Annotated in this window: 40 protein-coding genes, 1 other RNA gene and 1 pseudogene; 10 read left to right on the top strand and 32 right to left on the bottom strand. The window is 62.9% G+C overall.

Going from position 1 to position 42,431, the window contains the following annotated elements; all coding sequences use genetic code 11:
- Positions 1–155: 155 nt before the first annotated feature.
- The 6 genes from ACIPW4_RS26750 to ACIPW4_RS26725 all read right to left on the bottom strand — a co-directional run bounded on the left by ACIPW4_RS26750 (position 156) and on the right by ACIPW4_RS26725 (position 6,173).
- On the bottom strand, positions 156–1,157 hold the full coding sequence (locus tag ACIPW4_RS26750) for an extracellular solute-binding protein (protein WP_400663545.1): 1,002 nt from the start codon (positions 1,155–1,157) through the stop codon (positions 156–158).
- A gap of 202 nt (positions 1,158–1,359) precedes the next feature.
- Positions 1,360–2,577, bottom strand: coding sequence for a 2-octaprenyl-3-methyl-6-methoxy-1,4-benzoquinol hydroxylase (locus ACIPW4_RS26745; protein WP_400663553.1), 1,218 nt, complete (start codon positions 2,575–2,577; stop codon positions 1,360–1,362).
- Positions 2,578–2,586: 9 nt separating this feature from the next.
- The gene (locus tag ACIPW4_RS26740; RefSeq protein ID WP_400663542.1) at positions 2,587–3,069 is read right to left on the bottom strand and encodes a DUF4442 domain-containing protein; all 483 of its coding nucleotides are present in this window, start codon (positions 3,067–3,069) and stop codon (positions 2,587–2,589) included.
- Entirely contained in the window at positions 3,066–4,265 is a 1,200-nt protein-coding gene (ubiH, locus tag ACIPW4_RS26735) for a 2-octaprenyl-6-methoxyphenyl hydroxylase (RefSeq protein ID WP_400663539.1), read from the bottom strand. Before ubiH ends, ACIPW4_RS26740 begins: the two co-directional genes overlap by 4 nt.
- Positions 4,262–5,596 carry a Xaa-Pro aminopeptidase gene (gene pepP, locus ACIPW4_RS26730; RefSeq protein ID WP_400663536.1) on the bottom strand — a complete coding sequence of 445 codons (1,335 nt, stop codon included), beginning with the start codon at positions 5,594–5,596 and terminating at the stop codon, positions 4,262–4,264. Before pepP ends, ubiH begins: the two co-directional genes overlap by 4 nt.
- A gap of 22 nt (positions 5,597–5,618) precedes the next feature.
- Positions 5,619–6,173, bottom strand: a complete 555-nt coding sequence (locus ACIPW4_RS26725; RefSeq protein ID WP_400663533.1) for a YecA family protein — start codon at positions 6,171–6,173, stop codon at positions 5,619–5,621.
- A gap of 182 nt (positions 6,174–6,355) precedes the next feature.
- Between ACIPW4_RS26725 and ACIPW4_RS26720 the strand changes: the two genes are divergently transcribed.
- The 4 genes from ACIPW4_RS26720 to ACIPW4_RS26705 all read left to right on the top strand — a co-directional run bounded on the left by ACIPW4_RS26720 (position 6,356) and on the right by ACIPW4_RS26705 (position 7,717).
- Entirely contained in the window at positions 6,356–6,538 is a 183-nt protein-coding gene (locus ACIPW4_RS26720) for a TIGR02449 family protein (protein ID WP_029886233.1), read from the top strand.
- The gene (locus ACIPW4_RS26715; protein ID WP_400663530.1) at positions 6,535–6,855 is read left to right on the top strand and encodes a cell division protein ZapA; all 321 of its coding nucleotides are present in this window, start codon (positions 6,535–6,537) and stop codon (positions 6,853–6,855) included. Before ACIPW4_RS26720 ends, ACIPW4_RS26715 begins: the two co-directional genes overlap by 4 nt.
- A 17-nt stretch (positions 6,856–6,872) precedes the next feature.
- Positions 6,873–7,052, top strand: a non-coding RNA gene (gene ssrS / locus ACIPW4_RS26710) — 6S RNA.
- A gap of 56 nt (positions 7,053–7,108) precedes the next feature.
- Complete coding sequence (locus ACIPW4_RS26705; protein ID WP_400663527.1) at positions 7,109–7,717, top strand: 5-formyltetrahydrofolate cyclo-ligase; 609 nt, start codon at positions 7,109–7,111, stop codon at positions 7,715–7,717.
- Positions 7,718–7,737: 20 nt separating this feature from the next.
- On the opposite strand, the gene ACIPW4_RS26700 is transcribed toward ACIPW4_RS26705, so the two are convergent.
- Positions 7,738–7,887, bottom strand: a complete 150-nt coding sequence (locus ACIPW4_RS26700) for a hypothetical protein (protein WP_165837333.1) — start codon at positions 7,885–7,887, stop codon at positions 7,738–7,740.
- 178 nt (positions 7,888–8,065) lie between these two features.
- Here ACIPW4_RS26700 and ACIPW4_RS26695 point away from each other — a divergent pair, with 178 nt between their 5' ends.
- On the top strand, positions 8,066–8,518 hold the full coding sequence (locus tag ACIPW4_RS26695) for an EVE domain-containing protein (RefSeq protein ID WP_400663523.1): 453 nt from the start codon (positions 8,066–8,068) through the stop codon (positions 8,516–8,518).
- A 153-nt stretch (positions 8,519–8,671) separates the two neighbouring features.
- Here ACIPW4_RS26695 and ACIPW4_RS26690 read toward each other — a convergent pair whose 3' ends face one another.
- Both ACIPW4_RS26690 and ACIPW4_RS26685 read right to left on the bottom strand, forming a co-directional pair.
- On the bottom strand, positions 8,672–9,073 hold the full coding sequence (locus ACIPW4_RS26690; RefSeq protein WP_400663549.1) for a type II toxin-antitoxin system PemK/MazF family toxin: 402 nt from the start codon (positions 9,071–9,073) through the stop codon (positions 8,672–8,674).
- Between the two features lie 167 nt (positions 9,074–9,240).
- A complete protein-coding gene (locus tag ACIPW4_RS26685) occupies positions 9,241–9,648 on the bottom strand; it encodes a flagellar basal body-associated protein FliL (RefSeq protein WP_400663520.1) in 408 nt (135 codons plus the stop codon).
- A gap of 157 nt (positions 9,649–9,805) precedes the next feature.
- Between ACIPW4_RS26685 and ACIPW4_RS26680 the strand changes: the two genes are divergently transcribed.
- On the top strand, positions 9,806–10,783 hold the full coding sequence (locus tag ACIPW4_RS26680; RefSeq protein WP_400663518.1) for an NADPH:quinone oxidoreductase family protein: 978 nt from the start codon (positions 9,806–9,808) through the stop codon (positions 10,781–10,783).
- A gap of 51 nt (positions 10,784–10,834) precedes the next feature.
- On the opposite strand, the gene ACIPW4_RS26675 is transcribed toward ACIPW4_RS26680, so the two are convergent.
- From ACIPW4_RS26675 to trxA, 5 genes are all read right to left on the bottom strand, one after another.
- Positions 10,835–11,485, bottom strand: a complete 651-nt coding sequence (locus ACIPW4_RS26675) for a gamma-glutamylcyclotransferase (RefSeq protein ID WP_400663515.1) — start codon at positions 11,483–11,485, stop codon at positions 10,835–10,837.
- 246 nt (positions 11,486–11,731) lie between these two features.
- Positions 11,732–12,700: a CDP-6-deoxy-delta-3,4-glucoseen reductase gene (locus ACIPW4_RS26670; protein ID WP_400663512.1), complete on the bottom strand. Its 969-nt coding sequence runs from the start codon at positions 12,698–12,700 to the stop codon at positions 11,732–11,734.
- Positions 12,700–14,166: a 4-hydroxy-3-polyprenylbenzoate decarboxylase gene (gene ubiD / locus ACIPW4_RS26665; RefSeq protein ID WP_400663510.1), complete on the bottom strand. Its 1,467-nt coding sequence runs from the start codon at positions 14,164–14,166 to the stop codon at positions 12,700–12,702. Before ubiD ends, ACIPW4_RS26670 begins: the two co-directional genes overlap by 1 nt.
- 203 nt (positions 14,167–14,369) lie before the next feature.
- Positions 14,370–15,629 carry a transcription termination factor Rho gene (rho, locus tag ACIPW4_RS26660; RefSeq protein WP_003253661.1) on the bottom strand — a complete coding sequence of 420 codons (1,260 nt, stop codon included), beginning with the start codon at positions 15,627–15,629 and terminating at the stop codon, positions 14,370–14,372.
- Positions 15,630–15,877: 248 nt separating this feature from the next.
- Positions 15,878–16,207: a thioredoxin TrxA gene (gene trxA / locus ACIPW4_RS26655; RefSeq protein WP_400663508.1), complete on the bottom strand. Its 330-nt coding sequence runs from the start codon at positions 16,205–16,207 to the stop codon at positions 15,878–15,880.
- 242 nt (positions 16,208–16,449) lie between these two features.
- On the opposite strand from trxA, the gene ppx reads away from it, so the two are divergent.
- Complete coding sequence (ppx, locus tag ACIPW4_RS26650) at positions 16,450–17,952, top strand: exopolyphosphatase (protein WP_400663505.1); 1,503 nt, start codon at positions 16,450–16,452, stop codon at positions 17,950–17,952.
- Here the strand turns inward: ppx and ppk1 are convergent.
- Positions 17,939–20,170, bottom strand: a complete 2,232-nt coding sequence (ppk1, locus tag ACIPW4_RS26645) for a polyphosphate kinase 1 (RefSeq protein ID WP_400663503.1) — start codon at positions 20,168–20,170, stop codon at positions 17,939–17,941. The genes ppx and ppk1 overlap by 14 nt on opposite strands.
- Positions 20,171–20,383: 213 nt before the next feature.
- Between ppk1 and ACIPW4_RS26640 the strand changes: the two genes are divergently transcribed.
- Positions 20,384–21,028 carry a DedA family protein gene (locus ACIPW4_RS26640; RefSeq protein WP_400663500.1) on the top strand — a complete coding sequence of 215 codons (645 nt, stop codon included), beginning with the start codon at positions 20,384–20,386 and terminating at the stop codon, positions 21,026–21,028.
- Positions 21,029–21,529: 501 nt separating this feature from the next.
- Here the strand turns inward: ACIPW4_RS26640 and ACIPW4_RS26635 are convergent.
- Positions 21,530–22,156 (bottom strand): annotated as a pseudogene (locus tag ACIPW4_RS26635) (sterol desaturase family protein); the annotation flags it as partial.
- 113 nt (positions 22,157–22,269) lie between these two features.
- Here ACIPW4_RS26635 and elbB point away from each other — a divergent pair.
- Positions 22,270–22,935: an isoprenoid biosynthesis glyoxalase ElbB gene (gene elbB, locus ACIPW4_RS26630; RefSeq protein WP_400663497.1), complete on the top strand. Its 666-nt coding sequence runs from the start codon at positions 22,270–22,272 to the stop codon at positions 22,933–22,935.
- Here elbB and ACIPW4_RS26625 read toward each other — a convergent pair whose 3' ends face one another.
- The 10 genes from ACIPW4_RS26625 to ACIPW4_RS26580 form a co-directional block, all read right to left on the bottom strand.
- Complete coding sequence (locus ACIPW4_RS26625) at positions 22,936–23,388, bottom strand: YaiI/YqxD family protein (protein ID WP_060513176.1); 453 nt, start codon at positions 23,386–23,388, stop codon at positions 22,936–22,938.
- 128 nt (positions 23,389–23,516) lie between these two features.
- The gene (locus ACIPW4_RS26620) at positions 23,517–25,460 is read right to left on the bottom strand and encodes an FTR1 family protein (RefSeq protein ID WP_400663494.1); all 1,944 of its coding nucleotides are present in this window, start codon (positions 25,458–25,460) and stop codon (positions 23,517–23,519) included.
- A 280-nt stretch (positions 25,461–25,740) separates the two neighbouring features.
- On the bottom strand, positions 25,741–26,025 hold the full coding sequence (locus tag ACIPW4_RS26615) for a helix-turn-helix domain-containing protein (RefSeq protein WP_400663491.1): 285 nt from the start codon (positions 26,023–26,025) through the stop codon (positions 25,741–25,743).
- 94 nt (positions 26,026–26,119) lie between these two features.
- Positions 26,120–26,317 (bottom strand): hypothetical protein, encoded by a 198-nt coding sequence (locus tag ACIPW4_RS26610; RefSeq protein ID WP_400663489.1) that lies wholly within the window; start codon positions 26,315–26,317, stop codon positions 26,120–26,122.
- A 476-nt stretch (positions 26,318–26,793) separates the two neighbouring features.
- Complete coding sequence (locus tag ACIPW4_RS26605; protein WP_400663486.1) at positions 26,794–28,212, bottom strand: efflux transporter outer membrane subunit; 1,419 nt, start codon at positions 28,210–28,212, stop codon at positions 26,794–26,796.
- Positions 28,209–29,084 carry an efflux RND transporter periplasmic adaptor subunit gene (locus ACIPW4_RS26600; RefSeq protein WP_400663483.1) on the bottom strand — a complete coding sequence of 292 codons (876 nt, stop codon included), beginning with the start codon at positions 29,082–29,084 and terminating at the stop codon, positions 28,209–28,211. The genes ACIPW4_RS26605 and ACIPW4_RS26600 overlap by 4 nt, the downstream gene beginning before the upstream one ends.
- Positions 29,081–29,293, bottom strand: a complete 213-nt coding sequence (locus ACIPW4_RS26595) for a DUF1656 domain-containing protein (RefSeq protein ID WP_016392395.1) — start codon at positions 29,291–29,293, stop codon at positions 29,081–29,083. Before ACIPW4_RS26595 ends, ACIPW4_RS26600 begins: the two co-directional genes overlap by 4 nt.
- Positions 29,290–31,377 (bottom strand): FUSC family protein, encoded by a 2,088-nt coding sequence (locus ACIPW4_RS26590; RefSeq protein ID WP_400663479.1) that lies wholly within the window; start codon positions 31,375–31,377, stop codon positions 29,290–29,292. The genes ACIPW4_RS26595 and ACIPW4_RS26590 overlap by 4 nt, the downstream gene beginning before the upstream one ends.
- Complete coding sequence (locus ACIPW4_RS26585) at positions 31,374–31,826, bottom strand: MarR family winged helix-turn-helix transcriptional regulator (RefSeq protein ID WP_400663476.1); 453 nt, start codon at positions 31,824–31,826, stop codon at positions 31,374–31,376. Before ACIPW4_RS26585 ends, ACIPW4_RS26590 begins: the two co-directional genes overlap by 4 nt.
- 106 nt (positions 31,827–31,932) lie before the next feature.
- Positions 31,933–32,727 (bottom strand): tetratricopeptide repeat protein, encoded by a 795-nt coding sequence (locus tag ACIPW4_RS26580; protein WP_400663475.1) that lies wholly within the window; start codon positions 32,725–32,727, stop codon positions 31,933–31,935.
- Between the two features lie 206 nt (positions 32,728–32,933).
- Here ACIPW4_RS26580 and ACIPW4_RS26575 point away from each other — a divergent pair, with 206 nt between their 5' ends.
- The gene (locus ACIPW4_RS26575; protein WP_400663473.1) at positions 32,934–33,491 is read left to right on the top strand and encodes a WYL domain-containing protein; all 558 of its coding nucleotides are present in this window, start codon (positions 32,934–32,936) and stop codon (positions 33,489–33,491) included.
- Between the two features lie 116 nt (positions 33,492–33,607).
- Here the strand turns inward: ACIPW4_RS26575 and ACIPW4_RS26570 are convergent, their stop codons facing one another.
- From ACIPW4_RS26570 to ACIPW4_RS26545, 6 genes are all read right to left on the bottom strand, one after another.
- Positions 33,608–34,471 carry an ABC transporter permease gene (locus tag ACIPW4_RS26570; RefSeq protein ID WP_400663471.1) on the bottom strand — a complete coding sequence of 288 codons (864 nt, stop codon included), beginning with the start codon at positions 34,469–34,471 and terminating at the stop codon, positions 33,608–33,610.
- 14 nt (positions 34,472–34,485) lie between these two features.
- Positions 34,486–35,349 carry an ABC transporter ATP-binding protein gene (locus tag ACIPW4_RS26565; RefSeq protein ID WP_400663469.1) on the bottom strand — a complete coding sequence of 288 codons (864 nt, stop codon included), beginning with the start codon at positions 35,347–35,349 and terminating at the stop codon, positions 34,486–34,488.
- Between the two features lie 6 nt (positions 35,350–35,355).
- Positions 35,356–36,375 (bottom strand): ABC transporter substrate-binding protein, encoded by a 1,020-nt coding sequence (locus ACIPW4_RS26560; RefSeq protein WP_400663467.1) that lies wholly within the window; start codon positions 36,373–36,375, stop codon positions 35,356–35,358.
- A gap of 17 nt (positions 36,376–36,392) precedes the next feature.
- Positions 36,393–37,292: a TauD/TfdA dioxygenase family protein gene (locus ACIPW4_RS26555; RefSeq protein ID WP_400663465.1), complete on the bottom strand. Its 900-nt coding sequence runs from the start codon at positions 37,290–37,292 to the stop codon at positions 36,393–36,395.
- A 187-nt stretch (positions 37,293–37,479) separates the two neighbouring features.
- Positions 37,480–37,821: a tryptophan synthase subunit beta gene (locus tag ACIPW4_RS26550; RefSeq protein ID WP_400663547.1), complete on the bottom strand. Its 342-nt coding sequence runs from the start codon at positions 37,819–37,821 to the stop codon at positions 37,480–37,482.
- Positions 37,822–37,973: 152 nt separating this feature from the next.
- Positions 37,974–42,431 (bottom strand): beta strand repeat-containing protein (locus ACIPW4_RS26545; RefSeq protein ID WP_400663463.1); only part of this gene is annotated, 4,458 nt, incomplete at its 5' end.

The following is a 42,431-nucleotide window of genomic DNA, read 5'->3' as shown; positions in this document are numbered from 1 at the left end:
GTTTGGGGGCTTTTTTATGTTCTGTGGGGGTGTTTGGCGCGGGGTTGGGGGGGGTGGGGGGGGGGCCCCGCCCCCCCGGGTTGGGGTTATTTTGGGGGGCGCGGCCACGCCCGCGAAGAGGCCCTTGCAGGCCCCGAAAGCTTAAAGCCTGTTGCTCAATTCCAGCCAGCCCGATCCATCAGGCGAATGGCCTCGGCCTGGCGCTTGCCAGCCACTTCCACCGGAATGCTGTCGGCCTTGAAGCTGCCCCACGCCGCCACTTCAGCCGATGGCTTGACCTTAGGGTTGGCCGGGAATTCCTGGTTGATGTCGGCGAACAGCTTCTGTGCCTCCTCACCGGTCATCCACTCGACCAGCTTCGTGGCCGCTTCCGGGTGCGGTGCATGCTTGGTCAGGCCGATGCCCGACAAGTTGACGTGGACACCACGGTCGCCCTGATTGGGCCAGAAGATCTTCACCGGCAGTGTCGGGTTCTGCGCATGCAGACGGCCGTAGTAGTAGGTGTTGACCACGCCGACATCGCACTGCCCGGCCCCGATGGCCTGGATCACGGCGTTGTCGTCGGAGAACACATCGGTGGACAGGTTGCCGACCCAGCCTTTGACGATCTGCTCGGTCTTGGCCTCGCCGTGGTTCTCGATCAGCGTGGCCGTCAGCGACTGGTTGTACACCTTCTTCGCCGTGCGCAGGCACAGGCGGCCTTCCCAGTGCTTGTCGGCAAGGGCTTCGTAGGTGGTCAGCTCGGCCGGTTTGACCCGCTCGGTGGAGTAGACGATGGTCCGCGCGCGCAGGCTCAGGCCGGTCCAGTCGTGGGACGAAGCGCGGTACTGCGGCGGGATGTTCTGGTCGATGATGGCCGACTTGATCGGCTGCAGGATGCCCATCTGCTCGGCCTGCCAGAGGTTGCCGGCATCGACGGTGAGCAGCAGGTCGGCCACACCGTTCTCGCCCTCTGCCTTGATGCGCTGCATCAGCGGGGCTTCCTTGTCGGTGATGAATTTGACCTTGACCCCGGTCTTGGCGGTATAGGCGTCGAAAACCGGCTTGATCAGCTCGTCGATGCGCGAGGAGTACACCACCACTTCGTCCGCTGCCTGGGCGGTGCCGCCGAACAGGGCCAGGGCCAGAGCGGCCAGTAGGGGCTTGCGTGGCAACATGGAATGCACTCCTCGGGTCGTATGAGAGGCGTAAATGGTAGTGAATCCCATTTTCCAGCTCATCCTCCGAGCAGTTACCGGATGTTGCAGGGGGGCCGCTGTGCGGCCCTTTCGCGACACAAGGCCGCTCCTACAAGGAACCGCGATCTCCTGTAGGAGCGGCCTTGTGTCGCGAAAGGGCTGCAAAGCAGCCCCGGCAATCTCAGGCCTTGGCCAGCTCAGGCAGGTCCCCGGTCAGGCCCAAGGCCTGCCTCACGAACATCGCCTTGGCCTCCGGCATCTGCTCCACCAGCTTCAAGCCGCTGTTACGCAACCAGCGCAACGGCAGTGGATTGGCCTGGAACAACCGTTCGAACCCTTCCATCGCCGCCATCAACGCCAGGTTGTGCGGCATGCGCCGGCGCTCATAACGGCTGAGCACTTTCACATCCGCCAACCGCTCACCGCGCTCGCAGGCATTCACCAGCACCTCGGCCAGCACTGCGGCATCGAGGAAGCCCAGGTTGACGCCCTGCCCGGCCAACGGGTGGATGGTGTGCGCGGCATCGCCGATCAACACCAGCCCTTCGTCCACGTAGCGCTTGGCATGGCGCTGGCGCAACGGCACGCAGACGCGTGGGTCGGCCTCCAGCACATCACCCAGACGCCCCTCGAAGGCGCGCTCCAGGGCCCTGAGGAAGGCCTGGTCATCCAGCGCCATGATCTGCTCGGCCTGCTCCGGGGTAGTCGACCAGACGATCGAGCACCAGTCCTGCTTGCCATCGCGCAACAACGGCAGGAACGCCAACGGCCCCTCATCGGTGAAGCGCTGCCAGGCAGTGGCCTGGTGTGAAGCACCGCAGCGCACGCTGGTGACGATCGCATGGTGCAGGTAATCCCATTCACGGGTCTGGCAACCGGCCAGGCGCCGCACCGCCGAATTGGCGCCATCGGCGGCCACCACCAGCGGTGTGCGCAGCTGGCGACCATCGGCCAGGGTCAGCAGCCATTCGTCACCGGAGCGGCGTAGCTGCTCAAGACGCGCATTGGGCAGCAGGCCAATGTCGCTGTCGTGCAGGCGCTCCAGCAGGCCGTCCTGTACCACCCGGTTCTCGACGATATGGCCGAGCACCTGGGCATGCACGCTGGCGGCCGAAAAGTGAATCTGACCGGTGCCGCTTCCGTCCCAGACATGCATGTCGGAATACGGCGACACACGCCGGCTGGCGATGCCCTCCCAGGCACCGAGGCGTTCGAGAATACGCTGGCTTGCCGCCGACAAGGCACTGACCCGCGGCTCGAACGGCGCCACGGCATCGAACGGTTTGACCGACAGCGGGCCGCCATCGAGCAGAAGAATTTCCAGGCCGCTGTGGCGAAGCGCCAAGGCCAGGGCGCTGCCGACCATACCGGCACCGACAATCAACAGATCTGCGCGCATTTCCATGCCTTACGCCTGCCTCGCTTGCGGCTTGAGCCGCACGTATAGGGTTTTATCGACCCGTGCCACCAGCTCGCCGGCTTCGTCACGGATATCGACCTGCACATGCGGCAGGTATTTCTTGCCGCTGGCGGTCTGCTGGCGAATTTCATCCAGCAGCGCGTCGTCGACATGGAATTCGGCGTACACCGTGCCCTTGCCCGGGGCGATGAAGTCGATGCTGGCGGCCTTGTCCCAGACGATGTACTCGCGGCCCAGCTGCTCGATCAGCAACAACATGTAAAACGGGTCGACCATCGAATACAGGCTGCCGCCAAACTGGGTGCCGACATAGTTGCGGTTCCAGCGGGTCAGCTTCATGCGGACCTTGACGCTGCGCATGTCAGGGCTGATGCGCTGGATGTGGATACCGGCACCGAGGTAAGGCGGGTAGAGGTTCAGCAACCAGCGCAACATGCGCGCCCGACGCGCCAGCCGGCGCGGGTTGCTCATGCCTGGCCCCGCGGGTCGGGGCGGGTGCCGAGGCCCATGGCCTGGCGGGCGAACCAGCTTTTTGCCGGTGGCAGCAGGTCGAGCCCGAGCAGGCCGATATTGCGCCCTGCTGCCATCAGCGGCTGATTGCTGCCGAACAGGCGGGTAACCTGGTCGGAGAAGCCGATGGTCAGGGCCTGGTCCAGACGCTGGCGCTGGCGATAAGCCTGCAGCGTGGCCAGGTCGCCCGGGTGCTGCGGGCCTGCCAGCAATGCATCGGCCAGCGATTGCACGTCACGCAGCGACAGGTTGAAGCCCTGGCCGGCAATCGGGTGCAGGCTGTGCGCCGCATTGCCCAGCACCACCAGGTGCGGGCGTACCTGCTCTTCGGCTTCGATCAGCGCAAGCGGGTAGAGATGCCGGGCACCGACCTGGCGCAGGGCGCCAAGGCGGTAGCCGAATGCATCCTGCAATTCACGCAGGAAACTGCGTTCGTCGATGTCGGCAAGGCGCCGGGCATCCATCCCCTGCCGCGTCCAGACCAGCGCGCAGCGGTTTTCCGGCAACGGCAGCAAGGCCATCGGGCCTTGCTCGGTGAAACGCTCGAAGGCTTGGCCGCGATGGGCCTCGCCCGGGGTGATATTGGCGATCAGCGCGCTCTGTTCGTACGGTGTGCGGCGCACATGGATGCCCAGCTGCTCGCGCAGACCCGAGCGGCCACCATCGGCCAGTACGGCGAGGTCGCATTCCAGGCGGGTGTCGTCGTCCAGCAGCAGGCAGTAGCCACCCTCGGTGGCCTGCATCGCCTTCACTTCGGCCGGGCAGCGCCAGCTCACCACCTCGCTGTCCAGCCCCTGCCACAGGCATTGGCCAAGCCAGGCATTCTCCACCACGTAACCCAAGGCCGGCACGCCCTCTTCCATGGCATCCAGCCGGGTAGCGCCGAAGCGGCCGCGGTCGGAAACCTGGATCTGCCGGATCGGCTCGGCGCGCGGGCTGATGGTTTGCCACAGGCCAAGGTGCTGGTAGATCTGCCGGGTGCCGAACGACAGCGCCGAAGAGCGTGCATCGTAGCTGGGCTGAAAGCTGTCGCCGGGCGCAAACGGCTCGATCAGCAGGATTTTCCAGCCACGTGCCTTGGCGCCGGCCTGCAGGGCCAGGGCCAGGCTCGCGCCGACCAGGCCGCCGCCGATGATCGCGATGTTGACCCGGTTCATGCCGCGTCCTTGCGCGCGGCCTGCATCAGCGCCTCGATCTCGGCGACCGTGCGGGGCACGCCCGAGGTCAGAATCTCACAACCTTGCCTGGTCACTACCACGTCATCCTCGATCCTGATACCGATGCCACGCCATTTCTTCGCGACATCCTGGTTGTCGGCGGCAATGTAGATGCCCGGCTCGACAGTCAGCGCCATGCCCGGCTCCAGCACCCGCCACTCGCCACCGACCTTGTATTCGCCGACGTCGTGCACATCCATGCCCAGCCAGTGCCCCGCGCGGTGCATGTAGAAGGCCCGGTAGGCCTCGCTGTCGATCAGCGCCTGCACTTCACCCTTGAGCAGGCCGAGTTCCACCAGCCCCTCGGTGATGACCCGCACGGTGGCCTCGTGGGCGTGGTTCCAGTGCTTGCCCGGTGCGATCTCGGCAAAGGCCGCAGCCTGGGCCTTGAGCACCAGCTCGTAGATGGCCTTCTGCTCGGGCGAAAAGCGCCCGCTGACCGGGAAGGTGCGGGTGATGTCGCTGGCGTAGCAGTCGATCTCGCAACCGGCATCGATCAGCACCAGGTCGCCGTCCTTGAGCGGGGCGTCGTTCTGCTGATAGTGCAGAATGCAGCCATTGCGCCCGGCCGCGACGATCGAGCCGTAGGCCGGCATCTTCGCCCCTCCCTTGCGGAACTCGTAGTCCAGCTCCGCTTCCAGGCTGTATTCATGCAGCCCGGCCCGGCAGGCCTGCATGGCCCGCACGTGGGCGCGCGCAGAGATATCCGCAGCGGCACGCATCACTTTCACTTCCGCTGCCGATTTATACAGGCGCATGTCGTGCAGCAGATGATCCAGCGCAACGAACTCGTTCGGCGGCTGGGCGCCGAGACGCGCCTTGGAGCGGATCACGTTGATCCAGTCCATCAACCGGCGGTCGAACTCAGGGTTGCTGCCCATGGCGCTGTAGACCCGCTCGCGGCCTTCGATCAGCCCCGGCAGGATCTCGTCGATATCGGTGATCGGGAACGCGTCATCCGCGCCGAAGTCGCGTACCGCGCCTTCCTGGCCGGCACGCAGGCCGTCCCATTGCTCACGTTCAGGGTTGCGCTCGCGGCAGAACAGCACGTACTCGCCATGCTCGCGCCCCGGGATCAGGGCGATCACTGCCTCAGGCTCGGGGAAGCCGCTGAGGTACTGGAAATCGCTGTCCTGGCGGTACACGTGCTCGACATCGCGGTTGCGGATGGCAACCGCGGCAGCCGGCAGGATGGCAATGCTGTTGGGGACCATCTGCGCCATCAGCGCCTTGCGCCGACGGGCATACTCGGCCTTGGGTATGTGGCTCATGGGCAGAACTACCCCCGGTTGATCAGTGCAGCGAAGGTTTTGGCGCGGGTGCGGCAGGCGTTGCCAGCTCCGTGAACAGCAAAAGCGGTGCGACGCGCAGGTACTCCATGACTTCCATGTAGTCGCTCTCGCCGTCTTCCGACTCCTCGAGTGCTTCCTGAACCTGGGAAATAGCCACCAGGTCCTGCAGCACTTCCTTGGCTTCGTCAGACAGGTCCTTGCCACCGGTGTTCAGGCCGAAGCCGGTGATGAAGCCCTGGCACCACTGGCCCAGTGCTTCGGCGCGATCGGCGAGTGCGGCATCGTCGCTGGGCAGCAGCAGGACGATGGCCATCTCTTCGCTGTCCAACTCGCCCTTGACCATCTCTTGCAGGCCGATGAGCGCGTTGCGCACGGTATCACCGGGTTCGGTCTCCAGCAGTTGGGCGGCATCGGCCAGCCAGGCATCGGCATCGAAGCCTGCACCGGCGCAGCTGCGCCCGATCAGCAGGCCGTGCAGCTCGGCAGGGGATACAGGGTGGCCATTGCTGGAGAGCAGCATGGCGAAGGCAACATAAGGCGATTGGGTATTAGGCATGGTCGGCTAGGCGCCAGACGGCGCATTTGACTAGAATGAAGACCTTGTATCCTAGCACCGGCAGGCGCGCCAAGACCATCGGCACTGGCCGCCGCTGCGCAGGGAGAGGCATCATCGCAGGGTGATTCAACGACGGAGCGAATCGAGTGCAACCCACGCAAGAGAACGACCTGCAAGCGCTGATGAGCCGGTTCGAGTTGCTGATTGAACGCGTCGAGCAACTAAAACGGCAAAATGCACTCCTAGTTGCTCAGGAAAAATCCTGGCGCGAGGAGCGCGCCCACCTCATCGAAAAGAACGAGATCGCCAAGCGCAAGGTCGAGTCGATGATTTTACGCCTGAAGGCCCTGGAGCAAGACTCATGAGTTCAAGCAATAGCGTCACCGTGCAGATCCTCGACAAGGAGTATTCGATCATCTGCCCGCCGGAAGAGCGCAACAACCTGGTCAGCGCCGCGCGCTACCTGGATGGCAAGATGCGCGAGATCCGCAGCAGCGGCAAGGTGATCGGCGCCGATCGCATTGCGGTCATGGCGGCGTTGAATATCACTCACGAGATGCTGCACCGCCAGGAAGATCGCGCCGACGCGCCGGTGAGCGGTACCAACCGTGAACAGGTGCGTGACCTGCTGGAGCGGGTCGATCAGGCTTTGTCCGACGATGCGGGTACCAAAAACGGCTGAGATTGGTATACTGGCGCCACTCCCTGGGGGATGCGCCAGTCGGTTATGTCCCTGAGCCGATACGCACAACCACGGGGGTTGCACGCTGGGGCCGGTGTGCATGTCCGCCCGACGGAAAGCCTTAACGCCCCCTGCAATCTCCACCTTGAACTTTCGGGTTCAAGGGCTACACCGATAGCGGTCTTATCGGGGAGCCTGATTCTTCCTGCCCAGTGCTCAGCTGGGCAATCCGACACCTGGGATCGCCAGTGCCATGACTGAAACTGCGCCGCTCACCCGCCCCCAGCTTCGTCGCCTGCTTCGCAATGCCCGCCGCGCCCTCACGCCCGCCCAGCAGCTCCAGGCCTCCCGCGGCCTGTATCGCCAGCTGGCGCAGCACCCACTATTCCGTCGCGCCCGGCATATCGCGCTGTATTTGCCCAATGACGGTGAAATCGACCCACGCCTGTTGCTGCGCGAGGCCCAGCGCCGAGGCAAACGCACTTACCTGCCGGTACTGCATGCCTGGCCGCGCACGCGCATGGTGTTCCAGCGTTTCGAACAAGGCGAGAAACTCAAGCGCAACCGCTTCCGTATTCCCGAGCCGATCACCGACCGGCGTCGCCAGCGTCCGATCTGGTCGCTGGACCTGATTCTGCTGCCGCTGGTCGGCTTCGATGAAGTCGGCGGGCGCCTGGGCATGGGCGGGGGCTTCTATGACCGCAGCCTGGCCTACCAGGCACGCCGCAAGACCTGGAAAAAACCGCTGCTGCTGGGCCTGGCGCATGAATGCCAGAAGGTCGAGCGGCTGACGCAGGCCAGTTGGGATGTACCCCTGCAGGGCACGGTCAGCGACCGTGGCTGGTACCTGGCGCCGAACTGAACGGCGTTTGCGAGGGGATATCAGCGTTGCTGCGGGTTGGCGTCGACCGGCGTCTGATAGGCGGTATCCAGCTTGCGCTCCCAGATGCCCTGGGCGTAACCGGTGGTGACCACACCAAGGCCAAAGATGAAGACCAGGATCCACAGTAGATCCGGTTTGCGTTGATTCATCGAAGAATGCCCCCCTAGGCATACGTTCAGTCTCGGCGACCTTCTAGGTGCCGCCGGAGTGTCTAGCTTTAAAATCGGCGCATTTTCCGACAACCTGAGGCATCACGCAAACGTTGACGCCAACCGGCTGTCGGTTTCGTGCAACAGGTTATTTCAAACCATTTCAGGAGCAGCATCCATGGCCTATTGGCTGATGAAATCCGAGCCCGACGAGCTCTCGATCGAAGGCCTCGGCCGCCTGGGCGAGGCACGCTGGGATGGCGTACGCAACTACCAGGCGCGCAATTTCATGCGGGCCATGAGCGTAGGTGATGAGTTCTTCTTTTACCACTCCAGTTGCCCGCAGCCGGGCATCGCCGGTATCGCCCGCATCACTGCGGCGGCTTATCCGGATCCGACGGCCCTGGATCCGCAAAGCCATTACTTCGATGCCAAGGCCAGTGCCGAGAAGAACACGTGGAGTGCAGTGGACGTGGCTCACGTAAAGACCTTCAGGCAAGTGCTGGGGCTGGGCTTGCTGAAGCAACAGAGTGCGCTGGCAGAGTTGCCACTGGTGCAGAAAGGCACGCGGTTGTCGGTGATGCCGGTAACTGAAGAGCAGTGGGCGGCAATTATCGCGCTGGCGCGCTGAACCGCTCTCAAGTATTCCATAAAGACAAAGGGCGCCTCGCGGCGCCCTACTCGCAGACAGGTAGACTTGTTATCGCCTTATACCTGCCCGGCTCTGTAATTGCTGGATAGTCCAGGATCCGCAGAGTCTCACTAGCCCCTCTCGGGAACGCGCTCAGTATGGTACATCCTGTCCCCTACTGACAACTGTCCGCACTGTTGCTGGATGTGTGAAGCCGAGCGCATAACCGACAGCTTCCCGCACAGCGGCGAAATGCTCTGGCTGCATCGACAACACCACATACTCTCGACCACCGCCTCGGCGCGACTTGATACGACACCTGTCCAACCTGGATATGGAGACGGTGTAAACCATGTCGCACTTGGCCCAGCATGCCAAAGCAGAGCCTGGAAGATAGCTGGGCAGTACGACATGATGCCTGGCCAACCGCTCAGGCTCCGTCGTGCTCAGCGGTACTATCGTGACCAGTTGTTGATTGTGGTTATGCTTGCGAATGACAACGACCGGTCGAACCTTGACCATCTCAGGTACCTGAAACCCTGAGAAGTCGCACATCAGAACAGTCGCTTCCTTCGGCTGATACTTCAATGGCATTGCCAATTTCTCTCGAACATCTCAACCATGCGCAATCTAGCGTGGTAGAGACATCACGAATCGAAAATTAGCAGACCTACCTGAAAGATAGATTTCTCCTACGCCATAGGCGCCACGGCAAAATCAAATCACTGCACAATCAAGTTATTGAACAGCAGATCCTCGACAATCGGCTTGCCCTCTTCCGCCTCCATCACCTGCTGCACCTGCTTCAACGCTTCCTGGCGCAGCTTTTCCTTGGCGTCGACGTTGCTCATGCTATCGACAGTCTGCTGGGTGAACAGCGCCACCAGCTGGTTGCGGATCAGCGGCTCCTGATGCTTTACCGCAGCCGCCGCCGCATCACCGGTCACGCGCAGGGCCACATCGGCCTTGTACACCCGCAGCTTGGGGCTGCCATCGAGAGCATAATTGCCGACAAAGGGCGGGCTCAGGCTGATGTAGGAAACCTTTGGTGTACCTTCTTCCTTGCCTTCCTCGGCCATGGCCGCCGCTGGCAGCATCAGCGCCAGCACCATCAAGATCCACGCTTTCACGAATTCACTCCTAAAAACAGTTGGCGCCAGATTACCCAGCCTGTTGCTCAAACCCAAGCCCCGGCTTATGCCAGCACATCAGGGCGGGCCATGCTCGTTGACCCGGCAGGCGACCCTCCTACACTTATCGGCCACTACACGCAAAGGAATAGCCCCGATGAAAGCTGTGTTGTGCAAAACCCTGGGTCCGGCTCGCGACCTGGTGCTTGAGGACGTGGCCAGCCCAGTGCCGAAGAAGAACGAGATCCTGCTCGATGTCCGCGCTGCCGGGGTCAACTTTCCCGACACGCTGATCATCGAAGGCAAATATCAGTTCCAGCCACCCCTGCCCTTTTCGCCGGGTGGCGAGGCCGCAGGCGTGGTCGCTGCAGTCGGCGAACGTGCAGGCACCTTCAAGGCAGGCGATCGGGTGATGGCCCTGACCGGCTGGGGCGCGTTCGCCGAGCAGGTGGCGGTGCCGTTCTACAACGTGATGCCGATTCCCGAGCACATGGATTTTGCCACTGCCGCCGCGTTCGGCATGACCTATGGCACCTCTATGCATGCACTCAAGCAGCGCGGCCGGCTGCAACCTGGAGAAACGCTGCTGGTGCTCGGTGCCTCCGGCGGCGTGGGCCTGGCTGCTGTGGAAATCGGCAAGGCGATGGGTGCGAAGGTCATCGCCGCCGCCAGCAGCGCCAAAAAACTCGCCGTTGCCAAGGCCGCCGGGGCTGACGAGCTCATCGACTATAGCCAGGCCAGCCTGAAGGAAGAGATCAAGCGCCTGACCGGTGGCCAGGGCGTCGATGTGATCTACGACCCGGTCGGCGGCGAACTGTTCGACCAGGCAGTACGGGGGCTGGCGTGGCAAGGCAGGCTGCTGGTGGTGGGCTTTGCCAGCGGGACGATCCCGCAGATGGCCGCCAACCTGGTGCTGCTCAAGGGGGCGGCGGTGCTTGGGGTGTTCTGGGGCGCGTTTGCCCAGCGCCAGCCAGCGGACAACGCGGCGAACTTCCAGCAGTTGTTTGCCTGGCATGCCGAGGGCAAGTTGAAGCCGCTGGTGTCGAAGACTTATCCACTGGCTGAAGCCGGGGCTGCCATTGACGAACTGGGGCAACGGCGGGCGGTGGGCAAGTTGGTGGTGCTGGCCAGGTAAGACAGGTCTGGCCTCTTCGCGGGTTTATCCGCGAAGAGGCCGCCATCTTTATCAGAGCTCTCGAAGGTTATGGCAGCGCCTGAACCGCGCCTCTAGGTTGCGATCCGGCATCTGATGGCTGCGCAACGCATTCAATGTCTGCTCGACATAATCCCGCGTGCTGCCATAACGCCCCTTGGCGCTGGCCAGAATCTGGCTGAGCAACGTATCCGGCAGGTTGCCCGCATAGCACGGCAGGTGCCGCTCCAGCACGAACCCCAGCGCCTGCACCTTGCTGCCATCACCCAGCCGGCAGCTGAGCCAATGTGGCCGATACGCCGGGTAAGGCATCTCCCGCTGCCACAGGGCCATCAGCGAATCATCGAGATCGCTTTCATCGAGCCGGTAGGCAAACCCACTGCAAGAGCCGCCGCGATCAAGGCCAAAGACCAGGCCGGGCGTTTCCGGCGTACCCCGGTGCTCGTGCGACCACAGGTACAACCCGCGGTGATAGCCATGTACCCGCGCCCGTTGGCGTTCCACGGAGTTGCACTCCGGGCGCCAGATCAATGAGCCATAGGCAAATAACCAGACAGGGCCACCTTCATGGCGAGACATGGTCAAGTGCATGGAATTGAGCAATTGCTCACGGGTCAGTTGCTGACCGAAGTCGAGCGTCGGCGGATAAGCAACTTCCCAGGACAAACTTTCAAGTGCCGACATAAGCTGCCGCCATTATTCCCTGTGTACTACGCATAAAGCGGGAGGCGCTGATGGCGCGGCCTGCGCAGCCGCGCCAAGGGCGCTTGCAGTAACCATAGGATAGAAATACGCCAATACTCAAGTCCCAGGAACAATGTTTCACGCACGGTTCCGACGACTGGGAAGTATTGTTTCAATGGCCGCGAAAGTTAATGGCCAAGGCGGTAACAATGACCGCCTTATACCCGCTACTTCAAACTTCGGTTATTAACCGCGTGGTGCGTAGGCAAACACATCGGCGCGCATGCGGTGCGCATCCATGCCGGCCTCGACCAGGGCGTCGAGGGTGGCGTAAACCATGTTCGGCGAACCACTGGCATAAACATGCACGGTATTGAGGTCTTCCACATCCTCGCACACGGCCTCATGCAGCATGCCGCAACGCCCTTCCCAGCCACACAGGTCGCTGACTACCTTGTGCAGGAACAGGTTGGGCAAGCGCTCCCATTCAGCCCAGTGCTCGATGCTGTAGAAGTCTTCCGGGCGGCGCACCCCCCAATACAGGTGCACCGGGTGCTTGAAGCCCTGGGCGCGACAATGTTCGACCAGGCTGTGCATCTGGCCCATGCCGGTGCCAGCGGCAATCAGCACCAGCGGCCCGTCAGGCAACTCGGCAAGGTGGGTATCGCCGAATGGCATTTCGATACGTGCTACGCGGTCACGCTGCAGCTGTGCCAGCAACTGCTGGGAGCTGGCTTCACGGCCCAGCACATGCAACTCAAGTTCTCGCCCGGAATGCGGTGCAGAGGCCAGCGAGAAGGCCGCCGGCTTGCCGCCTTCGCGCTCGATCATCAGGTACTGCCCTGCATGGTAGCGCGGCGCTTTGCCGGCCGGCGCGCGCAGGCGCACGCGCCAGACGTCGCCACCGACCTCGACGCATTCGCTTACGCTGCATGCCAGCTTGCGCACTGGCAGCTCACCGAGGGCGAGCACACCATCCCAGAGCAACACACAGTCCTCCAGCGGTTCGGCAATGCAGGTAAACAACTCGCCATGGTCACGGACTTGACCGTCCTGACGCACGCTTCCTTCGACCAACAACGCGGCGCAGACATGGCAATTGCCATTGCGGCAGCTGTTCGGGCAGTCATAGCCCAGCCGCCGTGCTCCATCCAGGATCCGTTCTCCGGGTTCGAGCGCCAGCACCGCCCCGGACGGCTGCAACGTTACCTGCATCAATCTATTCCCAACTGATCCCACAGCTCATCGATACGGCGGGTGACGGCCTCGTCCTTGACGATGACCCGGCCCCATTCGCGTGTAGTCTCGCCCGGCCACTTGTGCGTAGCGTCCAGGCCCATCTTCGACCCCAGCCCCGATACCGGCGACGCGAAGTCCAGGTAGTCGATCGGCGTGTTGTCGATCATCACCGTATCACGCTTGGGGTCCATGCGCGTGGTGATGGCCCAGATCACATCGTTCCAGTCGCGGGCGTTGATGTCGTCGTCGGTGACGATAACGAACTTGGTGTACATGAACTGTCGCAGGAACGACCACACACCCAGCATCACGCGCTTGGCGTGCCCCGGGTACTGCTTTTTCATGGTCACCACCGCCATGCGGTACGAGCAGCCTTCCGGCGGCAGGTAGAAATCGACGATTTCCGGGAACTGCTTCTGCAGGATCGGCACGAACACTTCATTCAGCGCCACGCCCAGGATCGCCGGCTCATCGGGCGGCCGGCCGGTGTAGGTGCTGTGATAGATCGGCTTCTGCCGGTGGGTGATGCGCTCGACGGTGAACACCGGGAAGCTGTCCACTTCATTGTAGTAGCCGGTATGGTCGCCATACGGACCTTCCGGGGCCATTTCGCCTGGGTGAATCACGCCTTCAAGGATGATTTCGGCGGTGGCCGGCACCTGCAAGTTGCTGCCACGGCACTTGACCAGCTCGGTGCGGTTGCCGCGCAGCAGCCCGGCAAAAGCGTACTCGGAGAGGGTATCCGGCACCGGTGTAACGGCGCCAAGGATGGTGGCCGGGTCAGCCCCCAGGGCCACGGCGACCGGGAATGGCTGGCCGGGGTTCTTTTCACACCACTCGCGATAATCCAGCGCGCCGCCACGGTGGCTCAGCCAGCGCATGATCACCTTGTTGCGGCCGATCACCTGCTGGCGGTAGATGCCCAGGTTCTGGCGGTCCTTGTTCGGGCCGCGAGTCACGGTCAGGCCCCAGGTAATCAGCGGCGCCACGTCGCCCGGCCAGCAGTGCTGGATCGGCAGCAGGCCGAGGTCGACGTCATCGCCCTCGATGACCACTTCCTGGCACACCGCATCCTTGACCACTTTCGGCGCCATCGACACGACTTTCTTGAAGATCGGCAGCTTGGACCAGGCGTCCTTCAGGCCTTTCGGCGGCTCCGGCTCCTTGAGGAAAGCCAGCAGCTTGCCGATCTCGCGCAGTTCATCGACCGACTCGGCGCCCATGCCCATGGCCACGCGCTCTGGCGTGCCGAACAGGTTGCCCAGTACCGGGATGTCGAAGCCGGTAGGCTTTTCGAACAACAAGGCCGGACCCTTGGCGCGCAGGGTGCGGTCGCAGACCTCGGTCATTTCCAGGACAGGGGAAATCGGAACCTGGATGCGCTTGAGTTCACCGCGCTGCTCCAGGCCACGGATGAAGTCGCGCAAATCGCGATACTGCATGCATGAGCCTCGTATTGGCCGTATCGGTCGGGGTGCAGAGTGTAGCGCCGTTCGAGCTTTGTTTGGGGGCAAAAATGCATTGGGGCCGCTTCGCAGCCCTTCGCGGGCACGCCCGCTCCCACAAGGATCGCACTGAACCTGTGGGAGCGGGCGTGCCCGCGAAGGGGCGCGAAGCGGCCCCAATCAGTTCCGGCTTGAAACGCTTACTTGCGCTTCATCGACAGGAAGAACTCGTCGTTGGTCTTGGTCTGCTTGAGTTTGTCGACCAGGAACTCGATGGCAGCGATCTCGTCCATCGGGTGCAGCAGCTTGCGCAGGATCCACATACGCTGCAGTTCGTCGTCAGCGGTCAGCAGCTCTTCGCGACGGGTACCCGAACGGTTGATGTTGATGGCCGGGAACACACGCTTTTCAGCGATGCGACGGTCCAGGGGCAGCTCCATGTTGCCTGTGCCCTTGAACTCTTCGTAGATCACTTCGTCCATCTTCGAGCCGGTTTCGACCAGCGCGGTGGCGATGATGGTCAGCGAACCGCCTTCCTCGATGTTGCGCGCGGCGCCGAAGAAACGCTTCGGTTTCTCCAGGGCGTGGGCGTCGACACCACCGGTCAGCACCTTGCCGGAGCTCGGGATCACGGTGTTGTAGGCACGCGCCAGACGGGTGATGGAGTCCAGCAGAATGACCACGTCCTTCTTGTGCTCGACCAGGCGCTTGGCCTTCTCGATGACCATTTCGGCAACCTGCACGTGGCGGGTTGGCGGCTCGTCGAAGGTCGAGGCAACCACTTCGCCGCGCACAGTGCGCTGCATTTCGGTCACTTCTTCCGGGCGTTCGTCGATCAGCAGGACGATCAGGTGGCACTCGGGGTTGTTACGGGTGATGTTCGCCGCGATGTTCTGCAGCATGATGGTCTTGCCGGCTTTCGGCGGCGCGACGATCAGGCCACGCTGGCCTTTGCCGATCGGAGCGCACAGGTCGATCACGCGACCGGTAAGGTCTTCGGTGGAGCCGTTGCCGGCTTCCATCTTCAGGCGCTTGTTCGGGAACAGCGGCGTCAGGTTTTCGAAGAGGATCTTGTTCTTCGCGTTTTCCGGACGGTCGAAGTTGATGGTGTCGACCTTCAGCAGCGCGAAGTAACGCTCCCCTTCCTTCGGTGGGCGGATCTTGCCGACGATGGTGTCGCCGGTACGCAGGTTGAAACGGCGGATCTGGCTTGGCGAGACGTAGATGTCGTCGGGGCCGGCCAGGTAGGACGCATCAGCCGAACGCAGGAAACCGAAACCATCCTGGAGAATCTCCAGCACGCCGTCACCCGAGATCTCTTCGCCGCTTTTCGCGTGCTTCTTCAGCAGGGCGAAAATCACGTCCTGTTTGCGCGAACGGGCCATGTTTTCGATGCCCATCTGTTCGGCCATTTCCAAAAGATCGGTAATCGGCTTTTGCTTGAGTTCAGTCAGGTTCATAAGGGGAATGACGTAATCATGTAAGAAGGGAGAATTAAGCTTTGGCTTAATGAGGCCGCGCCGCTAGATGGCGACAGGATCGCGTACTGATTCGAATTAGGGATGCTTCGGCGACGGCGTGTAGAGGGCACTGGAGAAGCAGTGCGAGGCCGAATGTAACACTTGCTTTTTTCGACGTCTAGTGGTTTTGACCGGGTAAATCGTGCCCTGAGGATAAAAAAAGCCCCGCATTTGCGGGGCTCTCTACATCACAGGTGGGCGTCGAGGAACGCGGCCAGCTGCGATTTGGACAGTGCGCCGACCTTGGTGGCTTCGACGTTGCCGTTCTTGAACAGCATCAGTGTCGGGATGCCACGCACGCCGTGCTTGGCCGGGGTTTCCTGGTTTTCGTCGATGTTCAGCTTGGCGACGGTCAGTTTGCCCTCGTAGGAAGCGGCGATGTCGTCCAGAACCGGAGCGATCATCTTGCATGGACCGCACCATTCAGCCCAGTAGTCGACCAGTACCGCGCCTTCGGCCTTCAGGACTTCGGCTTCGAAGGTAGCGTCGGTGACGTGTTTGATCAGATCGCTGCTCATGGATATCTCCAGGGTCGTAAGCAAAAAAACGTGGCCCATGATAGCCGCACCCACGCCCTACAGGAAGTCACGGACGATTGAGTGTAACTATAGTTGTGCAAGACGCCGCGAATCGAAACTGTCACACAAGTGTCATAGCATGGAATGGCACATTGCCTTGCATCAATGCCCGGTGTGGTGCGCGTTGGCGTCAGCCAAGGATCGTGGCACGATTGCCGGGTTATCGACCGAGAACACACAGAATGCCGCATACCTCCGCGAAGAACCTGTCCCTGATCGCCGCCATCGACTTGGGCTCCAACAGCTTCCATATGGTCGTGGCCAAGGCTCACCACACCGAGATCCGCATTCTCGAGCGGCTCGGCGAAAAGGTTCAGCTGGCCGCCGGCATCGACGAAGAGCGCAAGCTCAGCGAAGAAGCCATGGAACGAGGCCTGGAATGCCTCAAGCGTTTTGCCCAACTGATCAACGGCATGCCGGCAGGCTCCGTGCGCATCGTCGGCACCAACGCCCTGCGCGAAGCGCGCAACCGCAACGTATTCATTCAGCGTGCCGAAGCCATCCTCGGCCACCCGGTGGAGGTCATCTCCGGCCGTGAAGAGGCGCGCCTGATCTACCTCGGCGTCTCGCACACCCTGGCCGACACCCCCGGCAAACGCCTGGTCGCCGACATCGGCGGCGGCAGTACCGAGTTCATCATCGGCCAGCGGTTCGAGCCGCTGCTGCGCGAGAGCCTTCAAATGGGCTGCGTGAGTTTCACCCAGCGCTACTTCCGCGACGGCAAGGTCACCCCGGCGCGCTATGCCCAGGCTTACACCGCTGCACGCCTGGAGCTGATGAGCATCGAAAACGCCCTGCATCGCCTGACCTGGGACGAGGCCATCGGTTCTTCCGGCACCATCCGCGCCATCGGCGCCGCAATCAAGGCCGGTGGCCTGGGCAACGGTGAGGTCAATGCCGAGGGCCTGGCCTGGGTCAAGCGCAAGCTGTTCAAGCTGGGCGAAGTCGACAAGATCGACTTCGAGGGCGTCAAACCGGACAGGCGCACCATCTTCCCGGCAGGCCTGGCGATTCTCGAGGCGATCTTCGATGCCCTGGAACTGCAGCGAATGGACCACTGCGACGGCGCCCTGCGCGAAGGTGTGCTGTTCGACCTGCTGGGCCGTCACCATCACGAAGATGTGCGCGAGCGCACCTTGAATTCGCTGATGGAGCGCTATCACGTCGACCAAGGGCAGGCCGCGCGCGTAGAGCGCAAGGCACTGCATGCGTTTGACCAGGTGGCCGCACATTGGGATCTGGAAGAAGGCAACTGGCGCGATCTTCTCGGCTGGGCTGCCAAGATTCACGAAATCGGCCTGGATATCGCGCATTATCACTACCACAAGCACGGCGCCTACCTGATCGAGCACTCCGACCTGTCGGGTTTCTCACGCGAAGACCAGCAGATGATGGCCTTGCTGGTGCGCGGCCACCGCCGCAACATCCCCAAGGACAAGTTTGCCGAACTGGGTGAGGAAGGGGTGAAACTGCTGCGTCTTTGCGCGCTGCTGCGTTTTGCCATCCTGTTCCACCACATTCGTGGCACCCAGCAGATGCCCAAGGTGCTGCTCAAGGCCAACGGAGACAGCCTTGATGTGGCGTTCCCGGATGGCTGGCTGGAACAGAACCAGCTGACCCAGGCCGACTTCGCCAACGAGGCGGAGTGGCTGGCCCGGGTCGGCTTCGTCCTCAGCGTACGTTGAGGAGCGGGTTGCTCAGGCGCTCCAGCAGGGTCGCCTGGGCACTGCGCGGGTTCTGGTTGCCGGTCGGGGTGCTGCGCACATAGCGCCCGTCTGGCTGCAAGGTCCAGGCGTGAGTGTTGTCGGTCAGGTAACCTTCCAGCTCCTTCTTCACCCGCAGCAACAGCTTCTTGCCCTCTACCGGGAAGCACGTCTCGACGCGCTTGTCGAGGTTGCGCTCCATCCAGTCGGCGCTGGACAGGTAAATCTGCTCTTCGCCACCGTTGAGGAAGTAGAACACCCGCGTGTGCTCGAGGAAGCGGCCGATGATCGAGCGCACCTGAATGTTGTGGGAAACCCCGGGAATGCCTGGGCGCAGGCAGCACATGCCACGCACGACCAGATCAATCCTCACGCCCGACTGGCTGGCCTTGTACAGCGCCTTGATGACTTTGGCATCGGTCAGCGAGTTGAACTTGGCGATGATGTGCGCGGGCTTGCCCTCCAGGGCAAACTGGGTCTCCCGGGCGATCATGTCGAGCATGCCCTTTTTCAGGGTGAACGGCGCGTGCAGCAGCTTTTTCATGCGCAGGGTCTTGCCCATGCCGATCAGCTGGCTGAACAGCTTGCCGACGTCCTCGGTGAGGGCGTCGTCGGAGGTCAGCAGGCTGTAGTCGGTGTACAGGCGGGCGTTGCCGGCGTGGTAGTTGCCGGTACCCAGGTGCGCGTAACGCACGATTTCGCCCTGCTCGCGGCGCAAGATCAGCATCATCTTGGCGTGGGTCTTGAAGCCGACCACGCCGTAGATCACCACCGCACCGGCCGCTTGCAGGCGGCTGGCCATCTGCAGGTTGGACTCTTCATCGAAGCGCGCGCGCAGTTCGATCACCGCAGTGACCTCCTTGCCGTTACGCGCCGCGTCCACCAACGCATCCACGATCTCCGAGTTGGCCCCGGAACGGTAAAGGGTCTGGCGCACGGCGAGTACATGCGGGTCCTTGGCCGCCTGGCGCAGCAAGTCGATCACCGGGGTGAAGGACTCGAACGGGTGCATCAGCAGGATGTCCTGCTTGCCGATCACGCTGAAGATGTTGTCGGCGTTCTGCAGCAACTTGGGGATCGCCGGGGTGAACGGCGTGTATTGCAGCTCTGGGTGGCTGTCCAGACCGGTGATGCTGAACAGGCGAGTCAGGTTGACCGGGCCATTGACCTGATACAGCTCGCTCTCGCTCAGGCTGAACTGCTTGAGCAGGTAGTCCGACAGGTGTTTCGGGCAGGTGTCGGCTACTTCCAGGCGCACGGCATCGCCGTAGCGGCGCGAGAACAGCTCGCCGCGCAGGGCGCGGGCGAGGTCGTCGACCTCTTCGGAATCCAGCGCCAGGTCGGCGTTACGGGTCAGGCGGAACTGGTAGCAGCCCTTCACCTTCATGCCCTGGAACAGGTCATCGGCGTGGGCGTGGATCATCGACGACAGGAAGACATAATTGTCGCCTGGGCCACCAACCTCTTCCGGCACACGAATGACACGCGGCAGCAGGCGTGGGGCGGGAATGATCGCCAGGCCCGAATCGCGGCCAAAGGCGTCGACACCTTCAAGCTCGACGATGAAGTTCAGGCTCTTGTTCACCAGCAGCGGGAACGGGTGGGTCGGGTCGAGGCCGATCGGGGTGATGATCGGCGCGATCTCGTCACGGAAGAAGCGGCGCACCCAGGTTTTGAGCTTGGGCGTCCAGTAGCGGCGACGGATGAAGCGGATGGCGTGCTTTTCCAGCTCTGGCAGCAGCACGTCGTTGAGGATCGCGTACTGACGGTCCACTTCGATATGCACCAGCTCGCTGATGCGCGCCAGCGCCTGGTGCGGCTGCAGGCCATCGGCGCCGGCAAGCTCGCGGGCAAAGTTGATCTGCTTCTTCAGGCCGGCGACGCGGATCTCGAAGAATTCGTCGAGGTTGCTGGAGAAGATCAGCAGGAATTTGAGGCGTTCGAGCAGCGGATACGATTCGTCCAGCGCCTGCTCCAGCACGCGGATGTTGAACTGCAGCTGCGAGAGTTCGCGATGAATGTACAGGCTGCTGTCGTCCAGGCTCGGGACGGCGATGGCCGGCGCCGGCGCGGGGGCCGGGGCGGCGGTTTCAACCACCGGCTCCACGACCTCTGGCAGGTCTGGCGGAGTCTGTACCATCTCTTCTGGGACCGCCTGGGCATCCTTGATCGCGACAGGGGTTAGCACTTCATTATTCATCTGACGTTCCTGAGGACGTTAACGCCCTATGATCAATTGAGCGGCAAGATAAGCGCCCATTATGACGACTGTGTTACAGCTTCGCGCAAGCTGCGACTTAAGGCTGCCGGTATTGTCCGTGTAGGAATAGTTCACGTCGAGACACATTTGGACACTTTCACGAATGCGCGCGAAGGGGTAGGCTGCGCGTTCATTTCGCCAGCACCTCAGAAAATGCTCCAACAATTCCTGCAGGATTTCGGCTACTTTGCCCTTTTTCTAGGCACCTTCTTCGAAGGCGAGACCATTCTGGTTCTTGCGGGATTTCTTGCGTTCCGCGAGTACATGGATATCAAGCTGGTGGTCCTGGTGGCCTTCTGCGGCAGCTACGCCGGCGACCAGCTGTGGTACTTCATGGGCCGACGGCATGGACGCAAGATCCTCGCGCGCAAGCCGCGCTGGCAGGCCATGGGTGACCGCGCGCTGGAGCATATCCGCCGCCACCCGGACATCTGGGTGCTGAGTTTCCGCTTCGTCTATGGCCTGCGCACGGTGATGCCGATCGCCATCGGCCTGTCCGGTTACCCGCCGCGCCGCTATCTGCTGCTCAATGGCATCGGCGCCGCCGTATGGGCCCTGGTGCTGGGCCTGGCGGCCTACCACTTCGGCGCCATCCTCGAAGGCATGCTGGGCAGCATCAAGAAGTACGAGCTATGGGTGCTCGGCGCCCTGCTGCTGCTGGGCGGCCTGCTGTGGCTGCGCCGGCGCTTCCGCACCCTGCGCGCCGAGCGCCGCGCGGCGACAGAAGAACAAGCCAACAGCGCTGAGCAGCAAGTAAAGACCGAGAAGCAGCCAGGACACGGGCACGACCAACGCTAAGCCCAGCGTGCCGGCCAGGCACAGCGCCGGCACCAGGGTCAACAGCCGCAACAGCTCCAGGCGCAGCGCCCACGGCCGGTTTTCCAGAACCGCACCCAGCACGAACAAGCCAAACGCCATCAACGACCAGCCGAGCACCAGTGCGGCACTCGGTACGCGTTCGGCCACGTCCATCAAGTAACTGCCCAACGCGATGTAGACGGCGAACTGCGCCGCTACGTACGCCTGCCACGCGCGGCCCAGGGCAATCTCGAACTTGCGGAACAACGCCAGGTTCTGCTTCGCCTGCGGATAAGCCGCCGCGACATCGGCCGGGCGCCAGCCGGTGGGCATGAACCAGATACGCAGCTTGTCCTTCCAGCTGCGAGTACGGCGGGCATCGCTGCACAGCTGGGCGTAGAACTGCAGGTTGGCCCACAGCGGATTCCAGCTGGCCAAGGGCGTGGTCACACCGAACACTACCGGCTCTGCCGGATCCTCTTCCTTGAACGTGCCGAACAGACGGTCCCAGAGAATGAACACCCCGCCGTAGTTGCGATCCAAGTAAGCAGGATTCTGCGCATGGTGGACGCGATGATTGGATGGCGTGATCAGCACCCACTCGAGCCAGCCCAGCTTGGGAATATGCCGGGTGTGCACCCAGAACTGGTACAGCAGGTTCAGCGAGGCCACGGTGATGAACACCACGGGCGGTACGCCGATCAGCGCCAGCGGCAGGTAGAAGATCCACGAGAAGATGAAGCCGCTGCTGGTCTGGCGCAGCGCCGTGGTGAGGTTGTACTCCTCGCTCTGATGATGCACCGAATGCGCCGCCCACAGCACGTTGCGCTCATGGCCCAGACGATGCAGCCAGTAGTAGCACAGGTCGTACAGCACGAAGGCCAGCAGCCAGACCCACACGGCGGTCTGCGGCAGGTGCAGCAGCGCCAGGTGCTCCCAGGCCAGCGCATAGGTCAACAGCCCTACACCTTTGGTCAACAGGCCGGTGCTGGTGGACAGCGCGCCGGTACTGAGACTGTTGATCGAATCGGCCAGGGTGAAGTTGCGCTGGCCGCGCACGCGGTCGGCGGCCAGCTCTACCGCAATCAGTACGAAAAAGAACGGCACGGCCAGCAGAATCAAGTCCATGGGCAAGGCTCTGGAAGGTTATCCACAGAGATTAGGATGCGCCCGCAGTAACCCCTATGGCCACATCTGCCAAACTAGAGGACATTTAGCGCCTCGAAAATGGAGTAATGAGCATGACCAAGAAAGTAGCGGTGATTCTGTCCGGTTGTGGCGTGTACGACGGAGCGGAAATCCACGAAAGCGTGATCACCCTGCTGCGCCTCGACCAGCGTGGTGCACAGGTGCAGTGCTTTGCGCCGAACATCGCGCAGATGCACGTGATCGATCATCTGACCGGTGAGGAAATGCCCGAGTCGCGCAATGTGCTGACCGAGTCGGCACGCATCGCCCGCGGCGAGGTGAAGGATATCCGCGAAGCCAAGGTCGAGGATTTCGACGCGCTGATCGTGCCGGGTGGCTTCGGTGTGGCGAAGAACCTGTCCAACTTTGCCGTGGAGGGCACCGAGTGCTCCGTGAACCCAGATGTGCTGGCCTTGACGGAAGCCTTTGCCGAGGCCTGCAAGCCGGTCGGCCTGATGTGCATTTCGCCGGCACTGGCCGCGAAAATCTACGGGCCTGGCGTGGTGTGCACCATCGGCGATGACGCGGACACTGCAGCAGCCGTGGAGAAGATGGGCGGCAAGCACGAAGCGTGCGATGTGCATGACATCGTCGAAGATGAGCAGCGCAAGTTGGTGACGACCCCGGCCTATATGGTGGCCAAATCGATCAGTGAAGCTGCCGGTGGCATCTACAAGCTGGTGGACCGGGTGCTGGAGCTGACCCACGAAGGGGAGTGATCAACCCTTGCTCAGGCGGGTGAGGATACGGTCCAGGGCATTGGCGAAGGCCTGCTTCTCGCGTTCGCCATAGGGCGCCTGCCCGCCGCCGACCTGGCCCTGTTCGCGCAGCTCGGTGAACAGGTTGCGCACGGCCAGGCGCTCGCCCATGTTGCGCTCGTCGAACTCACGGCCACGCGGGTCCAGGGCTGCCACACCCTTCTTGATCAGGCGGTCGGCCAGCGGCACATCGCTGCAGATCACCAGCTCGCCGGGCACGGCGTGTTCGACCAGGTAATCGTCGGCCGCGTCCATGCCGCTGGGCACCACGATCAGGCGGACGATCGCGAAGGCCGGCTTGGCCACGGCCTGGCCGGCGACCATGATGACCTCAAGCTGGCGCTTGAGGGCGAATTTGACGATCAGGTCCTTGGCTGCCTTGGGGCAGGCGTCGGCGTCGATCCAGATGCGCATTGCATATTTCCTCGAGAAAGCCGGGAGGGCTTTGCCCTCCTTTCGCGACACAAGGCCGCTCCTACAGAAGATCGCGATTTCCTGTAGGAGCGGCCTTGTGTCGCGATGGGCCGCGCAGCGGCCCCCGATCAATTAGCGGTAGCCCGGCGCTTCTCGGCCAGGCGACTACGCCCATACAACACCAGAATGGCCAGCAACGCCACCGCCTGCGCACTCAGCGAGTACAGGTCGGCGTGAATCCCCAGCCAGTCGAACTCGAAGAACGCCACCGGCCGCGTACCCAGCACGCCCGCCTCCTGCAGGGCCTTCACGCCATGCCCGGCGAACACCACCGACAGCGCGCAGAGCAGCCCGGCGTTGATACTGAAGAACAGCGACAGCGGCAGCTTCGCCGAGCCACGCAGGATTACCCATGCCAGGCCAACCAGCAGCACCAGTGCCGTGGCACCACCGGCCAGCACGGCCTGATGCCCGGCAGGGCCGGCCTGCAGCCACAGGGTCTCGTAGAACAGGATCACTTCGAACAGCTCGCGATACACCGAGAAGAACGCCAGCATGGCAAAGCCGAAGCGCCCGCCGCCGCTGACCAGGCTGCTCTTGATGTAGTCCTGCCAGGCGGCGGCATGGCGGCGGTCGTGCATCCACACGCCCAGCCACAGCACCATCACCGCAGCGAACAGCGCGGTGCAGCCTTCAAGCAGTTCACGCTGGGCACCACCAACGTCGATCACGTAGGCCGCCAGGGCCCAGGTGGCGAAGCCAGCGACCAGCGCCAGGCCCCATCCGATATTGACGCTGCGTACTGCCGACTGCTGGCCGGTGTTGCGCAGGAAGGCCAGGATCGCTGCCAGTACCAAGATTGCCTCAAGGCCTTCGCGCAGCAGGATCAGCAGCCCGGAAATGTAGCTCAGCGACCAGCTCAGGCCATCGCTGCCGAGCAGCTTGGCGGCCTGGTCGAGCTTGGTTTTCGCTTCGTTCAGACGCTGTTCTGCCTGGGCGACCGGCAGGCCGTCCTGCAGCGACTGACGGTAGGCCATCAGGGATTTCTCGGTGCTCTTGCGCGCCTCGGCATCGATGTTGTCCAGTGAGCTTTCAACCAGTTCGAAGCCTTCCAGGTATGCCGCTACCGACAGGTCGTACGCCTGGTCGTGATCACCCGCGCGGTAGGCGGCCAGGCTCTTGTCCAAGGTGCTGGACGTGTATTCGAGCAACTGCGCCGGGCCGCGCTTGACCTGCGGCGGCTGGGCACGCTGGGCGCGGAATGCCTCGACCGAGGCTGCGCCTTCATTGGCGACGACTTCGGCCGGTGTCTGGCGGGCCAGGTCGGCGATGTTCCAGGTCTTGTCGCCCTTGGCAGCTTCAGGCGTGGCCGTAAAGCTGGCGATGTAGGCCGCCACATCCCAACGCTGGCGCTCATCCAGCTGGTCGGCGAAGGACGGCATCTCGGTGCCGTCCACGCCCAAGGCCAGGGTGTTGTAAAGGTCGAACAGGCTCAGCTGGTCGAGGCGCGCGGTGTCACGCAGGTTGGCCGGTGCAGGTTCCAGGCCGACACCCGCCGGGCCGTCACCGGCACCGGTATCGCCGTGACAGATCGAGCAGTTCTGCGCATACAGCGAGGCGCCACGGGCAGGGTCCGGGGTGATTACCGGGGCCTGGCTGACCTCGTAGGCCACCGCCAGGCGGGCACCCAGCTGGCGGGCCTGCTTGGCTACCGCTGCGCCGTCCTGGCGCTGGTCGATGGCCTGGCGCAGCGCCTGCACACCTTGCTGAAGGCCGGCTTGCTCGGGATTGGCTGGCAGGCCCTTTACCAAGTCTGCAAGCACGGTGCTGAATTCTTGCTGCTCGCGATATTCACCGTCGTCAATGACTTTGCCGTTTGCCACGGTCGGGGGATAGTCGGCCCCGATGTAATCCAGCAAATGCAGGGCTTTTGCGGCCTCGGCGGGCGCCTCGGCCTGCACGAGGGTGCTGCACAGCGCCAGCACCGGGCCGAGCAGAACGGCCGGTAACCAGGCGAGCAGACGGGAACGGGTTTTCATGGCCAGTCTCGGAGGGGATGCGAAAGAGAACATTGTTCACTTCCACTTTGCTTCGCTCAAGGGTTGGCGATGGATTTCATGAAAAATCTTGCAACAAGTTCTAAAGAGGGCGTGCCGACAATCCGACTCGTCATCGACACCCTGGAGTGAGGAAAAAATGGGCAAATTCCTCAAAAATCACAATTTTCCGAGACGAATCAGAAAAAAAATTCTAAATGAGCTCAATGTGAGGATTTCCGTGGTGGAAACTGTCCGCTAGTGCCATGTGAGCCCCAAGGAAAAGCAGCTGCCCAGCACCTTGGCGATTTGAGACTTACGCCGCTTTCTCCCTTACCGTGAAGTCCACCTCCAAATCTGCGTTAGCCAGCAGGTTCACCAGCGCATCCAATGAAAACTTATCGATCTTGCCGTTGAGCAATTCGCTCAGGCGCGGCTGCGTGACATGCAACCGCTTAGCCGCTTCCTTTTGCGGAAGATCCCATGCACGCACGGCCTTGGTCAGTGCGAGCATCAGCTTGGAGCGCAGCCGCAGGTTCTCGGCCTCTTCGGCCGAGTCAACCAACGCATCCCATACCGATGTTGAGATTTCGTTTGCCATTGTTAAATTCCTCTGTGTGTAGATCCAGACGTTTGATGTGCTCGCATTCATGGCTCGCCCTGACCAAGGCGCCGAATCACGCTGCTCCATCCGTCTATCTCAAAGGCATGGCGTCGCGGCGCGGGCCTGGTTCGCTGTCTAGCAGGACGCTGTAGGTTTGCTGCACGGTGAGGGTCAGGGCATGGACCAGCGCGTCGCATCGCTCGGTGCTGGGCGGGTCGATGAGCGAGAAACCGGGGATTTCGGGTTGGGGGATAGCGGTTGGAGGTGGGTCGGGTACTAGCTTTTTCATGTCGGAACTCCGTATGAGAAATGTCACTGCACTTCTTTTCGTCTCACGGAATTGGGTGGCAGTCGTGCACGGTGTGAGACCCGGGACATACGGTAACCCCGGCCAGGCCAAAGCCTGTCCGCACACGACCGCCATGAAGCGGTGCTACCGAATGTAAACCGGGTGTCTCACGCCCGATCGCCTTGCGAGGCGACCCAGGGACAGTAGTCCGGGAGCACTTCCCAGCCAAGACAGCACCTTCCGACAGGTGCCGTAGGATAATTCGACATGGAGCCAGAACTGAAGCATTTGGTTTCAGGTTCGGAAATGTCTTACGGCAGAGAACTTCAGTGGATTCAGGAGGTGCCTGCCGACAGGTTTGCAGCGCCTATGAGATCGAGCGCCGCGGGGGCGGCGCTCGATCTCACAGGCGCTGAAGATGCCATGGCAGACACCTGTCAGCCCTCCCCCAATCTCCTGTCAAACACCCTCCAGCCTCACCGCTTCCCAGCGTCCTTCCACCCCCCACCCAACGCCAAAAACACCCCAATCTGCCCCACCGCCACCTGGCTATTGGCCGCCGCCAACTGCGCTCGCACATCGGTATAGGTCCGCGTCGCCTGCAAATCCGCCAGGAACGACTCACGCCCCGCCTGGTAATAACGGTGGGTCTGATCCGCCGCTTCTTTCGCCGACTTCTCCGCCTCGGCCAGTGCATCACGCCGGTCCAGCAAGGCGCTGTACTGCGCCAGACGGGTCTGGGTCTCGCGAATGGCGTTCAGCACCACCCCATCGAAATGCGCCAGAGCCGCCTGGGTCGAGGCTTCCGCCATGCGAATACGTGCGCGGGTGCCGTTGGTCGGGATGCTCCAGCTGATCTGCGGGCCAAAGCCCCAGCGGTTGGTCGACGGATCGCCGAGGTCTTCGAGAATACCGATGGTACCGACCTGGGCACCGATGCTGATGTCCGGATAAAGCGCACCGGTCGCCACACCAATCTCTGCGGTCGCCGCCGCGAGCTGGCGCTCGGCCTGGCGCACGTCAGGACGGCGCTTGAGCAGGGCCGCACCGTCACCCACCGGCACCAACTGGTTCAGGTGCGGCAACTCGGCACAATCAGCCGTGCCGGCAGGCAACTTGTCCACAGGCTTGGCCAGCAATGCCGCCAGGGTATACATGCCCGTTTCGCGCTCAGCCTTGAAACGTGGCAGTTCGGCGCGCAACGACTTGAACTGGGTCTGCGAGCGGGTGACCTGGGTTTCATCGCCACGTCCCGCATCACGCAACCGCTGGTTGAGTTTCACGCTCTGCTCCTGCAAATCGAGCGACTCGCGAGCGATGTGGTACTCCTCGTTGGCCGAGCACACCTGGGTGTAGGCCTTGACCACGTCGGCCACCAGGGTGATACGCGCGGTATCGGCGGCAGCCTGCACAGCGTCGGCGTTAGCCTTGGCGGCCTCGGTGCCGCGCTTGAAGGTGCCCCACAGATCGAACTGGTATGAGGCGCTGATGATCGCCTCGCCGATGTTGGCCACCGGCACCTTCTCCGGCAGCAGGAACGCCTGGCCGGACTCCTGCAGGCGCTGGGCACCGGCTTTGATGCCGCCGTTGAAGCCGCCCTGCGACTCGGCCACTTCGACCTGCGCACGAGCCTTGGCGATATTGGCCGCGGCCACGCGCAGTTGGGTGTTGGCACTCAACGCCTGGCGCACCAGCTCGTTGAGGCGTTGATCCTGATACAGCTGCCACCAGTCCTCGGGCACCGGTGCCGACACCACGCTGTCGGCGTCCTGGCGCAACGGGCCGTTGAGGTCGCTGCGTTGCACCGCCGCGTCCTTCGGCACTTCGTAGTCCGGGCCGACCATCATGCAGGCCCCCAGGGACAGGCAGAACCCCGCCAGGATCAGCTGTTTCATGGACGCTGGCCCTCGAGGATAGACACGGTGGCGGTACGCCCGGCGATCATGCGGAAGTCTTGCGGCACTTCGTCGAAGGCGATGCGCACCGGAATGCGCTGGGCCAGGCGCACCCAGCTGAACGCCGGGTTGACGTTGGGCAGCAGGTTGGCGCCGCTGACGCGGTCGCGGTCTTCGATGCCGGCGGCGAAGCTCTGCACGTGGCCGCGCAGGCGGGTGTTGTCGCCCATCACGCGGATGTCCACGGCGTCTCCGATGTGGATACCGCCGAGCTTGGTCTCCTCGAAGTAGCCATCGACGTGGTACGAGGCACTGTCGACCACCGACAGCACCGGGCGGCCGGCAGTGACGAATTCGTGGTTACGTGGAGCGCGGTCGTTGAGGTAGCCATCTACCGGGCTGCGCACCACCGAGCGGTCGAGGTTGAGCTGGGCGGTGTCGACCGCCACCTGGGCCTCGCTGACCGCAGAACGGGCGCGGGCCTCGCGGGACTGGCTCTCTTCCAGCTGCTCGGCCGCCACCAGGTTGCCCAGCTTGCGGTTGCGCTGCGCCTCACGCGAGGCCTGGGCCAGGGTCTCCTGGCGCTCGCCAAGGGTGGCCTTGGCTTGGCGCAAGGCCAGGGTGAAGCGGTCCTGGTCGATGGTGAACAGCACGTCACCGCGTTTGACGGTCTGGTTGTCGCGCACCTCGACCTTCTGGATCAGGCCAGACACGTCCGGGGCGATCTGGATCACATCGGCGCGGATGTGGCCGTCACGGGTCCAGGGGGCGAACATGTAGTACACCACCATCTGCCACACGAGCACGGCGGCGAAGGTCACTACCAGCAGGGTCAGGACCACGCGGCCCAGGGTCAGCAAAGGTTTTTTCATGGCAGCATCAGGCTTCGGCAAAAGTGGTCGACCGCGCCCAGCAGCACGGCATACAGGGCAACGTTGAACAGCGCCCGGTGCCAGACCAGGCGATAGAAGTGCAGGCGCACCAGCACCGCGTGCACCCCCAGGAACAGCAGGTAGGTGCCAAACATCATCACCAGCAACGTGGGCAGGAACACCCCGCTGATATCCAGTTCACCGATCACAGGGGCGCTCCGTCGAGTCCGGGGGGCAGTTGCGGTTGTTCGGCAGGCTCGAGCATCACCTCGACACCCGGCAGCAAGGCCAGGCGCAGGCCAGCCAGGGCATGCAGCAGATGAGTACGGGCGTCACCGCGTTCGTACAACTCATCGAGGTTGAGCGCCAGGCGCGCGCGTTCCATGTTACGCAGCAGCGCGGCCGGGGCATGCAGGCGCTCCCCGGCGCGCAGGCAGGCGGCGTAATGGGCGCCGACCTCCTCGATCACCGTGCCCAGGCGCTCGCGGGCCTGTTGGCCAGCGCGTGGCAGGTGGGCCAGCAGGTCGAGCAGGTTCAGCCCCACGCGCAGGTCGCGCAGCGCCACGCCACTGTCCTGGCCGGTCTGCGACAAGCGTGGCAGGTGCTGCATCAGGCGGTCGAGCATCTGCACACCCACCTGGCGGTGCTCGGCCAGCGTCGCCGGTTCGGTCATCTCGACGATGTCGCGCCAGAGGAAGCGGGTCATGCGCTTGGCCGCAAGCTCCACGCCGAACGGGCGCATCACCAACGTCCAGATGAAGGCGAACAGCAGGCCCACAGGGCCGGCCAGGTTGGAGTTGAGAAAAGTGAAAAAGTCGGCGTCGTAGGCGCCCTGGATGCTGATGAACGTCGAGGTGTTGACGATGGTCAGCAAGGTACCGAGGTAAAAGCGCGGCTGCACGGTCAGGGTGCCGACGCAGATGAACGGGATGGCGAAGGCCAGCACCAGCATCGGGAAGTCGTGCAGGTTGGGCAGTACCAGGAACAGGTACAGGCTGGAGAAGATCACCGACATCAAGGTCCAGAAGAAGAACCGGTAGATCTGCGGCGCCGGGTCGTCCATGGCGGCAAAGAAGCTGCACGACACGGCGGCGAGGATCACCGCACTGGCGCCGTCGTTCCAGCCCAGGCCGATCCACAGGCCGCAAGCGACGACGATCGCCAGCACCGTGGACACCACCGAGTAAAGCATCAGGCCACGGTCGAAGAACGCCGTCAGGCGGCCCAGGCGCCAGTGGCGGTACACCGCGCGCCAAGGCTTGGGATCGTCGGTGCGCAGGGCGTGCTGCAGGGCGCAGCAGTCCTGCCACAGGTCGGCCCATTCGGTCAGGCGGTAGAGGGCGTTGGACAGCAGCAGCTCGGCGCGCTGGTCAAGCGCGGCGGCGCCGGGCTGCAGGCGATCGATCTGCTCGTGCAGGGCGGTCCAGCGGGCGATGGAGGCGTTGTCGGCGGTGCCCTTGAGCCATTCGCGGGCGGCCTCCAGCACTGGCTGGATCTGCGCGAAATGGGTCGGGGCGCGACCTTCGAGGGCGATCAGGGCGTCATCAAGGGCGTCGATCACCGGTAGCAGATGAATCATCCGTCCGCGCAGTTCACGGGCGTTCTTGAGCGTGTGCGGGCCCGCGCCCTCGTGGCCGAGCTGGCCGATCATCAGCTCCAGCGAATTGAACGTGGCGACCATCGCCCCGCGCATGCCGCCGACCTTGTCGGCGCTGGCTTCACGGGCGAGGTAGGTATCGCTGTAGCGGATTGCTTCGGTGAACCAGCTACCGGTGGCACCCACCACTACCGGGGCCAGCCGGCGTGGCCAGAAGATAGCACCGACCACCGCCGCGCAGACGATGCCCAGGCAAATTTCCTGGGCCCGGGAAGACGCCACGTCGAACACCGCCAGCGGGTTGTCGACCACTGCCAGGGCAATCATCGGCAGGGTATAGCCGGCCAGCATCAGCACATAGTTGTTGGCCGTGCGCAGGTTCAGCGAAAGGAACAACAAGGTCCCGGTCCACAGCGCGATGGCGATGCTCAGCAGCAGCGGTGACTGCACCAGCGGCGGCACGAAGAAGATCGCCCCGGCAGCACCGAGCAACGTACCCACGGCGCGATACACCGCCTTGGAGCTGGTCGGGCCGACGAAGGGGCTGGAGACGATGTAAACGGTGGCCATCGCCCAGTACGGCCGCGGCAATTGCAGCAGCAAGGCGATGTAGAGGGCGATCATCGAGGCGGCGAAGGTGCGCACGCCGTAGAACCAGTCGCGGGCCGGCGGCACCGAGCTGAAGAAACCGTTCATGCCACCCCGCCTGCAGTGCCCAGGCCTGCGGCCTCGAAGGCCCGCAACACACGCAGCGCGGCCTGCAGGTCGGCCTCGTCGAGGCCCTGCAGCACCTCATGGCGCACGCGCACCAGCTCGGCCTCGATGGTTTCGGCCAGGACGCGGCCTTCGGCGGTCAGGCTCAAGGCCTTGGCACGACGGTCCAGCGGGTCCTCGCTGCGGCACACCAGGCCAGCCCTGCACAGCTGGTCAAGCAGGCGCACCAGCGACGGGCTTTCCAGGCCGGCAGCCTGGGCCACGGCCACCTGGTGCACGCCGTCGCCCAGGCGCACGATCATCAGCAACGGTGCGGCGCAGGCCTCGGAAATACCGTAGCCGATCACGGCGTTGTGGCAGATGCGCCGCCAATGGCGAGCGGCAACCACCATGCCGCTGCTGACTTGCAGGCGCAGGGAGTCAATGGACATGTAGGGAACCAAAGATATTCATAGTTTGCTAACTATCAATATACGCCTGTGCCTCCCCCTGTCGTCAACCGCAGGCGACGGGAGACCTGAATGAATTTTTGTTCATTCAAGGCTGAATCTGGTCTTCCAGCTTCATGGTCAGGGCCAGGTTGCTGCCCATCTGCAGCGCCCGGTCACGCCATTGCTGGTAACGCGCCTCATCCCGACTGCTGAAATGCACCGCCAGCTCCTCGGCCGCTTGCATCACACCGGTGGTTGCCGCCAGCTCCAGCCAATACAGCGCGGCCTTGATGTCGGCATCAACGTACAAGCCATGCAACAAGCGGTAGCCGACCTCGAACCGGCAACGCGCCTCGCCACGCTCGGCGCCGCGCAAGAACCACTGGTAGGCCTGGCCCGGGTCCACCCGCCAGCCCAGCGCGGCATCACAGACTTCTTCTTCGTAGAGGTCACCCAACGCGGCAGCGGCATGCAGCATGCCCCGCTCGAAGGCCTGGCGATAGCACTCCTCGGCCTGTGCGTAGGAGGTTTCGACCCCTTTGCCGAAGTAGTGCTGCTGCCCGAGGTTGAACCACGCCGCCGCATTGCCCTGCAGCGCCGCCATGCGCAGCAGGTGCCGGGCCAGCGCGGTATCGGCCCGCCAGTACTTGCCATTGAGCCAGATCCAGCCGAGGTCGTTGAGGGCTGCCACGTTGCCGGCCAGTGCCTGCTGGCGCAGGTCGGAATACACCGCCTGCAGGTCGTGCGCCTCGTCCAGGCGGTTGACCAGCAGCGCGCGCTGGCTGGGCTGCCCTACCCCGGCAAACAGCCGCTGGCGCCTGCCGACGGGTGTCGGTGGGCAAACGACCTGCTCAGGCAGAAGACGGGCGAGCAGCGAATGGATATTGCTGACAGCAGACATGTTCATCCTCATTGAACGACCCACAGGCCCGACTACGGCTGTGATGAGGCGTGATTCTGCGCGACGTCACGTCAAAACCTGTCGCGAACGATTCGTGGCAAGGCAACCAATTGCACATTCATTGATCTGAACGAGTTATGGCTAATTGCCATGACCCGATCGAGCCGCCATGCTGTTGCGGCAAGCCTAGACAAGGACGTTATCTTTTGCCGTTCGCCACAACCCGCGCCACCCTCAGTCGTCAGTGGGCGCTGCTGCGCCAGTTACCCAGCCGTTCCCCAGGCATTACCAGCGCCGAGCTGGTGTGGCGCCTGCGCGATGTGGGCTTCAGCGTCAGCAAACGTACGGTGGAGCGGGACCTGAACGAGCTGTCGCTGATCTTTCCGCTGGAGCGCAATGACAAGAGCATTCCGTTTGGCTGGCATTGGTCGGCGAGCGTTGCTGGCGAATTGCGGGCCAATTTCGACCTGCAGGGGTATTTGCGTGGTGATTCGCTTCAGCCAGTGCAGGGTGAAGGGATCGAGATGCAGGCCTGGGTCAGCGACCCCTTGGCGCGGCAGTTGCGTGAAGCGCCGTTGAGCGTGGACATGCAGTTGATGGCGTTGGACCAAGGGCATCGGCTGCGGGCCACGGTGGAAGATGGCGGGCCATTGCGCTGGTGGGTGTTGGGCCAGGGGGAGGCGGTGGTGATCGAACAGCCCGCAGCATTGCGCGATGAGATTGCCAAGACATTGAGCAAGGCGGCTGCCCAGTACATGAGTTAGTCGCCTGTGCCGGCCTCTTCGCGGGCACGCCCGCTCCCACAGGGCCCGCGCAGTATCTGAAACTGTGGAGTACCTGTGGGAGCGGGCGCGCCCGCGAAAGGGCCCGCACAGGAAAACTACCTCTGCATGCCCCACCGCCGCACGGTCAACCGCTCCAGGGTGTTGAACACCAGCCCCTCGACCAGCAAGCCGATCAGGATCACCACCGCCAACCCGGCAAACACCTTGTCGGTGTACAGCTCGTTACGGTTCTGGAAGATGTACCAGCCCAGCCCGCCCTTGCCACTGCTGGCGCCGAACACCAGCTCGGCGGCGATCAGGGTGCGCCAGGCGAACGCCCAACCGATCTTCAGCCCGGAGAGGATCGACGGTAATGCCGCCGGCACCAGGATGTGCAGGACCAGCCGCAGCCCTTTCAGGCCGTAGTTGCGCCCGGCCATGCGCAAGGTTTCCGACACGCCGAGAAAGCCCGCATAGGTATTCAGTGCCAGCGCCCACAATACCGAATGCACCAGCACGAAGATCAGGCTGTTGTCACCCAGCCCGAACCACAGCAACGCCAGCGGCAGCAAGGCAATGGCCGGCAATGGGTTGAACATCGAGGTCAGGGTACCGAGCAGATCACGCCCGAGCTGGGTCGACACCGCCAGGCTGGTCAGGCCGAAAGCCAGCACGATGCCCAGCAGGTAACCCTTGAGCAGAATCACCAGCGACACGCCGACCTTGGCCGGCAGCTCGCCACTGAGCAGGCCGTCCCACAGCGCAGCGGCGGTTTGCAGGAAGGTCGGCAGCAGCAGGTCGTTGCCCTGGTAGCGGGCGATCCCTTCCCACAAGGCGGCGATCACCACCAGGATCACGACCTTGCGCAGCCAGCCGTGCTGCCAGAGGCGCTGGGCCAAGGGTAGATTGCGTTCCACAGGCACACTGAGCAAAGGCTGCAGCTGCACCTCGTATTCCTGGCGTACAGGGGTAGGGGTCATGGCTGAAGCTCCTGTCAGTAGGCGATGCGGATGTCGTTGAAGCCCAGGTTATCTGCCGGCTCAGGGGCTTCGGCCTCGTCGAACAGCAAGCGGTGAATGCGCCGCGCACTGGCCTGGAAGTCTGCACCACCGAGGCTGCCGAGGTCGTACTGATGGCTGTGCACCTCGGCCCGTACCCGGCCCGGATGGGGCGACAGCAGCAGGATGCGGTTGCCGACCACCAACGCCTCCTCGATGGAGTGGGTGACGAACAGCAAGGTGAAGCGCACTTCCTCCCACAGCAGCAGCAGTTCTTCCTGCATCTTGCGCCGGGTCAGCGCATCGAGCGCGGCGAACGGCTCGTCCATCAGCAGGATCTTCGGCTGGGTGGCCAGCGCCCGGGCGATCGCCACGCGTGCCTTCATCCCGCCCGACAGCATGTGCGGGTAAACATCGGCAAAGGCGGCCAGGCCGACCTTGTCCAGGTAATGCTGGGCCCGCTCCTCAGCCTCGGCACGCTTGAGCTGGCCAGACACCAGCAGCGGGAACATGACATTTTCTTTCACTGTCTTCCACGGCGGCAGCTGGTCGAACTCCTGGAACACCACAATGCGGTCAGGCCCGGGGCCTTTGACCGGCTGGCCCTGCAACAGGATCTGCCCTTCCCGGGGGTCGATGAATCCGGCCACGGCCTTGAGCAAGGTGGACTTGCCGCAGCCCGACGGGCCCAGCAGGACGAAACGGTCGGCGCGGTCGACTTCGAAGCTGACCTGGTGGGTGGCCCGCACCACGCGCTGCGCAGTGCGGTATTCCAGGCTCAGGTTGTCCACATGGAGCAATGGCGGTGTAGCGACACGGCTCAGGTTGCTGGCCGTGTGGCCTGGCAAAGGGGCGGTCATGGTCGGTCAGCTCCCCTGCAGCGGGCGTTCATCCTGGAAGAAGTAATCTTTCCATGACGCCGGCTTGTGCTTGATGGCGCCGACCCGATACAGGAACTCGGCCAGCTTGTAGGTGTTTTTCGGCGTGACGGTGAATTCGTACTGCGGGTTGTCGATCAGCTTGATCAGCGCGTCGCGGTCGATCTTGGCCTTGGTCACGCGGATGTAGGTATCCGCTGCTGCGGCCTTGTCCTTCTGAGCAAAATCCGCCGCCTCGGCCAGGGCATCGACGAAGGCCTTGTAGGTCTTGGGGTTGTCTTTGCGGAATTTCTCGGTGGCGAACAGCAGGGTCGGCGAGTTGGGGCCGAGCAGGTCATAGCTGTTGAGCACCACATGCACGTCCTTGTTGGCCAGCGCCTGGTCCTGGAACGGCGGGTTGGAGAAGTGCCCGTTCAGTTCGGTGCCGCCGGCCAGCAGCGCGGCGGTGGCATCCGGGTGCGGTATGGCCAGGGTGTACTTGTCGAGGCGGTTGTATTCCTTGTCGCCCCACTGCTGGGCGGCGGCGTATTGCAGGAAGCGCGACTGCACCGACACACCCACCGCAGGCACGGCGATGCGGTCCTTGTCGGAAATGTCGGCGATGGTCCTCACGTTCGGGTTGCTGCTGACCAGGTAGTACGGGAAGTTGCCCAGAGAAGCCACGGCCTTGACGTTCTGCCGGTCCTTGGTGCGGTCCCACACGGTCAACAGCGGGCCGACTCCGGCCCCGGCGATGTCGACCGAGCCGGACAACAGCGCGTCGTTGATCGCCGAGCCCCCGGACAGCTGGGCCCAGTCGACTTCGATGTCGATGCCCTGCTCTTTACCGTGCTTCTCGATCAGGTGCTGGTCACGCACCACGTTGAGCAGCAAGTAGACGATGCCGAACTGCTCGGCGATGCGAATTTTGCCTTCGGCTTGTGCCACGGCGGGTGCCGCCAGGCTGCCGACAACCAGGCTGGCGCCCAGGCCGAAGCTTGCCGCCAGGCGGCTGATGGATTTGCGCATGATGAATTCCTCAGTCGTCAGTACGGGGCATCGCCCTGGATGGTGGTCCGGAACAGTTTGCGTCGCAGGTGCGCGGGGCAACCGGTGGCCAGGTGGATCAGCGAGCGGTTGTCCCAGAACACCAGGTCGTGGGGCTGCCACTGATGGCGGTAGATGTTTTGCTCGAGCACGCTCAGTGCATACAGCTGCTGCAGCACGTCGCGGCTTTCATCATCGGGCAAACCGACGATGCGGGTGGTGAATCCTTCGCTGACGAACAGTGCCTTGCGGTGGTTTTCCGGGTGGGTGCGGACCACCGGGTGGATGACTTCCTTGACCTGCGCCAGTTGCTCGGCGGTCAGGGTCGGGCGCCAGTTGCCCTCGAACTTGGTTTCGGCGTAACGGGCGGTGTAGGAATGAGCGGCACTGCGGCCCTCGACCAACTTGCGCAGGGCCTCGGGCACGGCGTCCCAGGCTTTGTGCATGTCGGCGAACAGGGTGTCGCCCCCTTCACTGGGCAGCTCCTGGGCGTGCAGCATGGAGCCGAGGCTAGGCAGCTCCTTGTACGACAGGTCCGAGTGCCAGAACTTGCCGGCATCGCCCAGGCCGATGTTCTGGCCGTGCTCGATGATGTTGGAGACGATCAGGATTTCCGGGTGGCCGGCAAGCAGGAACTGCTTGAGCACATGAATCTGCAACTCGCCGAAACGGCGGCTGAAGGCGATCTGTTGTTCCGGGCTGATGCGCTGATCACGGAACACCAGCACATGGTGGTCGAGGTGGGCGCGATGAATACGGGTGAAATCCTCGGCGGTGACCGGTTTGGCCAGGTCCAGGCCGATGATCTCGGCGCCGACGGCACCGGAGAACGGGCGTATTTCAAAGGGTTGCGGCTGGGCGCTGTCGATCGACGACAAGGCGTTCGAGGCGGCTGGCATGTGTCACTCCCACGCAGTGCGCGACTTCAATGGCGCGCAACGATCAGAAACGCACGGGGATTACCCGTGTGGGTTCAAGTCGTGCGGCGCATCGATTGGTCGACGGGTACGCAGTGGAGGTGACTATAAATGCATAAGAAAAATAATTTAAATATCTTTAATGCATAACCATATGAGCGTGAACCGCTCAGATCAGGCCGTGTTCCGCGTCGTCTTCGATGAGGTTGCTCAAGCCCCCCAGCGCCTTGCGCGCGGTCGAGCGATTGAGCAGTTTGGCCTGGGCGCCGGCCGGCAGATCAGTGATGCTGAGCACGCCTTTGGTGGTAAGCACGTCGATCAGGTCTTCCAGCACGCGGATCATGTCCAGGTCGCTCTGCTTGAGCTGACGCAGGCTGTTTTCCACGACATCGTCAGCGAACCAGTGCTGAACCTCGGCGTGGTCGGCGGTGAGGACTTCCGTGTGCCCGGGGAATGGGCTGGGCTCGACACGCTGCAGGCGGCCTTCGGGGTCGCGTTGTACGTAGATCAGGGCGTTGTCCAACGTCACGAGGGTACCTTTCGGGTGATTGCGCGAGAAATGGCAGGCGAGTATGCGCCGCCCGCCAGTCGCTGGGAAGCGCCTCACTTTTGGATCGAAGGGCCCCGACAGCGGCAGTCACCTGCCGCTGTCGGGGGCCAGCATCAGCTGTTGTGGTTGTCGATCTTGATCAGCGGATCGGCACCACCGACCAGCGAGTTGATCGTGGCGCTCGACCAATTGACCCCCTGCATGGTGATGGTGGTGTCAACGTGGTTAGCACCATCGGTCGCGTTCAGCTCACCTTTGCTGCTTACCTGCAGAACGGTCTCGCCATTGACGGTGGAGACCTTCAGGTAATCAGTGATGTTGCTGCCCTTCTCGCCCTGCAGCAGGTCGCTGAGGTCGAGGCGATCACCTTCGGACGCCTTGAAGTCGGTGACGATATCGTTGCCGGTATGCCCAGCCTTCCAGACGAACAGGTCCGCGCCGCTGCCGCCGGTGAGTGTGTCGTTGCCCTTGCCGCCGGTCAGGGTGTCGTTGCCGGCACCACCGAAGAGGATGTCGTTGCCGTCCGTGCCCAGCAGGGTGTCGTTGCCGCTGGTCCAGGCTGGGGTGGTGCCTGAACCCGGTGCGGTAATCGTCACGTACAGGTGCGCGGTGTCGGTGTCGCCATCGGGTTGGGTCAGCTTGTACTCGAATGCATCCACATGACCGGCATTTTCCTTGCTGCCAGTTGCCTGGTAGCTGTAGGAGCCATCCTTGTTGATGGTCAGCTCACCGTACTGGCCGGTGACCTTCATGCCAGCGGTGACATCCACCCAGCTTCCGTTGACCTTGACCGACAGGGTCGAGGTTTCACCGTTGCCGCCCCAGGTGTCGTTGTTGGCGACAGTGCCGGTGACGGGGCTGGCAGTCCACACGACACTGCTCGTTTCCGGGACATTGGCCTGGAAGTTGTCGACGGTGATGTAAGCGTTGCCGCCGCCACTCGTGTCATCGTGAACATTCAACTGAATACGGTACATCGCTCCGGCAGTAAGCGACTGGGTTTCAACAGAACCGTTGCCCCAGATCGAACCCTCTTGCACCGACTTCCAGGTCGCGCCGTTATCCACACTTTGCAACAGCGACCAGCCCGCTGTGTCCAGGGTGAACCAGCCGCCGTTCAAATTGGTGTCTGTGACCGCGAAAGAAAGGGTTTCGCCGCCGACTGCCTTGTAAGTCGGGGACGTTGCCTGCGCATCGCCATCACGACTGCCGTTCGTGTCGGTCAGCTTCAGAGCATTGCTGTTTCGCTGGGCATCGGCTGTGCTGCCGTTGACCGCAGTCGACGTCCAGTTACCGATTTTCCAAGGGTTGCTCTCGTTGCTCGAGAAGGTGGCCAATGTAGTGGTGTAGGACGCTGTCGTCACTTTCGACGAAACAAGGGTAGCCGTGGCATCGTCATTGGCCGCGATTGCATCGCTGCGGTCTTTGACAGTAAGCGTCAGGGTTGAAGACGCCGTCGAACCGTTGGCATCCCGAATGGTGAACTTCAGCTCAGCTGACAGATCGCTGGCAACGTCCTGGTTATCTTTGCCCGAGAACGTGTAGCTGCCGTCACCTTTGATGATTACTTTGCCTACGGTGCCCAAGTCGATGGTCTTGCTGTCGGTGGCGCTGGTGAAGGTGTAAGTCACGCCGCCGTACTGTACCGAAGCCAGTTTCCAGCCGTTGGCCGCCCAGCCGGCTGTGCCGCCGGTAGCATTGGCGGTGACATCGCCAGACACGGCGCTGCCGCCGATGCTGCCGACCAGCGCCTGGGTAAGCGCACTCAGCGAGGTATCCACCACCAGCACGTGATCATCGGCCGCGCCATTGGTGATCGAGGTAGTGGTTTCACCCGGTTTCCAGCCGATAGGCTCCAGGTAGTTCTTGTCCTGGTTACTCAGCCCACCGAAACCGACAGCGTAGGAATCGTTGAAGCCTTTGTTGTTCAGGAAGTTGATCCAGTTGCTCTCGTTGGCCGTGGCGTCGTTCGGCGCGCCGTCGGACATGAAGACACTCACCAGCTTGCTGCCGCCTGCTGGAGGGTTGGTGTAGTTGTTGGTAACCGCGTTCAGCGCCGCGGCGTAGTTGGTAGTACCGCCAGCGCTGAGGTTGTCGATGGCCTTGAGCGCATCGTCCAGATTGGTGAACCAACCGCCGTCCTTGCCGGAGCTGTGGAAAGTGGCCTTGTCGGCGAACGACACGATGAACACCGAATGCACGGTGCCCGACTGGAACAGGTTCTTGACCGCGTCCTTGAGCATTTCCAGGCGGCTGTTGTAAGGACCCGCGCCATCCGGGTCGCTACCACCAGCAACGCTACGTGGCCCCATGCTGCCCGAACGGTCGAGTACCAGGACTACGTCGGCGCCGCCGGCGGTACCGCTTTCGACGATGGAAGCCTTGGAGTCGGCAATCACCTGCGGGCCTTTGTCGTTGTCGAAGATCGTCCCGGTGGCCGAGTTCTGGCTGCCAACTGCCAGGTTCTCGTAGAAGTTGTTGTTGTCGACCACCTGCTTGATGGTGGCTGTCAGCGTTTCATCACTCTCGATCCGGGTGTCGTCGAACGTCTTCACGTTGAACGAGTAGCTGCTGTTGCCACCGGTGATGGTCACACTGTTCGGCAACGTGCCGACAACATCGGATGCATCAGCGCTGCCGCTCCACTCCAGGTTCACTGTTACCGATTTACCAGTTGCAACGGTTACGGCCTTGCCCGACGCGTCGACCAGGTCGACTTTGTAGGTGAAGGTGCCGCCTTCGGTGACCGAGCTGTTGACGATACTGATCTTGGCATAGACGGTGTCGATGGTATCGGCAATGTCGGCAGTCGCGGTGGCGCCCGTCTGGATCAGCTCGTAGTTGCCGCCAGTGCCACTGATGACAGTCGCTACCAGCTTGCTGGCGTCCTTGAACAGATCTTCGCTGTTAGGGTTCGGCACAGACAGAGTACCGCTGCCGTCAGCGAGGATATTCACGTCGTAATTGACACCACCTACTTTTACCACCAGCACGACCGGAGCGCTGCCGGATTGCGGCGGACGGCTCATCTGGAAGTCAAAGGTAACGTTGGCGTCAGCTTCTGTCGCGGGACGAGCAGTGATCGAGACAGTGACCGGGGTTTCGGTATCGTTGACCTGGACACTGCCAGTCGAGGCACCGATCTTCTCGTAGCCACCGCCAGTACCGCCCAGCACGTTAACAGTCAGGCTGCCGGCGTCGACGAAGACGTCTTCGCCGTTCGGGTTGGCCACAGTCAGCGAACCGTGACCGGTTGCGTCCAAAGTGACCTGGTGGGTGACGTCGCCGAACTTCACGTTCAGCACAACCGGATCGCTACCGGCACGTGGCGCGGTGCTCATCGCGAAGTTGAAGGTGATGTCCTGGCCTTCGTTGACCGGGTTAGCGGTCACGACTGCCGTCACTGGTGTTTCAGTGTCACGGACGTCAACAGTACCGGTGGAAGCGCCAATCTTCTCGTAACCACCGCCGGTGCCGCCCAGGACATTGACAGTCAGGCTGCCGGCATCGACGAATACGTCTTCGCCATTCGGGTTGGCAACGGTCAGCGAACCGTGGCCGGTTGCGTCCAGGGTGACCTGGTGGGTGACGGCGCCGAACTTCACGTTCAGGACGACAGGCTCGCTACCGGCACGCGGCGCGGTGCTCATCGCGAAGTTGAAGGTGATGTCCTGGCCTTCGTTGACCGGGTTAGCGGTCACGATTGCAGTCACTGGCGTTTCAGTGTCACGGACGTCAACAGTACCGGTCGAAGCACCGATTTTCTCGTAACCACCGCCGGTGCCGCCCAGCACATTGACGCTCAGGCTGCCGGCATCGACAAACACGTCTTCGCCATTCGGGTTGGCCACAGTCAGCGAACCGTGACCGGTTGCATCCAGGGTGACCTGGTGGGTGACGTCGCCGAACTTCACGTTCAACACGACAGGCTCGCTACCGGTGCGTGGCGCGGTGCTCATCACGAAGTTGAAGGTGATGTCCTGGCCTTCGTTGACTGGGTTAGCAGTCACAACTGCGGTGACCGGCGTCTCGGTATCGTTAACCTGGACGCTGCCAGTCGAGGCACCAATCTTCTCGTAGCCACCGCCGGTACCGCCCAGGACGTTGACGCTCAGGCTGCCGGCGTCGACGAACACGTCTTCGCCGTTCGGGTTGGCAACGGTCAGCGAACCGTGGCCGGTTGCGTCCAGGGTAACCTGGTGGGTGACGTCGCCGAACTTCACATTCAGCACGACTGGCTCGCTACCCGCGCGCGGGGCAGTGCTCATTGCGAAGTTGAAGGTGATGTCCTGACCTTCGTTGACCGGGTTAGCGGTCACAACTGCAGTGACTGGCGTCTCGGTATCGTTAACCTGAACGCTGCCCGTCGAGGCGCCAATCTTCTCGTAGCCACCGCCGGTACCGCCCAGGACGTTGACGCTCAGGCTGCCGGCGTCGACGAACACGTCTTCGCCGTTCGGGTTGGCAACGGTCAGCGAACCGTGGCCGGTTGCGTCCAGGGTGACCTGGTGGGTGACGTCGCCGAACTTCACGTTCAATACGACTGGCTCGCTGCCGGCACGCGGCGCGGT

This window comes from Pseudomonas sp. NPDC089996 (assembly GCF_044748405.1).
Lineage (GTDB): Bacteria > Pseudomonadota > Gammaproteobacteria > Pseudomonadales > Pseudomonadaceae > Aquipseudomonas.
The sequence above is the reverse complement of the archived record's forward strand: the minus strand, read 5'-3'. Positions and strand labels throughout refer to the sequence as shown.

Coding starts and splice junctions, on each gene's coding strand:
- ACIPW4_RS26570 (WP_400663471.1), bottom strand. CDS start 34,471: ATGACCCCTACCCCTGTACGCCAGGAATACGAGGTGCAGCTGCAGCCT.
- ACIPW4_RS26580 (WP_400663475.1), bottom strand. CDS start 32,727: ATGTCTGCTGTCAGCAATATCCATTCGCTGCTCGCCCGTCTTCTGCCT.
- ACIPW4_RS26695 (WP_400663523.1), top strand. CDS start 8,066: ATGGCCTATTGGCTGATGAAATCCGAGCCCGACGAGCTCTCGATCGAA.
- ACIPW4_RS26680 (WP_400663518.1), top strand. CDS start 9,806: ATGAAAGCTGTGTTGTGCAAAACCCTGGGTCCGGCTCGCGACCTGGTG.
- ACIPW4_RS26740 (WP_400663542.1), bottom strand. CDS start 3,069: ATGAGCAACCCGCGCCGGCTGGCGCGTCGGGCGCGCATGTTGCGCTGG.
- ACIPW4_RS26705 (WP_400663527.1), top strand. CDS start 7,109: ATGACTGAAACTGCGCCGCTCACCCGCCCCCAGCTTCGTCGCCTGCTT.
- ACIPW4_RS26720 (WP_029886233.1), top strand. CDS start 6,356: ATGAGCCGGTTCGAGTTGCTGATTGAACGCGTCGAGCAACTAAAACGG.
- ACIPW4_RS26585 (WP_400663476.1), bottom strand. CDS start 31,826: ATGTCCATTGACTCCCTGCGCCTGCAAGTCAGCAGCGGCATGGTGGTT.
- trxA (WP_400663508.1), bottom strand. CDS start 16,207: ATGAGCAGCGATCTGATCAAACACGTCACCGACGCTACCTTCGAAGCC.
- elbB (WP_400663497.1), top strand. CDS start 22,270: ATGACCAAGAAAGTAGCGGTGATTCTGTCCGGTTGTGGCGTGTACGAC.
- ACIPW4_RS26675 (WP_400663515.1), bottom strand. CDS start 11,485: ATGTCGGCACTTGAAAGTTTGTCCTGGGAAGTTGCTTATCCGCCGACG.
- ACIPW4_RS26725 (WP_400663533.1), bottom strand. CDS start 6,173: ATGCCTAATACCCAATCGCCTTATGTTGCCTTCGCCATGCTGCTCTCC.
- ACIPW4_RS26615 (WP_400663491.1), bottom strand. CDS start 26,025: ATGGCAAACGAAATCTCAACATCGGTATGGGATGCGTTGGTTGACTCG.
- ACIPW4_RS26590 (WP_400663479.1), bottom strand. CDS start 31,377: ATGAACGGTTTCTTCAGCTCGGTGCCGCCGGCCCGCGACTGGTTCTAC.
- ACIPW4_RS26610 (WP_400663489.1), bottom strand. CDS start 26,317: ATGAAAAAGCTAGTACCCGACCCACCTCCAACCGCTATCCCCCAACCC.
- ACIPW4_RS26600 (WP_400663483.1), bottom strand. CDS start 29,084: ATGAAAAAACCTTTGCTGACCCTGGGCCGCGTGGTCCTGACCCTGCTG.
- ppx (WP_400663505.1), top strand. CDS start 16,450: ATGCCGCATACCTCCGCGAAGAACCTGTCCCTGATCGCCGCCATCGAC.
- ACIPW4_RS26715 (WP_400663530.1), top strand. CDS start 6,535: ATGAGTTCAAGCAATAGCGTCACCGTGCAGATCCTCGACAAGGAGTAT.
- ACIPW4_RS26750 (WP_400663545.1), bottom strand. CDS start 1,157: ATGTTGCCACGCAAGCCCCTACTGGCCGCTCTGGCCCTGGCCCTGTTC.
- ACIPW4_RS26605 (WP_400663486.1), bottom strand. CDS start 28,212: ATGAAACAGCTGATCCTGGCGGGGTTCTGCCTGTCCCTGGGGGCCTGC.
- ACIPW4_RS26555 (WP_400663465.1), bottom strand. CDS start 37,292: ATGCCAGCCGCCTCGAACGCCTTGTCGTCGATCGACAGCGCCCAGCCG.
- ACIPW4_RS26625 (WP_060513176.1), bottom strand. CDS start 23,388: ATGCGCATCTGGATCGACGCCGACGCCTGCCCCAAGGCAGCCAAGGAC.
- ACIPW4_RS26640 (WP_400663500.1), top strand. CDS start 20,384: ATGCTCCAACAATTCCTGCAGGATTTCGGCTACTTTGCCCTTTTTCTA.
- rho (WP_003253661.1), bottom strand. CDS start 15,629: ATGAACCTGACTGAACTCAAGCAAAAGCCGATTACCGATCTTTTGGAA.
- ACIPW4_RS26700 (WP_165837333.1), bottom strand. CDS start 7,887: ATGAATCAACGCAAACCGGATCTACTGTGGATCCTGGTCTTCATCTTT.
- ppk1 (WP_400663503.1), bottom strand. CDS start 20,170: ATGAATAATGAAGTGCTAACCCCTGTCGCGATCAAGGATGCCCAGGCG.
- ACIPW4_RS26560 (WP_400663467.1), bottom strand. CDS start 36,375: ATGCGCAAATCCATCAGCCGCCTGGCGGCAAGCTTCGGCCTGGGCGCC.
- ACIPW4_RS26690 (WP_400663549.1), bottom strand. CDS start 9,073: ATGTGCGACTTCTCAGGGTTTCAGGTACCTGAGATGGTCAAGGTTCGA.
- ACIPW4_RS26565 (WP_400663469.1), bottom strand. CDS start 35,349: ATGACCGCCCCTTTGCCAGGCCACACGGCCAGCAACCTGAGCCGTGTC.
- ACIPW4_RS26620 (WP_400663494.1), bottom strand. CDS start 25,460: ATGTTCTCTTTCGCATCCCCTCCGAGACTGGCCATGAAAACCCGTTCC.
- ACIPW4_RS26670 (WP_400663512.1), bottom strand. CDS start 12,700: ATGCAGGTAACGTTGCAGCCGTCCGGGGCGGTGCTGGCGCTCGAACCC.
- ubiH (WP_400663539.1), bottom strand. CDS start 4,265: ATGAACCGGGTCAACATCGCGATCATCGGCGGCGGCCTGGTCGGCGCG.
- ubiD (WP_400663510.1), bottom strand. CDS start 14,166: ATGCAGTATCGCGATTTGCGCGACTTCATCCGTGGCCTGGAGCAGCGC.
- pepP (WP_400663536.1), bottom strand. CDS start 5,596: ATGAGCCACATACCCAAGGCCGAGTATGCCCGTCGGCGCAAGGCGCTG.
- ACIPW4_RS26745 (WP_400663553.1), bottom strand. CDS start 2,577: ATGCGCGCAGATCTGTTGATTGTCGGTGCCGGTATGGTCGGCAGCGCC.